Origin of the sequence: Streptococcus sp. TATVAM-FAB8, assembly GCF_046592795.1 — a bacterium.
Classification (GTDB): Bacteria; Bacillota; Bacilli; order Lactobacillales; family Streptococcaceae; genus Streptococcus; species Streptococcus ruminicola.
This window is the reverse complement of sequence record NZ_JAWVPQ010000013.1, coordinates 1-45,993: the sequence shown is the minus strand read 5'-3', so window position 1 is coordinate 45,993 and position 45,993 is coordinate 1. Positions and strand designations below refer to the sequence as shown.

Genomic DNA, 45,993 nt, shown 5'->3' with positions numbered 1-45,993 from the left:
GATGACAACGTTATCAATGGCTAATTTTATAGCATATAGTTTTGCGCCTACACTTATTTTTAACATTTTGTTGTATTTGATATTCCAGAAATTGTTTAAAAAAGTATATTTTAACGCTTAGATTACCATAACAAAACATAAATGTAACAATCACGTAATATTAATTGCGTGATTTTTTGGTAAAATAATAATGTCTTATCAAAAAGGAGTAGTTTAATTAATATGAAAAAAAGAATTTTATCAGCTGTTCTTGTCAGTGGTGTGACACTCGGAACAGCGGCCGTAACTGTAAATGCGGACGATTATGATACACAAATTGCTGCACAGGATGCTGTAATCAGCAACCTAACTTCAGAACAAGCTGCAGCTCAAAGTAAAGTTGACGCTATTCAAAGTCAAGTGTCTTCTCTTCAATCACAACAAGCTGATTTGGAAGCACAAAATGCTCAACTTGAAGCTGAATCTCAAAAATTAAGTGAAGAAATTCAAGCTCTTTCAAGCAAAATTGTTGCTCGTAACGAAACTTTGAAAAACCAAGCTCGTAACGCACAAAAAAATGCTTCAGCTACAAGCTACATCAACACAATCTTGAACTCTAAATCAGTTTCTGATGCTATCAACCGTGTTCAAGCAATTCGTGAAGTAGTTGCTGCAAACAAAAAAATGCTTGATGAACAAGAAGCGGATAAAGCTGCAATTGAACAAAAACAAGCTGAAAACCAAGAAGCTATCAATACAGTAGCTGCTAACAAAGCAACTATCGAACAAAACCAAGCTGCTTTGGCAACACAACAAGCTGAATTGCAGGCTGCTCAATTGGATCTTTCTGCTCAATTGGCAACTGCTGAAGATGAACGTGCTAACCTTGTAGCTCAAAAAGAAGCTGCTGAACAAGCCGCTGCTGAAGCTGCTGCAGCACAAGCTGCTGCCGAAGCACAAGCACAAGCTGAAGCACAAGCACAAGCTGAATCTGTAGCACAAGCACAAGCTGCTGTTCAAAACGGTACAGCTACAACTGATACAACTACAGATACTTCAGCTCAAGATTCATCAGCACCAGCACAACAAGCTTCAACTCCAGCTCAAGCAGCGCCAGCACAACAAGCTGCAACACCAGCTCAAAGTGCACCAGCACAAACTGCTGCTAAACCAGCTGCTTCAACTTCATCATCAGCTGCTAAACCATCTTCAGTAACACCAACTACTAACACAGCAGGTAACACTTACCCAGTAGGTCAATGTACTTGGGGTGTTAAATCACTTGCTTCATGGGTTGGTAACTACTGGGGTAATGCTAACCAATGGATTGCTAGCGCACAAGCTGCTGGTCACTCTGTAGGTACTACGCCACAAGCTGGTGCAGTAGCTGTATGGCCATACGATGGTGGTGGTTATGGACACGTTGCATACGTAACAGCTGTTCAAAGCTCAACTAACATCCAAGTTATGGAAGCTAACTACGCTGGTAACTCATCAATCGGTAACTACCGTGGATGGTTCAACCCAACTTCATCAACTTGGGGTGGCGGAACTGTCTACTATATCTACCAATAATAAAACTGTGAGAAGGATTATGTCCTTCTCTTTTTTTGTGTCCCTCTATTTTGCCTGTATTTAGCGGATTTAACGCATTTGTCATTGAAAAAATGCTAAAAAAACGTTAAAATGGTAAAGGATAAAAACTTTGGAGGAAATCATGTCTTATTCTGATTTAAAATTGTTTGCCTTATCGTCAAACAAAGAATTAGCAGAAAAAGTAGCTTCGGCTATGGGAATTCAACTCGGAAAATCAACTGTTCGTCAATTTTCTGATGGTGAAATCCAAGTAAACATTGAAGAATCAATTCGCGGCGACCATGTCTTTATTTTGCAGTCAACTAGCTCACCAGTTAACGATAACTTGATGGAAATCTTGATTATGGTTGATGCTCTTAAACGTGCTAGTGCTGAAAAAATTAGTGTGGTTATTCCTTACTATGGTTATGCTCGTCAAGACCGTAAAGCTCGTTCACGCGAACCGATTACTTCTAAATTAGTCGCAAATATGCTTGAAGTAGCAGGAGTTGATCGTCTTTTGACTGTTGACTTGCATGCTGCACAAATTCAAGGCTTCTTTGATATTCCAGTTGATCACTTGATGGGTGCACCATTGATCGCTGATTACTTTGATCGTCACGGATTGGTTGGAGACGATGTTGTTGTCGTTAGTCCTGACCACGGTGGTGTGACTCGTGCACGTAAATTGGCACAATTCCTCCAAACACCGATTGCTATCATTGATAAACGTCGTAGTGTTACAAAAATGAATACCAGTGAAGTTATGAACATCATTGGTAATGTTAAAGGTAAAAAATGTATCTTGATTGATGATATGATCGATACAGCAGGTACTATTTGTCACGCAGCAGATGCTCTTGCTGAAGCTGGAGCAACTGCGGTTTATGCATCATGTACTCACCCAGTCCTTTCTGGCCCTGCTCTTGAAAATATCGAGAAATCAGCAATCCAAAAATTGGTTGTTTTGGATACTATATATCTTCCAGAAGAACGTTTGATCGATAAGATTGAACAAATTTCAATCGCTGAATTAATTGCTGAAGCAATTACTCGTATTCACGAAAAACGTCCTTTGTCACCATTGTTTGAAATGGGAACAGCTAATAAATAATAATTGACTAAAAGAGTCATAAAAGCCGTTGGTGTAACAGCCAGCGGTTTTTGTATTTAGATATTAACATGTGGATAAGTTTTTTTGCGCTAATTAGTTGATTATTGTTGTGGATAACTTGAAAAAGGGTGTATAATTATCAAATTTTATGTATAATAGATGTAATTAGATTTTTGAGGTGAAACTATGAGTTTAACAGATCGTTTTAATAAAAATTTAAATAAGATCGAAGTGTCGTTGATTCGTCAATTTGACCAATCTATTTCTGACGTGCCAGGCATTATGAAATTGACTCTTGGAGAGCCTGATTTTACAACACCTGATCATGTTAAAGAGGCAGCAAAAGCTGCGATTGATGCCAATCAGTCTCACTATACTGGGATGGCAGGTTTACCTGCTCTTCGTCAAGCAGCTGCAGATTTTTTGAAATCTAAATATCATTTGTCTTATAATCCTGATAATGAAATTTTGGTTACAATTGGGGCAACGGAAGCCCTATCTGCAACGTTAACGGCTATTTTGGAACCTGGTGATACAGTTCTTTTGCCTGCGCCAGCTTATCCTGGTTATGAACCTATTGTTAATCTTGTAGGAGCTGAAATTGTTGAAATTGATACAACAGCTAATGATTTTGTGTTAACACCAGAAATGCTTGAAAAAGCTATCTTAGAACAAGGTGATAAACTAAAAGCTGTTTTGCTTAACTACCCAACAAATCCAACTGGGGTAACTTACTCACGCGAACAAATCAAAGCTTTGGCAGATGTGCTTAAGAAATATGATGTTTTTGTGGTTTCAGATGAAGTTTATTCTGAATTAACTTATAGTGATGAACCTCATGTATCAATTGCAGAATATCTTCCAGAACAAACGATTTTAATTAATGGTCTTTCTAAATCTCACGCTATGACTGGTTGGCGAATTGGTATGATTTTTGCACCAGCTAATTTTACAGCACAGTTGATTAAGAGTCACCAATACTTGGTTACAGCTGCTGCAACAATGGCACAGTTTGCTGCGATTGAAGCTCTTTCAGTTGGTAAAGATGATGCTCTTCCTATGAAAGCAGAGTATATGAAACGTCGTGATTACATCATTGATAAAATGTCTGCGCTTGGCTTTAAGATTATCAAACCAGATGGTGCCTTTTACATTTTTGCTAAGATTCCAGCTGGCTATGAACAAGATTCATTTAAATTCTGTCAAGATTTTGCGCGTGAAAAAGCTGTTGCTTTCATTCCTGGTGTAGCTTTTGGTAAATATGGTGAAGGCTATCTTCGTTTGTCATATGCGGCAAGTATGGAAACAATCACAACAGCCATGGATCGTTTGAAAGAATTTATGGAAGAACATGCAAAATAAGGAAACTTACGGTCTTGTCCTTTATAATCGTAATTATCGTGAGGATGATAAGTTAGTTAAGATTTTTACTGAAACCAATGGGAAACACATGTTTTTTGTGAAACATGCTAGTAAATCTCGTTTTAATTCGGCTATTCAACCGTTAACGGTAGCTAAATTTATTTTAAAAATCAATGAGACTGGTTTATCTTTTATTGAAGATTATAAGGAAGTTGATTCTTTCAAGGAGATTAGTGCGGATTTATTTAAGCTATCTTATGCGTCTTATGTGACGGCTTTAGCAGATGCTGCTGTACCAGATGGTGTTGCAGATCCGCAGTTATTTGCCTTTTTAAAGAAGACTCTTTTGTTGATGGAAGAGGGGCTTGACTATGAAATTTTGACTAATATTTTTGAGATTCAGATTTTAGAACGTTTTGGTGTTAGTCTTAATTTTCATGAGTGTGCTTTTTGTCATCGTGTAGGGCTTCCTTTTGATTTTTCACACAAGTATTCTGGTTTGCTTTGTCCTGAACATTATGTGAAAGATGATCATCGCAGTCATCTGGATCCGAATGTCCTTTATCTGGTGGATCGTTTTCAAGCAATTCAATTTGATGATTTGAAGACAATTTCTGTTAAACCAGAGATGAAACGAAAATTACGGTTGTTCATTGATGATATTTATGATAATTACGTTGGTCTTCGTTTGAAGAGTAAGAAATTCATCGATGATTTAGGAACTTGGGGAAATATTATGAAATAAAGTCACTTGATAGGTAGAATTTTCATCCTGCTTATCAGGTGGCTTTTTTTCTGAAAGCATGCGAGGATTTTCAAAAAATGAAAAAAATCGCGAATCATGCTATAATAAGGCGATAATGTTTTGTGAGGAAATTCATATGAAGAAAATTGCTATTGATGCTATGGGCGGAGATAATGCTCCTAAGGCTATTGTTGAGGGAGTTAATCGTGCCTTGGCTGAATTCTCAGATATTGAGATTCAACTTTATGGAGATGAAGCAAAAATTAAGGAATATTTGACAGCAACAGACCGTGTATCAATTATTCATACAGATGAAAAAATTAATTCGGACGATGAGCCAGCAAAAGCGATTCGTCGTAAAAAGAAAGCTAGTATGGTACTTGGTGCTCAAGCCGTTAAGGAAGGAACAGCAGATGCTGTGATTTCTGCAGGTAATACAGGTGCTCTTTTGGCAGCAGGACTTTTTGTTGTCGGACGTATTAAAGGAATTGATCGTCCAGGTTTGATGTCTACTTTACCAACTCTTGATGGTAAAGGTTATGATATGTTAGACCTTGGTGCGAATGCTGAAAATACCCCTAAACACTTGCACCAATATGCTATTTTAGGGTCATTTTATGCTAAAAATGTTCGTGGTATTGATAAACCACGTGTGGGTCTGCTAAATAACGGAACAGAAGCTACTAAAGGTGATCCACTTCATAAAGAAACTTACGCTCTTCTGGCAGAAGATGATAGTCTAAACTTTGTTGGAAATGTTGAAGCGCGTGATTTGATGAATGGTGTTGCTGATGTTGTGGTATCGGATGGTTTCACAGGAAACGCTGTTCTTAAAACGATGGAAGGAACTGCTCTTAACATTATGGGAAGCTTGAAATCTTCTATTAAATCAGGTGGATGGAAAGCAAAATTAGGAGCCCTTCTACTAAAAGACAGTTTGTATAGTCTAAAAGATACTATGGATTATTCAAGTGCAGGTGGTGCGGTTCTCTTTGGGCTTAAAGCACCTGTTGTGAAATGTCATGGTTCAAGTGACGCGCAAGCTGTTTACTATACTATTAGACAAGCTCGTAAGATGTTAGATACAAATGTTGTTGGTCAATTGGTTGAAGCATTCACACCAAAAGACTAATGAAAAGGGAGGATGAAATGACAAAAGAGGCTATTTTTGAAAGGATTAGTTTCATCATTAAGGAGCAAATGAATAAACCAGATATGGAGATTACGCAAACAACGAGTCTTCATGATGATTTAGGAGTTGATTCAATTGCCTTGATGGAATTTATCATCAATTTGGAAGATGAGTTTCATTTGGAAATCCCTGATGAAGATGTTGAAGACATGAAATGTATGGGAGAAATGATGGAATATCTCTATAATAGAGTGAATTAAGCAAAAACGTTCGCTAAAAGCGGACGTTTTTATTTTTATTTTATTAAAAAGTCTGTTAAATATTGAAATTGGTTAGAGCATGTGTTAAAATTTAGTAGAATAAAAGCGAAAGGCGAACAAAAACATGTCACGACAACTAATTTATACGGGAAAAGCTAAAGATATTTACACAACTTCAGAAGATGAGAACTTGATTATTTCAGTCTACAAAGACCAAGCAACAATGCTTAATGGTGCTCGTAAAGAGACTATTAAAGGTAAAGGCGTTCTTAATAATCAAATCTCATCTTTAATTTTTACTAAATTGAATGAAGCAGGTGTGGCAACTCACTTTGTTAAACAATTGTCAGAAACCGAACAATTGAACAAAAAAGTTGATATTGTTCCTCTTGAAGTTGTTTTGCGTAATGTTACAGCAGGTTCATTCTCAAAACGTTTTGGTGTCGAAGAAGGTATCAAATTGGACACACCAATTGTTGAGTTTTATTACAAAAACGATGAATTGGATGACCCATTCATTAATGATGAACATGTGAAATTCCTTGGTATTGCAAGCGATGAAGATATTGCTTACATCAAAGCTGAAACACGTCGTATTAATGAACTTTTGAAAGATTGGTTCAAACAAATCGGACTTACTTTGATTGATTTCAAATTGGAATTTGGTAAAGATAAAGACGGTAAAATCATTCTTGCTGACGAATTTTCACCTGATAACTGCCGTCTTTGGGATGCTGAAGGTCACCACATGGATAAAGATGTCTTTCGTCGTGATTTAGGTAGCTTGACAGATGTATACGAAGTTGTTCTTGAAAAATTAAAAGGACTTAAATAATCTGCAACATTTGCTAGTAGGTAAAAGAAGAATTCTAAAAAGGGTAAAAAATGAATAAACGAATTTTCGTTGAGAAAAAATCAAATTTCAATATTAAAGCTCAAGCGCTTGTTAAAGAGCTTAAACATAATCTTCAATTAACAAGTTTGACTGATCTACGTATCATTCAAGTTTATGATGTTTTTGGGCTAGACAAAGTACTTTTTGAACGTGCGGAAAAACATATCTTTTCTGAACAAGTAACAGATAATATTTTGGCTGAAAATGATTTGGTTGCTGAACTTGCTAATTATGCTTTCTTTGCGATTGAATCACTTCCTGGTCAGTTTGACCAACGTGCAGCATCTTCACAAGAAGCTTTGCTTTTGCTTGGTAGCAATAGTGACGTGACTGTTAATACTGCTCAACTTTATCTCGTTAATAAAGATATCGCTGCAGCTGAACTTGATGCGGTTAAGAATTATTTGCTTAATCCTGTTGATTCTCGTTTTAAAGATATTACAACAGGAATTGCCCCACAAGCATTTTCAGAATCTGACAAAACAATTCCAAATCTTGATTTCTTTAAAACTTATACAGCAGCTGAATTTGCTGACTACAAAGCTGAACAAGGTTTGGCGATGGAAGTTGATGACCTTCTTTTCATCCAAGATTATTTCAAATCAATTGGTCGTGTGCCAACTGAAACTGAATTGAAAGTTTTGGACACTTACTGGTCAGACCACTGCCGTCACACAACCTTTGAAACTGAGCTTAAACATATTGATTTCTCAGCGTCTAAATTCCAAAAACAATTGCAAGCAACTTATGATAAATACATTGCTATGCGTGATGAATTAGGTCGCTCTGAAAAACCACAAACATTGATGGATATGGCGACTATCTTTGGTCGTTACGAACGTGCTAATGGACGTTTGGACGACATGGAAGTCTCAGATGAAATCAACGCATGTTCTGTTGAAATCGAAGTAGATGTGAATGGTGTTAAAGAACCTTGGCTCCTTATGTTCAAGAATGAAACACATAATCACCCAACAGAAATTGAACCATTTGGTGGTGCTGCAACATGTATCGGTGGTGCTATTCGCGACCCATTGTCAGGACGTTCTTATGTTTACCAAGCTATGCGTATCTCAGGTGCTGGTGATATCACAACACCAATTGCAGAAACTCGTCTTGGTAAATTGCCACAACAAGTGATTTCTAAAACAGCAGCTCACGGTTATTCTTCATATGGTAACCAAATCGGTCTTGCAACAACTTACGTTAAAGAATACTTCCACCCAGGATTTGTCGCTAAACGTATGGAGCTTGGAGCTGTTGTCGGTGCAGCTCCTAAAGGTAATGTTGTTCGTGAAAAACCAGAAGCTGGTGATGTGGTTATTCTTCTCGGTGGTAAAACAGGTCGTGATGGTGTCGGTGGTGCAACTGGTTCATCTAAAGTTCAAACGGTTGAATCTGTTGAAACAGCTGGTGCAGAAGTCCAAAAAGGTAATGCCATCGAAGAACGTAAAATTCAACGTCTTTTCCGTAATGGCAATGTGACTCGCCTCATCAAAAAATCAAATGACTTTGGTGCTGGTGGAGTCTGTGTTGCGATTGGTGAATTGGCTGATGGTCTTGAAATTGACCTTAATAAAGTGCCACTTAAATATCAAGGGCTTAACGGAACTGAAATTGCTATCTCAGAATCACAAGAACGTATGGCTGTTGTAGTTCGTCCGAAAGACGTTGAAGCTTTCGTAGCTGAATGTCACAAAGAAAATATCGATGCTGTTGTTGTTGCGACAGTTACAGAAAAACCAAACCTTGTCATGACTTGGAATGGTCAAACCATTGTCGATATTGAACGTCGTTTCCTTGATACTAACGGTGTGCGCGTGGTCGTTGATGCTGATGTCGTTGACAGTCAAGTTGACATGCCAGAACAACGTACAACTTCAGCAGCAACTCTTGAAACTGATACAACTAAAGTCCTTTCAGACCTTAACCATGCTAGCCAAAAAGGTTTACAAACAATCTTTGATAGCTCTGTTGGTCGTTCAACAGTTAACCATCCAATTGGTGGTCGCTACCAAATCACACCAACAGAAAGTTCTGTTCAAAAACTTCCTGTTCAAAATGGTGTAACAACAACAGCTTCAGTCATGGCTCAAGGATTCAATCCTTACATTGCTGAATGGTCACCATATCACGGTGCTGCTTATGCTGTGATTGAAGCGACAGCACGTTTGGTGGCAACTGGAGCTAACTGGTCTAAAGCACGTTTTTCTTATCAAGAATACTTCCAACGTATGGATAAAAAAGCTGAACGCTTTGGTCAACCAGTCTCAGCTCTTCTTGGTTCAATCGAAGCTCAAATTCAACTTGGTTTACCATCAATTGGTGGTAAAGATTCAATGTCTGGTACTTTTGAAGAATTGACAGTACCACCAACATTGGTTGCTTTTGGGGTAACAACAGCCGATAGCCGTAAAGTTCTTTCACCTGAATTTAAAACAGCTGGCGAAAATGTTTACTATATCCCAGGTCAAGCTATTTCACAAGATATTGATTTTGACCTAATCAAAGGTAACTTTGCTAAATTTGAAGCCATTCAAAAAGCACATCACATTACAGCAGCATCAGCTGTTAAATACGGTGGTGTGATGGAAAGCTTGGCGCTTGCTAGCTTTGGTAACCATATCGGTGCTAAGGTTGAATTGGCCGAGCTTGCAACAAGCTTGACAGCACAACTCGGTGGCTTTGTCTTTACTTCAGATGAAGAAATTGCTGACGCTGTTAAAATTGGTGAAACAACAGCTGACTTTACACTTACTGTCAACGGTGTCAACCTTGCTGGTGACAAACTTCTTTCAGCCTTTGAAGGAACACTTGAAGAAGTTTACCCAACTGAATTTGAACAAAGTACTAAGCTTGAAGATGTTCCAGCTGTCGCTTCAGACGCTGTCATTAAAGCAAGTGAAAAAGTTGCTGAACCACTTGTTTACATCCCAGTTTTCCCTGGTACAAACTCAGAATACGATTCAGCTAAAGCCTTTGAACAAGCTGGTGCAAAAGTTAATTTGGTACCATTTGTAACACTGAACGAAGCAGCTATTGAAGCATCAGTTGACACAATGGTTGACAATATCAGCAAAGCAAATATCATCTTCTTTGCTGGAGGATTCTCAGCTGCTGATGAACCAGATGGTTCTGCTAAATTTATCGTGAACATCTTGCTTAACCAAAAAGTTCGCGCAGCTATTGATAGCTTCATCGAAAAAGGTGGTCTTATCATTGGTATCTGTAATGGATTCCAAGCCCTTGTTAAATCAGGTCTTCTTCCATACGGTAACTTTGAAGATGCTACTGAAACAAGTCCAACTCTTTTCTACAACGATGCTAACCAACACGTGGCGAAAATGGTTGAAACACGTATTGCAAATACAAACTCACCTTGGCTTGCTGGTGTTGAAGTTGGTGATGTTTACGCTATTCCAGTTTCACACGGTGAAGGTAAATTTGTTGTGACTGATGAAGAGTTTGCTGAACTTCGTGATAACGGACAAATCTTTAGTCAATACGTTGACTTCGATGGCAAACCAAGCATGGATTCTAAATACAATCCAAATGGCTCTGTGAATGCTATTGAAGGTATCACAAGCAAGAACGGACAAATCATCGGTAAGATGGGACACTCAGAACGTTACGAAGATGGTCTTTTCCAAAATATTCCAGGAAATAAAGACCAACACTTGTTCCGTAGCGCGGTTGAGTATTTCACTAAAGCTTAATATCCACAAAAATATATTTTATAGAATTGATAGTGACAGGGTACGTGAGTACCTTTTGTCAACTTATCAGAGAAAAATTCTGACGAGTAAATTTAGGTAATAAAAAAGAATGACATACGAAGTTAAATCTCTTAATGAAGAGTGTGGTGTGTTTGGGATTTGGGGACATCCTCAAGCTGCTCACGTCACTTATTTTGGACTCCACAGTCTTCAACACCGCGGTCAAGAAGGTGCTGGTATCGTAACTAACGATAACGGCAAACTTCTTCAACATCGCAATACAGGTCTCCTTTCAGATGTGTTTAAAAATCCTGCTGATTTGGAAAAATTGACGGGGACTGCAGCTATCGGTCACGTTCGTTACGCGACTGCTGGCTCAGCCTCTATTAATAACATCCAACCTTTCCTTTACAACTTTACAGATGAACAATTTGGTCTTTGCCACAATGGTAATTTGACAAATGCCGTATCATTGAAGAAAGAACTTGAAGATGAAGGTGCGATTTTCAATGCCTCATCAGATACTGAAATTTTGATGCATTTGATTCGTCGTAGTCACAATCCAGAGTTCCTTGGGAAAGTTAAAGAAGCCCTTAACACTGTCAAAGGTGGCTTTGCTTATCTGTTGATGACAAAAGATAAGTTAATTGCTGCGCTTGATCCAAATGGTTTTCGTCCATTGTCAATTGGTCAAATGGAAAATGGCGCTTGGGTAGTTTCAAGTGAAACATGTGCCTTTGAAGTGATTGGTGCTAAGTGGATTCGTGATGTAAAACCTGGTGAAATGGTGATTATCGATGACAGTGGTATTCGCTATGACTCTTACACAAATGACACTCAACTTGCCATTTGTTCAATGGAATACATTTACTTTGCCCGCCCTGATAGTGACATTTACGGTGTCAATGTTCACACAGCTCGTAAAAATATGGGGAAACGTTTGGCACAAGAGTTTCATCATGAAGCTGATATCGTTGTTGGTGTGCCAAATTCATCGCTTTCAGCAGCCATGGGATTTGCTGAAGAATCAGGTCTTCCTAATGAAATGGGCTTGGTGAAAAACCAATACACACAACGTACCTTCATTCAACCGACACAAGAATTGCGTGAGCAAGGTGTTCGTATGAAACTTTCAGCTGTTTCAGGTGTTGTTAAAGGTAAGCGCGTGGTCATGGTAGATGATTCTATCGTACGTGGAACAACCTCACGTCGCATTGTTCGTCTTCTTCGTGAAGCAGGTGCGACAGAAGTTCACGTGGCTATTGGTAGTCCAGAGTTGAAATACCCATGTTTCTACGGTATCGACATTCAAAATCGTCGTGAATTGATTTCGGCTAATCATACCAAAGATGAAGTTTGTGAAATTATCGGTGCAGATAGTCTAACTTACTTGTCAATTGATGGTTTGATTGAATCAATCGGTCTTGATACAGATGCTCCAAATGGTGGTCTTTGTGTGGCATACTTTGACGGTAAGTACCCAACACCACTCTATGATTATGAAGAAGCATACCTCAAGAGCTTGGAAGAAAAAACAAGTTTCTATATTCACGAAGTTAATGAGAATAAATAGCTTTTGGTTAGAGGAAGGAACAATGTAATGCAAGAATTTGGTTTGTCCATGCTATGGTACTGGTTGGCTTATATTGTAGTGACTTTTATCTTTGGTGTAGGACATACGGTCTTTAATATTGTTGTTCTTAAAATGTCATCGATGGCTGATGGTCCAGGTATGGGAGAAGGTTACGAAGCAACTAAACCTTGGCATCCACTATATAATATTTTAATTTTCCCTATTGCTTCTTATATGTATTTGTTTACTTTACCAGTAGTTACGCTGTATGAAGTGTTTCTAACATCACTACTCTGGGGAACATTAACTATAATTGTCGATGTTGTTGGGTGGGTAATTATTAAACACCCATGGTCGTTGACTTTTAAGGAGTTTTATATTGATTATCAGCCATGGATTACATTGATTTATCTAGCCATCTATATTAGTCCATTTTTGGCATATTTAGCTATTAGGTAGAAAATATTAACGCATTCAAATAAACTTATCTGGAAAAATGTTTAAATAGCTCTGCTATTTCCCAAAAGGAGAAAATTATTATGACAAAAAATGCTTACGCTCAATCTGGTGTTGATGTTGAAGCGGGTTATGAAGTTGTTGCACGTATCAAAAAACACGTTGCGCGTACTGAACGTGCAGGTGTTATGGGAGCTCTTGGTGGTTTTGGTGGTATGTTTGACCTTACTAAAACTGGCGTTAAAGAACCTGTTTTGATTTCAGGAACTGATGGTGTGGGAACAAAACTCATGCTTGCCATTAAATATGACAAACACGATACCATTGGTCAAGACTGTGTGGCGATGTGTGTCAATGATATCATTGCTGCTGGTGCAGAACCACTTTACTTCTTAGATTACATCGCAACTGGTAAAAATGAACCTGCAAAACTTGAACAAGTTGTTGCTGGTGTTGCTGAAGGTTGTGTCCAATCTGGTGCAGCTCTTATCGGTGGTGAAACGGCTGAAATGCCTGGTATGTACGGCGAAGATGATTATGATTTGGCTGGTTTTGCAGTAGGTGTTGCTGAAAAATCACAAATCATTGATGGTTCAAAAGTTTCTGATGGTGACGTTCTTCTTGGACTTGCTTCAAGCGGTATCCACTCAAATGGTTACTCACTTGTTCGTCGAGTTTTTGCTGATTACTCAGGTGAAGAAGTTCTTCCAGAACTTGAAGGTAAAAAATTGAAAGAAGTCCTTCTTGAACCAACCCGTATTTATGTTAAAGCAGTGCTTCCGCTTATCAAAGAAGAATTGGTTAATGGTATTGCCCACATCACTGGTGGTGGATTCATCGAAAATGTGCCACGTATGTTCGCTGATGACTTGGCTGCTGAAATCGAAGAAGATAAAATTCCAGTTCTTCCAATTTTCAAAGCTCTTGAAAAATATGGCAACATCAAACACGAAGAAATGTTTGAAATCTTCAACATGGGTATTGGTTTGATGATGGCAGTTAGCCCTGACAAAGTTGAACGCGTTAAAGAATTACTTGACGAACCAGTTTACGAACTTGGTCGTATCGTTAAAAAAGCAGATGCAAGTGTGGTGATTAAATAATGAAAAAAATCGCAGTATTTGCGAGTGGTAACGGGTCGAATTTTCAAGTTATTGCTGAGCAATTTCCTGTTGAGTTTGTCTTTTCAGACCACCGAGATGCTTATGTCTTAGAACGTGCTGAAAAACTCGGTGTGACAGCTCATGCTTTTGAACTTAAAGAGTTTGATAGTAAAGTAGATTATGAAAAAGCAATTGTAGCTTTGCTTGAAAAATATGACATTGATTTGGTTTGTTTGGCTGGTTATATGAAAATTGTTGGACCGACTTTGTTAAAAGCTTACGAAGGTCGTATTATCAATATTCATCCAGCTTATCTTCCTGAATTTCCAGGCGCTCATGGTATTGATGATGCTTGGGAAGCAGGTGTTGACCAGTCTGGTGTTACCATTCATTGGGTTGACAGTGGTGTCGATACAGGGACAGTGATTAAACAAGTTCGTGTGCCTCGTCTAGCAGGTGATACCATTGAAAGTTTTGAAGCTCGCATTCATGAAAATGAGTATAAGCTTTATCCTGAGGTTTTAGAGAGCTTGGGAGTTGAGAAAAAGTAATCTCATAACTTATGCTTTGTGATGACTTTAAATTTAAAAATAGCAGTAACATCTTTTTAAAGGAGAAAAAATGACAAAACGTGCACTAATTAGTGTTTCTGACAAAGCGGGCATTGTTGAATTTGCTCAAGAATTGAAAAAACTTGGTTGGGATATTATCTCAACTGGTGGAACAAAAGTTGCGCTTGATAAAGCAGGTGTTGATACAATTGCGATTGATGATGTGACTGGTTTCCCAGAAATGATGGATGGTCGTGTGAAGACACTTCACCCAAATATCCACGGTGGTCTTTTGGCTCGTCGTGACCTTGACAGCCACCTTCAAGCAGCAAAAGATAATCACATCGAATTGATTGACCTTGTTGTGGTTAACCTTTACCCATTTAAAGAAACAATCTTGAAACCAGATGTGACTTACGCTGATGCGGTTGAAAACATTGATATCGGTGGTCCTTCGATGCTTCGCTCTGCAGCTAAAAACCACGCTAGTGTTACAGTTGTCGTTGACCCAGCTGATTACGCAGTTGTTTTGGATGAATTGTCAGCTAATGGCGAAACAAGCTTTGAAACTCGTCAACGTTTGGCAGCTAAAGTCTTCCGTCACACAGCAGCTTATGATGCTTTGATTGCAGAATACTTTACAAAACAAGTTGGTGAAACAAAACCTGAAAAACTCACAATCACTTACGATTTGAAACAACCAATGCGTTATGGTGAAAACCCTCAACAAGATGCTGATTTCTACCAAAAAGCTTTGCCAACAGATTATTCAATTGCTTCTGCAAAACAATTAAACGGTAAAGAATTGTCATTTAACAATATTCGTGACGCTGACGCTGCGATTCGTATTATCCGTGATTTCAAAGATCGCCCAACTGTTGTTGCGCTTAAACACATGAATCCATGTGGTATTGGACAAGCTGACGATATTGAAACTGCTTGGGATTACGCTTATGAATCAGATCCAGTATCTATCTTTGGTGGTATTATTGTTCTTAACCGTGAAGTTGATGCAGCAACAGCTAAGAAGATGCATGCTATCTTCCTTGAAATCATCATTGCACCAAGTTACTCAGAAGAAGCTCTTGAAATTTTGACAACTAAGAAGAAAAACATGCGTATTCTTCAATTGCCATTTGACGCTCAAGGAGCTAGTCAAGTTGAAAAAGAATACACTGGTGTTGTTGGTGGACTTTTGGTTCAAAACCAAGATGTTATCGAAGAAAATCCAGCAGATTGGAAAGTTGTCACAAAACGTCAACCAACTGACCAAGAAAAAGCTGCGCTTGAATTTGCTTGGAAATCAATCAAATATGTTAAATCTAACGGTATCATCGTGACAAATGACCACATGACACTTGGTGTTGGTCCTGGTCAAACAAACCGTGTAGCTTCTGTTCGTATCGCACTTGACCAAGCCAAAGACCGTCTTGACGGTGCTGTCCTTGCTAGTGATGCTTTCTTCCCATTTGCGGACAACGTTGAAGAAATTGCTGCCGCAGGTGTGAAAGCTATCATCCAACCTGGTGGTTCAGTTCGTGACCAAGAATCTATCGACATGGCTGATAAATACGGTATTACCATGGTATTTACAGGTGTTCGTCACTTCCGCCACTAAGATAAATAGGCAAACTTCCTTTAATAAATATTTCATGAAGCATCTTGGCTAAGGCTAGGATGCTTTTACTTTAAGCTTTTTGAAAGTTATGCTTAAGTCTCACTTAAGTAAGGCTTACTATACTAACAATAACTCCTAAATAAACTTTTTTTCATAATCCAACCAAGTCCCAGTCTATCTAGATTGGGATTTTTTTATTTTTATGGTATTTTTTCTAAACTTATCACAGGATTTCCATCTATTTCCGAACAAATATGTTATAATATATCTAGATAATTCGTGAAAATATTTTGTTTTTACGTGCTTTGTTGATTTTGGAGCCTAGGCTCCTGTGATTGTTTTCTATTGAGGTATTTTTACTTATGAAACTTTTAGTTGTTGGCTCTGGCGGGCGTGAGCACGCTATTGCTAAGAAGTTGTTGGAATCTCCTCAAGTGAGCCAGGTTTTTGTAGCACCTGGAAATGATGGGATGACACTTGATGGACTTGATTTAGTAAATATCGGAATTTCCGAACATTCTAAGCTTATTGATTTTGCAAAAGAAAATGAGATCGCTTGGGCATTTATCGGACCTGATGATGCTTTGGCTGCAGGAATTGTTGATGATTTTAATGCGGCAGGTTTGAAAGCCTTCGGTCCAAGTAAAGCTGCTGCGGAGCTTGAATGGTCTAAAGACTTTGCTAAATCAATCATGGCTAAATATCATGTTCCAACAGCGGCTTACAGCACTTTCTCAGATTTTGAGCAAGCAAAGAGCTATATCGAAGAACATGGTGCACCGATTGTTGTTAAAGCTGACGGTTTGGCATTAGGTAAAGGTGTGGTAGTTGCTGAAACAGTTGAGCAAGCTGTGGAAGCGGCACATGAAATGTTGCTTGATAATAAATTTGGTGATTCTGGTGCACGTGTGGTTATTGAAGAATTTCTTGATGGCGAAGAATTCTCATTATTTGCTTTTGTCAATGGCGATAACTTCTATATCATGCCAACTGCGCAAGACCACAAACGTGCTTTTGATGGTGATAAAGGTCCTAATACTGGTGGTATGGGAGCTTACGCACCGGTACCACATTTGCCACAAAGTGTTGTTGATACAGCTGTTGAAACAATCGTTAAGCCTGTTCTTAATGGGATGATTGCTGAAGGACGTCCATACCTTGGTGTTCTTTATGCAGGACTTATTTTAACAGCTGATGGTCCTAAAGTTATCGAATTTAATTCACGCTTTGGTGACCCTGAAACTCAAGTTATCTTGCCGCGTTTGACATCTGATTTTGCTCAAAACATTACTGATATTTTAGACGGTAAAGAGCCAGAAATCACTTGGACTGACAAGGGCGTTACTTTGGGTGTGGTAGTTGCCTCAGAAGGTTACCCAGTTGCCTACGAAAAAGGTGTTCGTCTTCCAGAAAAAACTACGGGTGACATTATCACTTATTATGCAGGAGCTAAGTTCGCTGATGATAAAGCATTGCTTTCAAACGGCGGACGTGTGTACATGCTAGTCACAACAGAGGCTGACGTAAAATCTGCTCAAGATGTTATTTATGCTAAGCTTGCTAAGCAAGATACAACAGGTCTTTTCTATCGTAACGATATCGGAAGTAAAGCTCTTGGACGTTAAACCTAAATGTGTTTTAGTCAGCGCTTGTCTCTTGGGTGAGAAGTGTAAGTATAACGGTGGTCATAATTACAATCAAGCTCTGGTTGATTATGTTGCTGACAAAGAAGTGGTAGCCATTTGCCCAGAAGTTCTTGCGGGCTTGTCAACTCCCAGAGAACCTGTTGAATTGCGAGAGGGTCACGTGATTGATGTTTCTGGCAATTGTTATGATGACCTTTTTGAAAAAGGCGTTGAGCGTTGCCTAAGTGAGATTATTGGAAAAGACATTGATTTAGCAGTTTTGCAATCACGTAGTCCATCTTGTGGTGTTAATCAAATTTATGATGGAAACTTTTCTGGTCGAAAAGTGGCAGGAAGCGGGCTCTTTGCTCAAAAATTAAAATCACTTGGCTATCACGTTCTTGATGTTGAAGATATAAAACAATTGGAAGGAAAATAATGAAACCATTAATTTCAGTTATCATGGGAAGCAAATCAGATTGGGCTACCATGAAAAAAACAGCAGAAGTACTTGATGAATTTGGTGTGGCTTATGAAAAGAAAGTTGTTTCAGCTCACCGTACACCAGATTTGATGTTTAAACATGCCGAAGAAGCAAGAGGTCGCGGCATTAAGGTGATTATTGCTGGTGCTGGTGGTGCTGCGCATTTACCTGGTATGGTTGCAGCAAAAACAACACTTCCAGTTATTGGTGTTCCTGTGAAGTCACGTGCCCTTAGCGGACTTGACTCTCTTTATTCAATCGTTCAAATGCCTGGTGGTGTCCCTGTGGCAACAATGGCGATTGGTGAATCAGGAGCTAAAAATGCTGCTCTTACAGCTCTTCGTATTTTAGCAATTGAAGATGCTGCTTTGGCAGAAAAACTAGAAAAATTTGCCATCGAACAAGGCAAAGCTGCGGAGGCATCAACTGATGAACTCGACTAAAACAATTGGTATTATCGGTGGTGGTCAACTAGGTCAAATGATGGCTATCTCAGCTATCTATATGGGACATAAGGTGGTTACACTTGATCCAACGGAAGATTGTCCAGCATCTCGTGTTAGTGATATGATTGTGGCACCTTACGATGACGTTGACGCGATGCGTGAATTGGCAGAGCGCTGTGATGTGCTTACTTATGAGTTTGAAAATGTCGATGCGGATGCTTTGGATGCTGTTGTCAAAGATAATCAATTGCCACAAGGAACTAATCTTCTTAGAATTTCACAAAACCGTATTTTTGAGAAAAATTTCTTATCTCAAAAAGCTGGTGTAAAAGTAGCACCGTACAAAGTCATTACATCAAGCCTTGATCTTGAAGATATTGATTTGTCTAAAAATTACGTTTTGAAAACAGCCACTGGTGGTTACGATGGCCACGGTCAAATCGTCATTAAATCAGCCGATGATTTGGAAGCTGCAAATAAATTAGCCAACTCTTGTGAATGTGTGCTAGAAGAATTTGTGAATTTTGACCTTGAAATTTCAGTGATTGTGTCAGGTAATGGCAAGGAGATGACTGTTTTCCCAGTTCAAGAAAATATCCATCGTAACAATATTTTGTCAAAAACTATCGTACCTGCTCGCATTTCTGATGAACTTGCCAAAAAAGCACAAGCTATGGCAATGCAAATTGCTGAACAATTGGAATTGTCTGGGACACTTTGTGTTGAGATGTTCGCGACATCAGATGACATTATTGTCAACGAAATTGCACCGCGTCCACACAACTCTGGGCACTATTCAATCGAAGCTTGTGATTTTTCACAATTTGATACACATATTTTAGGAATTCTTGGCTTGCCACTTCCTAAGATTCACTTGCATCAACCAGCTGTAATGCTCAATGTTCTCGGACAACATATGGAAAAAGCGCAAGCTTATGTTAAGGAAAATCCTAGCGCTCACCTCCACCTTTATGGTAAACTAGAGGCGAAACATAACCGCAAAATGGGACACATTACCTTGTTTAGTAGTGAACCTGATACCATCGCGGAAATGGGTGAAGGAATGGATTTTTAAGGGATTAACTTGGAGGTACTTATGATAAAAATTATTCTTCATGCCTATGTTAATTGCGAAAATAAGGCTATTGTTGAAGTGGTTTTTGCTTCTTCTGATGAGTCTAGAATTTCTGCAAAAATGACAGAGCTGGAAAGTAAGTACCCTAATGATTACCTTGCTACTTATGATTTACCACTTGATACAGATTTGACAAGCTTACCTCACTATCCATCTGTTGAAATTGGTAAGGAAGATTTTAATTAAATGCGTTAGTTATTTTATTGATATATAACTTAAAAAAGGAAAGGAGATAGGGTTGTTAACCAATTTTGTTTAACACCCTTAATATCTTAAACATGATCGATCGTTATTCACGCCCTGAGATGGCGGCAATTTGGAGTGAAGAAAACAAATACAAAGCTTGGCTTGAAGTTGAAATTTTGGCTGACGAAGCTTGGGCTGAATTAGGAGAAATTCCTAAAGAAGATGTGGCTAAAATCCGTGCTAACGCAAGTTTTGACGTTGATCGTATCTTAGAAATCGAACAACAAACACGTCATGACGTTGTTGCCTTCACACGTGCTGTTTCTGAAAGTCTTGGCCAAGAACGTAAATGGGTTCACTATGGTTTGACATCAACTGACGTTGTTGATACAGCTTACGGTTACCTTTACAAACAAGCTAACGAAATCATCCGCAAAGATTTGCACAATTTCCTTGAAATCATTGCTAACAAAGCTAAAGAACATAAATTCACTATCATGATGGGCCGTACTCACGGTGTCCACGCAGAACCAACTACATTTGGTTTGAAATTGGCAACATGGTACAGCGAAATGAAACGTAACATCGAACGTTTCGAACATGCTGCTGCTGGTGTCGAAGCTGGTAAAATTTCAGGTGCTGTTGGTAACTTCGCTAACATCCCACCATTTGTTGAAGCATACGTATGTGAAAAACTTGGTATCCGTGCTCAAGAAATTTCAACGCAAGTACTTCCACGTGACCTTCACGCAGAATACTTCGCTGTTCTTGCTAGCATCGCAACATCAATCGAACGTATGGCAACTGAAATCCGTGGTCTTCAAAAATCTGAACAACGTGAAGTTGAAGAATACTTTGCTAAAGGCCAAAAAGGTAGCTCAGCTATGCCTCACAAACGTAACCCAATCGGTTCAGAAAATATGACAGGTCTTGCGCGTGTTATCCGCGGTCACATGGTAACAGCTTATGAAAACGTGTCACTTTGGCATGAACGTGACATCTCACACTCATCTGCTGAACGTATCATTTCACCTGATACAACAATCCTTATCGACTACATGCTTAACCGTTTCGGAAACATTGTTAAAAACTTGACTGTTTTCCCAGAAAATATGATTCGCAACATGGGTTCTACTTTTGGACTTATCTTCAGCCAACGTGTTATGCTTAAATTGATTGAAAAAGGTATGACACGTGAACAAGCTTACGACCTTGTTCAACCTAAGACAGCTTACTCTTGGGATAACCAAGTTGACTTCAAACCACTTCTTGAAGCTGATGAAGAAGTCACTTCACGTTTGACTCAAGACGAAATCGATGAATTGTTTAACCCATCTTACTACACTAAACGTGTTGATGAAATCTTTAACCGCATCGGTTTAGGAGATTAATTTAATCAAAAAAGTGCCTGAGACGAAAGTCTTGGGTATTTTTTATTAAATGTTTCATTAGAAAATTTATTATTTTTAATGAAAATAGTTTGTCAAATGAAAGCGGTATGTTAAAATATGAAATAAGCAGATTTTTTTAATAAAACAGGAGATTGAAGTGGAAAAATTTGGGGAGAAGATCCGCTTGATGCGGGAGGAAAAGGGAATCTCACGCGAAGAATTCTGTGGAGATGAAACAGAATTATCAGTAAGACAATTAGCCAGAATCGAGTTGAATCAATCAATACCCAATCTCAGTAAAGCAAGCTTCATTGCCAATCGTCTGGGAGTAAAATTAGGTACCTTAACTGATGGTGACAGTTTAGAACTACCTAAGCGGTATAAAGAGTTGAAGTATTTACTTCTTCGAACACCTACATATGGAGACCAGGTACGACTTGATCGAAAAAATGACTATTTTGATGAGATTGCTGAATCATTTTATGATGTTATTCCAGAAGAAGAACGGTTAATCATTGATTGTTTACAATCAAAATTCGATGTTCATTTTAGTGAAGATGTCAATTTTGGAGAAGGTATTTTAAATGACTATTTTGGTCAAGTTAATCGTAAGAAGGTTTTTACCATTAATGACTTAATTTTGATTGATCTTTACTTTGCTTGTCTTTCTTCTGCTAAGAGATTTGAAGGAATTTATAGTTTAGATTTTTACGATGATTTGATGAAAAGATTGGTGAATCAAAAGCATATTTCACCTGAGACCGATTTAATTTTAAATAATGTATTGTTAAATAATATCGACTTAGCGTTCCAATTTAAACGAGAATATTATATTGAGCGTGTTATTGTAATCAGTGAAAAAATTATGACAGAGATTCATGATTTTCAACGCCGTCCGATTTTAAGTTTGGTGGAGTGGAAATATTATTTGAAATTTAAACATGATTTTGCTTTGGCAGAACAATCATTTACGAATGCAACATTATTTGCACGATTGGTTGGTGATACTTATTTAGAAAATAAACTTAAAGAAGAATGGCAACTTGATATCGATGCTGTAGAGTAGTTTATGTAGATAATAAAAACAACATGACATTTTTGTCATGTTGTTTTTTCTTCGAACCTTTTACAATAATATTAGAAATTAGAGAAAGGGGAGAAGAAGCGAATGTTAAAAGGGATTACAGTATTCTTAACAGGTTGGTGGGGATTATAGACTATTATCAAAACAATTCACTGACAGCTCTTGTTTTGGTATAATAAGGCTATGAGTAGAATTTTAGATAATGATATCATGGGTGACGAAGAATTTGTGGAACGTACGCTTCGTCCTCAATATTTAAAAGAATATATTGGACAGGATAAGGTTAAAAATCAGCTGAAAATTTTTATTGAAGCTGCAAAATTACGCGATGAATCACTTGACCATGTGCTATTGTTTGGCCCTCCGGGTCTTGGTAAGACGACAATGGCATTTGTGATTGCTAACGAATTAGGGGTGAATCTCAAACAAACTTCAGGTCCAGCTATTGAAAAAGCTGGCGATTTGGTTGCTATTTTGAATGATTTGGAACCTGGGGATGTTTTGTTTATCGATGAAATTCATCGTATGCCGATGGCGGTAGAAGAAGTGCTTTATAGCGCTATGGAAGATTTCTATATTGATATTATGATTGGTAATGGTGAGACTAGTCGTAGTGTTCATTTGGATTTGCCACCTTTTACGCTAATTGGAGCAACAACTCGAGCAGGGATGCTTTCGAATCCATTGCGTGCGCGTTTTGGAATTACGGGGCATATGGAATATTATGCGGTTGACGATTTGACAGAAATTGTTGAACGCACAGCTGATATTTTTGAAATGGAAATCGTGCATGAAGCTGCACAAGAATTGGCGCGACGTAGCCGAGGCACACCGCGTATTGCTAACCGTTTGTTAAAACGTGTTCGCGACTATGCTCAAATTATGGGCGATGGTATTATTACAAAAGATATTACAGATAAAGCTTTAACGATGCTGGATGTCGATCATGAGGGGCTTGATTATATTGACCAAAAAATCTTGCGTACCATGATTGAAGTTTACAATGGTGGTCCTGTTGGTTTGGGAACTCTTTCTGTTAATATCGCTGAAGAACGTGATACGGTTGAGGATATGTATGAACCTTATTTGATTCAAAAAGGCTTTATTATGCGTACACGTACAGGTCGTGTAGCCACTGCTAAAGCTTATGACCATTTGGGATATCCTTATGCCGAAAAATAAAATATTATCTTAAGGAAAGTTTAAGCAAGTCTTTATATACTATAACCATCCTAAAACTTTTCTTTTTCATAATCTCCGGAAAGAGCCTTGGTTTTCCAAGGTTCTTTCTTTGTTTTATAAATGGCTATGGAGTGTGGTATAATTGAGAAAAAGTGCTTATAGGAGCAAGATTATGGATTTAGAAGTTTTACGAAAAGATATGATTGTTAGTCAGAGAAAAGGGCAACCTTTTATTGTTGCGTCCATCATTATCTGGGTTTTAATAACCTTGGTAACTATGATGAAGGTATCACTTCCTTTTCAAAATCTTTTGATTTTTTGTTGTTCATGTCCATTGTTGCCACTTTCTTGGTTTGTTGGGAAATGGCTGAATGTTGATATCTTCTCCAAAGAAAATCCTTTAACGAATTTAGGCTTCTTATTTACTTGCAACCAATTGATTTATTTATTGATTGTTATGTGGGTCTTTAGTGCGGTACCTGAAAAAATGCTTATGGTTTATACAATGGTTTTTGGAGCGCATCTTTTACCCTATTCATGGCTATATAAATCAAGAACATATTTTGTTTTTGCTATTTTGATTCCGATACTTGCACTTGTCTTAGGTCACATGGCGAGCATGACATGTCTTAGTTTAGTGATGGTATTTTTGGAGATTGTTTTTGCCATGCTACTACAAGTTGAGCTAAATGCGAATAAATAATTAAAGGTTCTTAGTTGTCTAAGAACTTTTTATAAAAAACGAGAGGGCCCCGCAAGCGGAGCCCTCTCAGGAGATTATGAAAAAGAAAAGTTTTAGGATTGTCTATATTATAGGAAGCCTGCCTTAATTTTTTCTTAAAGTCAGCAGATAAAGGAATTTGCATGTGATAAGACTTCTTTTTTTGTTATAATGATAAAAGAAGTTTTAAACAATCAGTTACTGACTACGTAGGAGAGAACATGAAAAAAGTTTGTTTTGTTTGCTTAGGAAATATCTGTCGTAGTCCGATGGCTGAATTTGTGATGAAGGATTTAGTTTCTAGTGAAAATCTATTAATTGAAAGTCGTGCGACTTCTAACTGGGAACATGGCAATCCTATTCATCACGGGACACAAGGTATTTTTAAAAAGCATCATATTGCTTATGATTATCAAAAATCATCACAACAGATTTCTTATCAAGATTTTCGAGATTTTGATGTCATCATTGGGATGGATAGGAATAACGTGGCAGATTTAAAAGAAATGTCACGAGGACGCTTTGATGAAAAAATCTTTCTTTTTGTAGATGGCGGTGTACCAGATCCATGGTTTACAGGTGATTTTGATGCTACCTATAAGTTGGTTAAGCGTGGCTGTGAGCAATGGCTAGCGCGACTAAGAAATTCTTAAAGAGAAGTTGAGTGAAAATGAAAAAAATCAAAATAACCAGAGGACGCCTTGAGCTTCTGACGGTTTTAATTCTTATCATTTGTGGTTTGTCGGTCTTTACTTTATCGGTGAAATCAAAGACAACCTTAACGTATGACAATGGTAAAATCACATACACAGGCTATGTGGTCAATCACCGTATGAATGGTCAAGGTAAGTTGACTTATGAAAATGGTGATCGCTATGAAGGTAATTTTAATGATGGTGTGTTTGAAGGTCAGGGCGTCTTTACTTCACATTCTGGTTGGATTTATAAAGGTGAATTTAAAAATGGTCAACCAGATGGTGAAGGTACTCTAACAGCACAAAATGGTAAGGTATATACAGGAACCTTTAAACAGGGGATTTTTCAAAAATGAGAATAAAATGGTTTTCAATGGTTAGGGTGACTGGGCTTTTCCTAGTTCTGCTCTATCATTTCTTTAAAACGGCCTTTCCAGGTGGTTTTATTGGTGTTGACATTTTCTTTACTTTCTCAGGGTATTTGATTACAGCTTTGCTGATTGATGAGTATTCGAGAAATAAGAAAATCGATCTTTTAGGTTTTTATAAAAGACGTTTTTATCGGATTGTTCCACCGTTAATTTTGATGATTTTGATTGTCATGCCATTTACTTACTTGGTTCGCAGAGACTATGTGGCAAGTATTGGTAGTCAAGTTGCTGCGTCAATTGGTTTTACAACAAATTTCTTTGAAATTATCACGGGTGGTAATTACGAAACGCAATTTATCCCACATCTCTTTGTTCACACGTGGAGTTTGGCAATTGAGATGCATTTCTATTTAATCTGGGGATTCATAGTTTGGTTATTGGGAAGACATCAGGATAATCTGGCAAAATTCCGTAGTTTGATTTTTGCGATTTCGGCAGCCTTTTTTGCTGGAAGTTTCCTAACGATGTTTGTCCGAGCTTTCTTCGTTGATAATGTTTCAACGATTTACTTTTCATCTTTGACGCATAGTTTCCCATTCTTCTTAGGGGCTATGGCGGCAACGATGACTGGTATCAGAGAAACAACTATTCGTTTTAAAAAGAATGTTCGCCTGTGGTCTACAAAACGTAGTATCGTCACAATGCTAGTGAGCGCAGTTCTCTTAGTTTTATTGATGTTTACTTTGAAATTTGACCAACGCATCACTTATTTATTTGGATTTGTTTTAGCAAGTTTATTTGCTACGGTAATGATTTATGCGGCGCGTGTCCTAAATGACCAAACGCCAAATTCAAAAGAACCTGCTATTATCAACTATCTAGCTGATGTTAGTTATGGTGTCTATCTTTTCCACTGGCCATTTTACATTATCTTTACACAGTTGATGTCAAATGGACTGGCTGTTGTGTTGACAGTTATTCTATCTCTAGTATTTTCAACCTTGTCTTATTATGTGATTGAACCATTTCTTGCTGGTAAGCCAGTTAAACCATTTGGTATCTCTTTGGATTTATCTCCTTACAAGAAATGGCTATATGGTAGTTCAGCAGTTTTAGTTTTGATAACTTTGATAACTGTTGCTACAGCACCAGCTATGGGGAATTTTGAAACAGGACTCTTGGTTAACTCACTACAACAAGCTCAAACGAATTTGAATCGTACGCATACTGTGACAGCTGGTGATGCGGGAGCTTTAAGCGATGTAACTGTGATTGGAGATTCTGTTGCACTACGATCAAGTGCTGCGTTCTCAAGGTTGCTTCCTAATGCTCAATTAGATGCAGCGGTAAGTCGTAGTTTTGATAATGCGTTTGAAATTTTCCAAAATGAGATTTCGAGCGGAACACTTTCTAAGACAACAGTGCTTGCGATTGGTGTGAATTCACTCGATCATTACCAAGAAGACATTCAACAATTTATTGATGCTTTGCCAGACGGCTATCGCTTGATTATTGTGACGCCTTATAACGCTAGCGACGAAGCGAAAGTTAAGCAGGCGCGTGATTATGAATTGAGTTTACCGAAAACGTATAATTACATTACTATTGCTGATTGGTACAAGACAGCAACGAGTCATCCAGAAATTTGGAATGGTACTGACGGTGTTCACTACAGTGATGCTAATACGACAGGTGCTGACCTCTATGTTAAAACTATTCAAAAAGCAATTGATAAATCTGCTAAGAGACCTGCCAAAGGTGAATCTAATAGTTAATATCAAAAGTCAACTTCGGTTGGCTTTTTTGTGTGTAAAACTACCATTTTATGTTAGAAAATATGACGTCAAAAAATCTGCAAAAACCCCTTTACATCAATAGTTTGTAGCGTTATAATACATGTGACATAAAACGTGAGAAGAAGGGAGCGAAAAAGGTGGCTGAATTGTTCTATGACGTCTTAGCAAGCGTCTGGATTTCTATTGCTGGTGTTGATTCACGTTGGGGAAAATAATCGAATTATAAAAACAAGGAAACTTAGAAAAAACTGATGTTGTCAAAGTTTTCAAATAGTTATTGAGCGTTTGTAGAGTAAGGGATGAAGCTGTTACTTGGTATGAAATAGCTTTGCCTTACTCTTTTTTTGATAAATTGCACAAATTTGTATAAATTTTCTGATAATTATGATACAATGGGTGCAAGACTATCTATTAATATGAGGAATTTGTGATGACGTTAATTTACCAATCAACTCGCGACGAAAATAACAAAGTGACTGCTAGCCAAGCTATTTTACAAGGATTGGCAACTGACGGCGGACTCTTCACCCCAACGTCACTTCCAGAAGTGGCTTTGGACTTTGATGCTTTAAAAGATGCTTCATACCAAGAAGTGGCTAAACTGGTTCTATCAGCGTTTTTGGATGATTTTACAGAAGAAGAATTAGATTACTGTATCAATTCAGCTTATGATGAAAAATTTGACACACCTGCCATTGCTCCAGTCGTTAAACTGGCAGACCAATATAACCTTGAGCTTTTCCATGGTTCAACGATTGCCTTTAAAGATATGGCTTTGTCAATCTTGCCATACCTTTTGACAACATCAGCTAAAAAACAAGGTGTTGATAATAAAATTGTGATTTTGACAGCGACATCAGGAGATACTGGTAAGGCTGCCATGGCTGGCTTTGCGGATGTTCCAGGAACTGAAATCATTGTCTTTTATCCAAAAGATGGTGTCAGCAAAATTCAAGAACTTCAAATGACTACACAAACTGGTAACAACACGCATGTGGTGGCTATTACTGGTAACTTTGATGATGCTCAAACAGATGTTAAACGTATGTTTAATGACGTGGCTTTACGTGAAAAATTGCTTGCGCACAAGACACAATTCTCATCAGCTAACTCAATGAACGTTGGTCGCTTGGTGCCACAAGTTGTTTACTATGTCTACGCTTATGCACAATTGGTTAAAGCAGGTCATATTAAAGCAGGCGAAAAAGTTAACTTTACAGTACCAACAGGTAACTTTGGTAATATCTTAGCAGCATACTACGCTAGTCAAATTGGTGTTCCAGTTGGTAAATTAATCTGTGCTTCAAATGAAAATAAAGTTTTAACTGATTTCTTCACAACGGGTACATATGATAAAAAACGTGAGTTTAAGGTGACAACAAGTCCATCAATGGATATCTTGGTATCATCTAACTTGGAACGTTTGATTTTCCACCTTTTGGGCAACGATGCTGCTAAAACAAAAGACTTGATGGAAAAACTTGTATCTGAAGGAGAGTACACTCTTTCAGGTGCTAACCAAGCTATTCTTGATATGTTTGAAGCTGGTTTTGCAACGGAAGCTGAAACATCAGCTGAAATCAAACGTGTTTATGATGCTTGTGACTATGTTGAAGACCCACATACAGCTGTTGCGTCAGCTGTTTATCAAAAATATGTTGAACGAACTGGTGATCATACGCCAACTGTTATTGCGTCTACAGCAAGTCCTTATAAATTCCCACGTGTTGCCGTAGAAGCTGTTAGTGGACAAGCACCAGCGGATGACTTTGCTGCGGTAAAAGAACTTGAAAAATTGTCAGGTGTCGCTATTCCAAAAGCTGTCAACGGACTTGAGACAGCTGAGGTTCGCCACAAAACAGTTGTTGCTACAAGTGACATGCAAAAAGCTGTTGAAGATTATTTAGGACTTTAGCTGTTGAAGATTATTTAGGACTTTAAAAATTATAAAGTAAGAGCTGAGGCTGGTTCTCGGCTTTTCTTTTTGTTACGATAGAATCATGAAACAAACAAAGAAAATTATTCGATTGGCTTTTCCGGCCATGATGGAAAATCTTTTGCAGATGCTTATGGGGGTAGTAGATAACTATCTTGTTGCACAAGTTGGTTTAATTGCTGTCTCTGGGGTCTCTGTAGCTAATAATATTATTACCATTTATCAAGCGATTTTCATTGCTCTTGGTGCGGCGGTCTCAAGTCTAGTTGCCAAAAGTCTTGGGGAAAAGAATGCTCAAAAATCACTTCACTATCAATCTGAGTCTTTATTGATTACTCTTGGGTTGAGTTTAGTTCTTGGTCTCGTTTCTCTTGGCTTAGGGAAAACGATTCTAACTTGGCTTGGGACAGATGCGGCAGTCACGCAAGCTGGCGGTCTTTATCTTTCGATTGTTGGTGGTTTGATTATTAGTTTAGGGCTGATGACGACCTTGAGTGCTTTTTTACGGGCTTTGGGAAAACCACAACTACCAATGTATATCAGTTTGCTGACTAATGTTTTAAATGCAGGTTTATCAGCTGTAGCGGTATTTATTCTGCATTGGGGGATTGTTGGTGTGGCTTGTTCAACAGTTCTGGCACGCTTGGTTGGAACGCTGTTGCTAGCCAGTCAGTTACCGATTAAAAAGATTATCAAAAACATCCGGTGGACACTGGATAGTGATTTAATTAAAATTGCTTTGCCAGCTGCTGGTGAGCGCTTAATGATGCGCGCAGGTGATGTGGTTATTGTGGCAATTATCGTTAAGTTTGGAACGGAAGTGGTAGCTGGTAACGCTATTGGAGAAACGTTGACACAATTTAATTACATGCCAGGGATGGGGGTGGCTACGGCTACAGTAATCCTTGTGGCGCATAGCCTCGGGCAGAAGAATATCCAAGAAATCAAGCAATTGATTAAGGAATCCTATCTAATTTCTGTTGCTCTTATGCTTCTTGTTGGAGCTACGATTTACTTTTCTGGAGGTTACTTAACGCACTTGTTTACCTCTAATCAAGCTGCTCTAGATGCTAGCCTTGTTGTTTTGTTTTATTCGTTCGTTGGTGGGCCGGCAACAGCGGGAACCTTGATATTTACGGCAGCTTGGCAAGGGTTAGGAAATGCAAAACTCCCGTTTTATGCAACGACATTTGGGATGTGGGTTATTCGAATTATTTCGGGTTACGTACTTGGTGTAAGTCTGCACTTAGGTCTAACTGGAGTGTGGTTAGCGACCGTGGCAGATAATATTTTCCGTTGGATTTTTCTATATATTCTTTACAAGAAATATATGAATTCTTTTCAAGAATCTACTATTAAATAACAGGATTTTTAACCAGATGAAAGTCTGGTTTTTTCATTGTAAAAAATAATAGAAAAAGCTGAAAACATTTTCTTCTAAAAAATCGAAAAAAAGGGAGCAAAATCCTTGCAAACCACTGTTAAATCTGATATTATATACTGGTGCTGTTAATACAGTGACTTTAGCTATGATACAAGAGGTTGCGACACGCTCGGTTGCATTGCCACGCAAAGACGTGTTGGTTTTCTTGAGGAGCTAGCCTATTATCTTAAATAGACGAAAAGGAGAAAAAGATGGCAAACAAAAAAATCCGTATCCGTTTGAAAGCATACGAACATCGTACACTTGACACAGCGGCAGAAAAAATTGTTGAAACTGCAACACGTACAGGTGCTTCAGTAGCTGGACCAGTTCCACTTCCAACTGAACGTAGCTTGTACACAATTATTCGTGCGACTCACAAATACAAAGATTCTCGCGAACAATTTGAAATGCGTACTCACAAACGCTTGATCGATATCATCAACCCAACTCAAAAAACAGTTGACGCTTTGATGAAATTGGATCTTCCAAGTGGTGTTAACGTAGAAATCAAACTTTAATAAGGATTTGATTCTTGAGCACAAAAAACGCTCGTTAAAAACTTTTTTGAGCATAAAAAACGCTCATTAAAAACTTTTTAAATAAATAAAGTAAAGGAAATATTTTCTCATGACAAAAGGAATCTTAGGGAAAAAAGTGGGAATGACTCAAATCTTCACTGAATCTGGTGAATTCATCCCTGTTACTGTCATCGAAGCAACTCCAAACGTTGTGCTTCAAGTGAAAACTGTTGAAACAGACGGTTATGAAGCTGTTCAAGTTGGTTTTGACGACAAACGTGAAGTATTGAGCAACAAACCTGCCAAAGGCCATGTAGCAAAAGCTAACACAGCTCCTAAGCGCTTCATTCGTGAATTCAAAAACATTGAAGGCTTGGAAGTTGGTCAAGAAATCACAGTTGATACATTCGAAGCTGGAGATGTTGTTGATGTAACTGGTACATCTAAAGGTAAAGGTTTCCAAGGTGTTATCAAACGCCATGGTCAAGCTCGTGGACCAATGGCTCACGGTTCTCGTTATCACCGTCGTCCAGGTTCTATGGGACCTGTTGCGCCTAACCGTGTTTTCAAAAACAAACACTTGGCAGGACGTATGGGTGGTAACCGTGTGACAATCCAAAACCTTGAAGTTGTCCAAGTTATCCCAGAGAAAAACGTTATCCTTATCAAAGGTAACGTACCAGGTGCTAAGAAATCTCTTATCACTATCAAATCAGCAGTTAAGGCTGCTAAATAATAAGAAAGGAGAAAACAGTTAAAATGGCAAACGTAAAACTATTTGACCAAACTGGTAAAGAAGTTAGCTCAGTTGAATTGAACGACGCTATCTTCGGTATCGAACCAAACGAATCAGTAGTGTTTGATGTTGTTATCAGCCAACGCGCTAGCCTTCGCCAAGGTACTCACGCAGTTAAAAACCGCTCAGCAGTATCTGGTGGTGGTCGTAAACCATGGCGTCAAAAAGGAACTGGACGCGCTCGTCAAGGTTCTATCCGCTCACCACAATGGCGTGGTGGTGGTGTAGTCTTCGGACCAACTCCACGTTCATACGGATACAAACTTCCACAAAAAGTTCGTCGCCTTGCATTGAAATCAGTTTACTCAGCTAAAGTTGCTGAAGAAAAATTTGTAGCTGTAGAAAGCCTTTCATTTGCAGCTCCAAAAACTGCTGAATTCGCAAACGTACTTTCAGCTCTTAACGTTGACTCAAAAGTACTTGTAATCCTTGAAGAAGGTAATGAATTTGCAGCACTTTCTGCACGTAACCTTCCAAACGTTAAAGTTGCAACTGCAACAACTGCAAGTGTTCTTGATATCGTAAACAGCGACAAACTTCTTGTTACTAAAGAAGCAATCTCTACAATCGAGGAGGTTCTTGCATAATGAATTTGTACGACGTAATCAAAAAACCAGTTATCACTGAAAAATCAATGTACGACCTCGAAGCAGGTAAATATACATTTGAAGTTGACTCTCGTGCGCACAAACTTTTGATCAAACAAGCTGTTGAAGCTGCTTTTGATGGAGTTAAAGTTGCAAACGTGAACACTGTAACAGTTAAACCAAAAGCTAAACGTGTTGGTCGTTACACTGGTTTCACTTCAAAAACTAAAAAAGCTATCATCACTCTTACAGCTGATTCTAAAGCAATCGAGTTGTTTGCAGCTGAAGCTGAATAATCTAAGGAGGAAATAACGTGGGTATTAAAGCTTATAAACCAACGACAAATGGTCGTCGTAATATGACTTCTTTGGATTTTGCTGAAATCACTACAAGCACTCCTGAGAAATCATTGCTTGTTTCACTTAAAAACAAAGCTGGTCGTAACAACAACGGTCGCATCACTGTTCGTCACCAAGGTGGCGGTCACAAACGTCACTACCGTTTGATCGACTTCAAACGTAACAAAGATGGCGTTGAAGCAGTTGTTAAAACTATCGAGTACGATCCAAACCGTACAGCAAACATCGCTCTTGTACACTACACTGATGGTGTGAAAGCTTACATCCTTGCACCTAAAGGTCTTGAAGTTGGTCAACGTATCGTTTCAGGTCCAGATGCAGATATCAAAGTTGGTAACGCACTTCCACTTGCTAACATCCCTGTTGGTACAGTTATTCACAACATCGAACTTCAACCAGGTAAAGGTGCTGAATTGATCCGTGCTGCTGGTGCATCTGCACAAGTTCTTGGTCAAGAAGGTAAATACGTTCTTGTTCGTCTTCAATCAGGCGAAGTTCGTATGATTCTTGGAACTTGCCGTGCTACAATCGGTACAGTTGGTAACGAACAACAAGTCCTTGTTAACCTTGGTAAAGCTGGTCGCAGCCGTTGGATGGGTGTCCGTCCTACAGTTCGTGGTTCTGTAATGAACCCTAATGATCACCCACACGGTGGTGGTGAAGGTAAAGCACCAGTTGGACGTAAAGCGCCATCTACTCCTTGGGGTAAACCTGCGCTTGGTCTTAAAACTCGTAACAAAAAAGCTCAATCAGACAAACTTATTATTCGTCGTCGTAACGACAAATAATTTATTAGTCGCTTAAGCTTATTAATCATCCGCCAGCTCGGTAGTGTGCATTTATGCACACAGGCCGCTGTGGTACTATAATTTAAAGGAGAAAACTACAAAATGGGACGTAGTCTTAAAAAAGGACCTTTCGTCGATGAGCATTTGATGAAAAAAGTTGAAGCTCAAGCAAACGACGAAAAGAAAAAAGTAATTAAAACTTGGTCACGTCGTTCAACGATTTTCCCAAGTTTCATCGGATATACAATCGCAGTTTATGATGGACGTAAACACGTACCAGTTTACATTCAAGAAGACATGGTAGGTCACAAACTTGGTGAATTCGCACCAACTCGTACTTACAAAGGTCACGCTGCTGACGATAAGAAAACACGTTAATAAGAGGAGGACACAATGGCAGAAATTACTTCAGCTAAAGCAATGGCTCGTACAGTCCGTGTTTCACCTCGTAAAACACGTCTTGTACTTGATCTTATCCGTGGTAAGAACGTTGCTGACGCAATCGCAATCTTGAAATTCACTCCAAACAAAGCAGCTCGTGTAGTTGAAAAAGTTCTTAACTCTGCTATCGCTAACGCAGAAAACAACTTTGGTTTGGAAAAAGCTAACTTGGTAGTATCTGAAACTTTCGCAAACGAAGGACCAACTATGAAACGTTTCCGTCCACGTGCTAAAGGTTCAGCTTCACCAATCAACAAACGCACAACTCACGTAACAGTAGTTGTGTCAGAAAAATAAGGAGGTAAAATCGTGGGTCAAAAAGTACATCCAATTGGTATGCGTGTCGGAATCATCCGTGATTGGGATGCGAAATGGTATGCTGAAAAAGAATACGCGGATTACCTTCATGAAGATCTTGCAATCCGCAAATTCATCCAAACAGAATTGGCAGACGCTTCAGTTTCACGTATTGAAATTGAACGTGCTGTAAACAAAGTAATTGTTTCACTTCACACTGCTAAACCAGGTATGGTTATCGGTAAAGGTGGAGCTAACGTTGACGCTCTTCGCGTTAAACTTAACAAATTGACAGGAAAACAAGTTCACATCAACATCGTTGAAATCAAACAACCTGATTTGGACGCTCACCTTGTTGGTGAAAACATTGCACGTCAACTTGAACAACGTGTTGCTTTCCGTCGTGCTCAAAAACAAGCTATCCAACGTACAATGCGTGCAGGTGCTAAAGGTATTAAAACTCAAGTATCTGGTCGTTTGAACGGTGCTGATATCGCTCGTGCTGAAGGTTATTCAGAAGGAACTGTTCCACTTCACACACTTCGTGCAGATATCGACTACGCTTGGGAAGAAGCTGACACTACTTACGGTAAACTTGGTGTTAAAGTTTGGATCTACCGTGGTGAAGTTCTTCCAGCTCGTAAAAACACTAAAGGAGGCAAATAACAAATGTTAGTACCTAAACGTGTTAAACACCGTCGCGAATTCCGTGGAAAAATGCGCGGTGAAGCTAAAGGTGGTAAAGAAGTCGCATTTGGTGAATACGGTCTTCAAGCTACTACTAGCCACTGGATCACAAACCGTCAAATCGAAGCTGCCCGTATCGCAATGACTCGTTACATGAAACGTGGTGGTAAAGTTTGGATTAAAATCTTCCCACACAAATCATACACTGCTAAAGCTATCGGTGTACGTATGGGTTCTGGTAAAGGGGCACCTGAAGGTTGGGTAGCACCAGTTAAACGTGGTAAAGTTATGTTCGAAATCGCTGGTGTACCTGAAGAAGTTGCACGTGAAGCACTTCGTCTTGCTAGCCACAAATTGCCAGTTAAGACTAAATTCGTGAAACGTGAAGCAGAATAAGGAGAAATCATGAAACTTCAAGAAATTAAAGATTTTGTTAAAGAGCTTCGTGGTCTTTCTCAAGAAGAACTTGCTAAGAAAGAAAACGAACTTAAGAAAGAACTTTTTGATCTTCGTTTCCAAGCTGCAGCAGGTCAACTTGATCAAACTGCTCGTTTGAACGAAGTTAAAAAACAAATTGCACGTGTTAAAACAGTGCAATCTGAAAAGAAATAATAGATTGGGAAAGGAGAAATTCTAATAATGGAACGTAATCAACGTAAAACCCTTGTTGGACGCGTAGTATCTGACAAAATGGATAAAACAATCACTGTTGTAGTTGAAACTAAACGTAACCACCCAGTCTATGGTAAACGTATCAACTATTCTAAAAAATACAAAGCACATGATGAAAACAACGTTGCTAAAGAAGGCGATATCGTTCGTATCATGGAAACTCGTCCACTTTCAGCTACAAAACGCTTCCGTCTTGTAGAAGTTGTGGAAGAAGCTGTTATTATCTAATCAAACTAAAAGGAGAAATTTGAAATGATTCAACAAGAAACTCGCTTGAAAGTTGCTGATAATAGCGGTGCTCGTGAGATCTTGACTATCAAAGTTCTTGGTGGTTCAGGACGTAAATTCGCTAACATCGGTGACGTAATCGTTGCTTCTGTAAAACAAGCTACTCCTGGTGGAGCTGTTAAAAAAGGTGATGTCGTAAAAGCTGTAGTTGTTCGTACTAAAACTGGTGCACGCCGTCCAGACGGTTCATACATCAAATTTGACGACAACGCTGCTGTAATCATCCGTGATGACAAAACTCCTCGCGGAACTCGTATCTTCGGCCCTGTTGCACGTGAATTGCGTGAAGGTGGCTTCATGAAGATCGTTTCACTTGCACCAGAAGTACTTTAATTCATAAACACAAACTAAGTCCCCTGCTTTTGCAGGGTGCCCATTAGGGCGTAAGAAATAATAGGAGAAAAACCAAATGTTTGTAAAAAAAGGCGATAAAGTTCGCGTTATTGCTGGTAAGGACAAAGGCGTTGAAGCTGTAGTTCTTAAAGCCCTTCCTAAAGTCAACAAAGTTGTTGTTGAAGGTGTTGCTATTGTTAAAAAACATCAAAAACCAAACAACGTAAACCCTCAAGGTGCTATCGTGGAAAAAGAAGCACCAATCCATGTGTCTAACGTTCAAGTTCTTGACAAAAATGGTGTTGCAGGACGTGTTGGTTACAAAGTTGTAGACGGCAAAAAAGTTCGTTACAACAAAAAATCAGGCGAAGTGCTTGATTAATCACGAAGGAAAGGAGAAAGTATATAATGGCAAATCGCTTAAAAGAAAAATACACTAACGAAGTTGTTTCTGCTTTGACTGAAAAATTCAACTATTCTTCAGTTATGGCTGTCCCAAAAGTTGAGAAAATCGTTCTTAACATGGGTGTTGGTGATGCTGTAAATAACGCTAAAAACCTTGAAAAAGCTGCTGCTGAATTGGCACTTATTTCAGGTCAAAAACCATTGATTACTAAAGCTAAGAAATCAATCGCTGGCTTCCGTCTTCGTGAAGGTGTAGCGATCGGTGCAAAAGTTACCCTTCGTGGTGAACGTATGTACGAATTCTTAGATAAATTGGTAACAGTTTCACTTCCACGTGTTCGTGACTTCCACGGTGTTCCAACAAAATCATTTGACGGACGTGGTAACTACACACTTGGTGTGAAAGAACAATTGATCTTCCCAGAAATCAACTTTGATGACGTTGATAAAGTACGTGGTCTCGATATCGTTATCGTAACTACTGCTAACACTGACGAAGAAGGTCGTGAATTGCTTAAAGGCCTTGGAATGCCTTTTGCAAAATAATTTAGGAGGTAAATCAATTGGCTAAAAAATCTATGATTGCTAAGAATCATCGCCCTGCGAAATTCTCTACGCAAGCTTACACTCGTTGCGAACGTTGTGGCCGTCCACACTCAGTTTACCGCAAATTCAAACTTTGCCGTGTTTGCTTCCGTGAGTTAGCTTACAAAGGACAAATCCCAGGCGTTACCAAAGCTTCTTGGTAAGTCGATGATATAAGAAACCTGACTGGACAAGCCAAATAGTAAATTGTTATTCAATTTTCTATTTGGCGTGGTTCATGATGGGGTTCAAGTGATAAAATTGAATTTAATTAAGCCTTCGGGCGACATTAACTAGCAAGTGAACAATTCAAACTACTAGTAAGAGGAGAATATATAAATGGTTATGACTGACCCAATTGCAGACTTTTTGACACGCATTCGTAACGCTAACCAAGCAAAACACGAAGTGCTTGAAGTACCTGCATCAAACATCAAAAAAGGTATTGCTGAAATCCTTAAACGCGAAGGTTTCGTGAAAAACGTTGAAGTTATCGAAGATGACAAACAAGGTATCATCCGCGTATTCCTTAAATACGGACAAAACGGTGAACGTGTTATCACTAACTTGAAACGTATCTCAAAACCAGGTCTTCGTGTTTACGCAAAACGTGAAGATGTTCCTAAAGTTCTTAACGGACTTGGAATTGCAATCATCTCTACATCAGAAGGTCTTTTGACTGACAAAGAAGCTCGTCAAAAGAACGTTGGTGGAGAAGTTATTGCTTACGTTTGGTAAGAAGTTTTTCATCTCTCCATTTATGGAGAGGAAATCTTACTTAACCATCTAATGGACTATTAAGCACAAATTTGTGTATTAGTCGCCCCGTGAAAACTCGTCGCTTTATGCGGCCTGACAATTTAACAGGAGAAAAATAAAACTATGTCACGTATTGGTAATAAAGTTATCAACTTGCCTGCTGGTGTAGAAGTTACTAACAACAACAACGTAGTAACTGTTAAAGGACCTAAAGGCGAACTCACTCGTGAGTTTAACAAAAACATTGAAATCAAAGTTGAAGGAACTGAAGTTTCACTTCACCGTCCAAACGACTCAAAAGAAATGAAAACAATCCATGGTACAGCTCGTGCTAACTTGAACAACATGGTAATTGGTGTTTCTGAAGGTTTCAAAAAAGAACTTGAAATGCGCGGGGTTGGTTACCGTGCACAACTTCAAGGTTCAAAACTTGTACTTTCTGTAGGTAAATCTCACCAAGACGAAGTAGAAGCTCCAGAAGGAATTTCATTTGAAGTACCATCTGCAACTTCAATCGTCGTTAACGGTATCAGCAAAGAAGTTGTTGGTCAAACAGCTGCTTACATCCGTAGCCTTCGTGCTCCAGAACCTTACAAAGGTAAAGGTATCCGTTACGTTGGTGAATACGTACGTCGTAAAGAAGGTAAAACAGGTAAATAATAGTTTATGGGATGTCTTGCGAGATTTTTTCTCGCAGAACTCATATGCTAACATTTATAAAAACAATGTCGTTTTGACATTAATCAATTAATTAAGAGGTGAAAATTGTGATTTCGAAACCAGATAAAAACAAAATCCGCCAAAAACGCCACCGTCGCGTTCGCGGTAAACTCTCTGGAACTGCTGATCGCCCACGTTTGAACGTTTTCCGTTCTAATACAGGCATCTACGCTCAAGTTATTGATGACGTAGCGGGTGTAACGCTCGCAAGTGCATCAACTCTTGATAAAGAAGTTTCTAAAGGAACTAAAACAGAACAAGCCGTTGTTGTCGGTAAACTTGTTGCTGAACGCGCAGTAGCTAAAGGTATTTCTGAAGTGGTGTTTGACCGCGGTGGATATCTCTATCACGGACGTGTTAAAGCTTTGGCTGACTCAGCTCGTGAAAACGGATTGAAATTCTAATAGGGAGGACACTAAATAATGGCATTTAAAGATAATGCAGTTGAACTTGAAGAACGCGTTGTTGCGATCAACCGTGTTACAAAAGTTGTTAAAGGTGGACGTCGTCTTCGTTTTGCAGCTCTTGTAGTTGTTGGTGACCGTAATGGTCGTGTTGGTTTCGGTACTGGTAAAGCTCAAGAAGTACCAGAAGCTATTCGTAAAGCTGTTGAAGACGCTAAGAAAAACTTGATCGAAGTACCTATGGTTGGTACAACAATTCCTCACGAAGTTCGTTCAGAATTTGGTGGAGCTAAAGTATTGTTGAAACCTGCTGTAGAAGGTGCTGGGGTCGCTGCTGGTGGTGCTGTTCGTGCCGTCATCGAATTGGCCGGTGTTGCAGATGTTACATCTAAATCACTTGGTTCAAACACTCCAATCAACATTGTTCGCGCAACTGTTGAAGGTTTGAAACAACTTAAACGTGCAGAAGACGTTGCTGCTCTTCGCGGTGTTTCAGTTTCTGATTTAGCATAAGAAAGGGGATAATAATGGCTCAAATTAAAATTACTTTGACTAAGTCTCCAATCGGACGCATTCCTGCACAACGTAAAACAGTTGCTGCTCTTGGACTTGGTAAATTACATAGCTCAGTTGTTAAAGAAGACACTCCAGCTATCCGTGGAATGGTTACTTCAGTTTCACACTTGGTAACTGTTGAAGATGTTAAATAATTAACATTAAATAAATTTTAGGTTTAAGTCGCAAGGGGTACTCTTGCGACTTAAACTAGATATTAGTATAGGCGAGTTTCTATGGGGAGTCCTTTCCCCTCATAGAGGCGCTAGCATTTTACAAAAAAGGAGAAATTAATAATGAAACTTCATGAACTTAAACCTGCTGAAGGTTCTCGTAAAGTACGTAACCGTGTAGGTCGTGGTACATCATCTGGTAACGGTAAAACTGCAGGACGCGGTCAAAAAGGTCAAAAAGCTCGTAGCGGTGGTAAAGTACGTCTTGGTTTTGAAGGTGGACAAACTCCATTGTTCCGTCGTATGCCAAAACGTGGTTTCTTGAACGTTAACGCTAAAGAATACGCTCTTGTAAACCTTGACCAACTTAACGTTTTCGAAGATGGTACAGAAGTAACTCCAGTTGTTCTTAAAGAAGCTGGAATCATTCGTGCTGAAAAATCAGGCGTTAAAGTTCTTGGTAACGGCGAATTGACTAAAAAATTGACTGTTAAAGCAGCTAAATTCTCAAAATCTGCTGAAGCAGCTATCACTGCAAAAGGTGGTTCAATCGAAGTCATCTAATTAAGGAGGACTCGGTATGTTCTTTAAATTACTTAAAGATGCACTTAAGGTAAAAAATGTTAGAAATAAAATTTTCTTTACACTTTTTATCATCTTTGTTTTCCGTGTTGGAACACATATTACTGTGCCAGGTATCAACGCTAAGAGTCTCGATCAATTAGGTGAACTTCCCTTTCTAAACATGTTGAACCTTGTCTCTGGTAATGCTATGAGCAACTTCTCTGTATTCTCAATGGGTGTTAGCCCGTATATCACAGCATCTATCATTGTTCAACTGTTACAAATGGATATTTTGCCTAAGTTTGTTGAGTGGAGTAAACAAGGTGAAGTTGGTCGTCGTAAGTTAAATCAAGCGACTCGTTACATTTCGCTTGTCTTAGCCTTCATTCAATCGATTGGGATTACAGCAGGATTTAATACTTTATCCAGTATCTCATTGGTTTCTACACCAAATGTGAAAACTTATATCCTGATTGGTGCCTTGCTCACAACAGGTAGTATGATTGTGACATGGCTTGGTGAACAAATCACCGACAAAGGTTTCGGAAATGGTGTTTCAATGATTATCTTTGCGGGTATCATTTCATCAATTCCAAATGCTATTTCAACAATCTACGAAGATTTCTTTGTTAACGTTCGTTCAAGTGATTTAATATCTTCATACATCTTTGTAGCTTTGTTAATCGTAGCAGTATTGGCAATTGTGTTCTTTACAACCTTTGTCCAACAAGCAGAATACAAAATTCCAATCCAATATACAAAACTTGTTCAAGGTGCACCAACAAGTTCTTATCTTCCTTTAAAAATTAATCCGGCTGGCGTCATTCCCGTTATCTTTGCCAGCTCGATTACAACGATTCCAAGTACGATTATTCCGTTGATTTCAAATGGACATGATATTCCTTGGCTTACAACTCTAGAATCATATTTGAATTACCAAACACCAATCGGAATGGTAATTTACGCAGTACTAATTATTTTATTCTCATTCTTCTATACTTTTGTTCAAGTTAATCCTGAAAAAACAGCAGAAAACTTGCAAAAAGGTGCGTCATATATTCCTAGTGTTCGACCTGGACGCGAAACAGAAGAATATCTTTCTTCATTGTTGAAGAAATTAGCTACTGTAGGTTCAATTTTCTTGGCGTTTATTTCATTAACACCAATTATTGCACAACAAGCAATGAACCTATCTAGCAGTATTGCTCTTGGAGGAACAAGTCTTCTTATCTTGATTTCAACAGGTATTGAAGGAATGAAACAACTTGAAGGTTATCTCTTGAAGAGACAGTATGTTGGTTTCATGAACACAGCAGAATAGAATATGGGTTGACCTAGTCAACCTTTCTATTTTGTTTTTGAATAAGTTTAGCACTTCGGTGTTAAATTTATTTAAAAATAAAATAAGGAGAGTATCATGAATCTTTTAATCATGGGTTTACCAGGGGCTGGTAAAGGGACTCAAGCAGCAAAAATCGTTGAAGAATTCGGCGTTGCACACATTTCTACCGGAGATATGTTCCGTGCTGCAATGGCAAACAAAACTGAAATGGGTGTTCTTGCTAAATCATTCATCGATAAAGGTGAACTTGTACCTGACGAAGTAACTAACGGTATTGTTAAAGAACGTTTGGCACAAGCTGATATCGCTGAAAAAGGTTTCTTGCTTGATGGTTACCCACGTACTATCGAACAAGCACATGCTTTGGATGAAACACTTAAAAATTTGGATCTTAAATTAGACGGTGTTATTAACATTGATGTTAATCCAGAATCACTTATTGAACGTTTGAGTGGACGCATTATTAACCGTAAAACAGGTGAAACATTCCACAAAATCTTCAATCCACCAGTTGGTGACTACAATGAAGATGATTTCTACCAACGTGAAGATGACAAACCTGAAACTGTAAAACGTCGTCTTGATGTTAATATTGCTCAAGGTGCACCAATCATTGAACACTATCGTAAAGCTGGTATTGTTTTTGATATTCAAGGTAACCAAGACATCAATGATGTATTTGCTGACATTGAAAAAGCAATCTCATCATTAAAATAATTTAAGAGTTTCTACTTGCACAAGTAGAAGAGTCGTGATATAATAGGCTAGTCTGGCTTATAATTGTTACCTCTGTGCTCAGAGGACATCAAATCGAAATTTAGGGGGTACTTTTGCGTGGCAAAAGAAGATGTGATTGAAATTGAAGGTAAAGTTGTTGAGACGATGCCTAACGCTATGTTTACTGTTGAATTAGAAAATGGACACCAAATCTTGGCAACTGTATCAGGAAAAATCCGTAAAAACTACATTCGTATTTTGGTAGGTGACCGTGTTACTGTTGAAATGAGTCCTTACGATTTAACACGTGGACGTATCACATACCGCTTTAAATAATCGAAATAATTGGAGGGATTAAAAAATGAAGGTAAGACCATCAGTCAAACCAATTTGCGAATACTGTAAAGTTATTCGTCGTAACGGTCGTGTTATGGTAATTTGTCCATCAAATCCAAAACACAAACAACGTCAAGGATAATATAGAAAGGAGAAAAAATGGCTCGTATTGCTGGAGTTGATATTCCAAATGAAAAACGTGTAGTAATTTCACTTACTTATGTATATGGTATCGGTCTTGCAACTTCTAAGAAAATCTTAGCAGCTGCTGGTATTTCTGAAGACATCCGTGTTAAAGATTTAACATCAGACCAAGAAGATGCTATCCGTCGTGAAGTTGATGCAATTAAAGTTGAAGGTGACCTTCGTCGTGAAGTGAACATGAACATCAAACGCTTGATGGAAATTGGTTCATACCGTGGTATCCGTCACCGTCGTGGACTTCCTGTCCGTGGTCAAAACACTAAAAATAACGCTCGCACTCGTAAAGGTAAAGCTGTTGCGATTGCAGGTAAGAAAAAATAAAATAGGAGGTAAAAAAATTGGCTAAACCAACACGTAAACGTCGTGTGAAAAAGAACATCGAATCTGGTGTTGCTCATATTCACGCTACATTCAATAACACTATTGTTATGATTACAGATGTGCATGGTAATGCAATTGCTTGGTCATCAGCTGGTGCTCTTGGATTCAAAGGTTCTCGTAAATCTACTCCATTCGCTGCACAAATGGCTGCTGAAGCTGCTGCTAAATCTGCACAAGAACATGGTCTTAAAACTGTTGAAGTTACTGTAAAAGGTCCTGGTTCAGGTCGTGAGTCTGCTATTCGTGCTCTTGCTGCTGCTGGTCTTGAAGTGACTTCAATCCGTGACGTTACTCCTGTGCCACACAATGGTGCTCGTCCTCCAAAACGTCGTCGTGTGTAATCATAATTGTTAATAGTACACAAGATTCGTTTCGAGGGAGTATAATAAATGATTGAGTTTGAAAAACCAATAATAACAAAAATTGATGAAAATAAAGATTACGGCAGATTTGTTATCGAACCACTTGAACGTGGATACGGTACAACTCTAGGTAATTCTCTTCGTCGTGTACTCTTGTCTTCACTCCCAGGTGCGGCAGTAACATCAATTAAAATTGATGGAGTACTCCACGAATTTGACACTATTCCAGGTGTACGCGAAGATGTTATGCAAATCATCCTTAATATTAAAGGACTTGCAGTAAAATCTTATGTTGATGATGAAAAAATTATCGAACTTGACGTTGAAGGTCCAGCAGAAGTTACTGCCGGGGATATTTTAACTGATAGTGATGTTGAAATCGTCAACCCAGACCACTATCTCTTTACAATCGCTGAAGGACACAGTTTGAAAGCAACAATGACTGTTGCTAAAAAACGTGGTTACGTTCCAGCCGAAGGTAATAAAAAAGAAGATGCTCCAGTGGGAACATTGGCTGTAGACTCTATCTACACACCAGTGAAAAAAGTTAATTATCAAGTTGAACCTGCTCGTGTAGGTAGCAATGACGGCTTTGATAAATTAACAATCGAAATCATGACAAATGGCACAATCATTCCTGAAGATGCTTTAGGTCTATCAGCACGCGTTTTGATTGAACACTTGAATCTGTTTACTGACCTTACAGAAGTGGCTAAAAACACTGACGTAATGAAAGAAACTGAAAAAGTTAACGATGAAAAAGTGCTTGACCGTACTATCGAAGAACTTGATTTGTCAGTCCGCTCATATAACTGTCTTAAACGTGCAGGTATCAACACTGTATTTGATTTGACAGAAAAAACTGAGCCTGAAATGATGAAAGTCCGTAACCTTGGTCGTAAGAGCCTTGAAGAAGTCAAAGTTAAACTTGCTGATCTTGGACTCGGACTCAAAAACGATAAATAATATAGGAGGATAAAATGGCTTACCGTAAACTAGGACGCACTAGCTCACAACGTAAAGCAATGCTTCGTGATTTGACAACAGATCTTTTGATTAACGAATCTATTGTAACAACTGAAGCTCGTGCTAAAGAAATCCGTAAAACAGTTGAAAAAATGATTACTTTAGGTAAACGTGGTGACCTTCATGCACGTCGTCAAGCTGCTGCTTTCGTACGTAATGAAATTGCATCTGAAAACTTTGATGAAGCTACTGAAAAATACTCTTCACAAACAGCTCTTCAAAAACTTTTCGATGAAATCGCACCTCGCTATGCAGAACGCAACGGTGGATACACTCGTATTCTTAAAACTGAACCTCGCCGTGGTGATGCTGCTCCAATGGCAATCATTGAATTAGTATAATTTTTATCAATTTTGTTGAGTGTTATGATGATGGAACCTTTTGGTTCTTAGTCTAGCTCTGGTCTACCGCTGGGGATTTTTCCCCAGCGGGAACACTCATCATATTGGTGATTGAGTAACGCTTGTTTACGAAATGTCTCTAGATTAGAAACACTTCGTAAGCAGGCGTTTTTCTATTTAAAAACTGCAACTACCTTCAATTTATGGATAATAGAACCCAATACAATATACTACTCAGCAATAATTTAATGCAATCGAAATAAGAATTTTTTGCATAGACTTTATAATAGCGAGTTTATACCTAAAAATGCCCTCTTTATACGGGAAAAAAAGGATTTTTATCAAGGATGTACCAAATAGCGCTTAAAAAGCTCCTGAGACGCTCTGAGGAAGGTTTGGATGAATTTCGCTGTTGGGGGAGTAAAAAGCCAAGCGAGAAGCCTGTAGAGACCTTATTTGGTATTTTATGGAGAATAATCGAAGTGTCATCTTTTTAACTGGGAAGGAAATTCTAACGAGCATCGATTTCTTTATTTTGAAAAAATTGTCGACTAACTAAGCTGTTATTATCAGAAAAAAATATGAAAACGGCTTAGTTATAATGGTGAAGATCATAAACTCAGTTTATATGACAGTTTTTATGACATTGTTACAAAAAAATATCAAAAAAACTTAAAAAACCTGTTGACAGAGGAAATGAAGTTTAGTATACTAAATAAGCTGTTGTTTGAGGCAGCAAACATTTCAAAAGGCTTTGAAAAAAAGTTCAAAAAACTTCTTGACAAAGCGTTGAAGA

At 38.5% G+C, this 45,993-nt stretch carries 56 protein-coding genes and 1 pseudogene; all 57 read left to right on the top strand.

What is annotated here, in order from left to right:
• A pseudogene (locus SFC32_RS07410) lies at nucleotides 1-121 on the top strand (cell shape-determining protein MreD); the annotation flags it as partial.
• A 101-nt stretch (nucleotides 122-222) separates the two neighbouring features.
• A complete protein-coding gene (locus SFC32_RS07405; RefSeq protein ID WP_411050188.1) occupies nucleotides 223-1,554 on the top strand; it encodes a CHAP domain-containing protein in 1,332 nt (443 codons plus the stop codon).
• A 142-nt stretch (nucleotides 1,555-1,696) separates the two neighbouring features.
• Nucleotides 1,697-2,668, top strand: coding sequence for a ribose-phosphate diphosphokinase (locus SFC32_RS07400; protein ID WP_039696066.1), 972 nt, complete (start codon nucleotides 1,697-1,699; stop codon nucleotides 2,666-2,668).
• A gap of 186 nt (nucleotides 2,669-2,854) precedes the next feature.
• Nucleotides 2,855-4,030, top strand: coding sequence for a pyridoxal phosphate-dependent aminotransferase (locus tag SFC32_RS07395; RefSeq protein WP_074626881.1), 1,176 nt, complete (start codon nucleotides 2,855-2,857; stop codon nucleotides 4,028-4,030).
• Nucleotides 4,020-4,775, top strand: coding sequence for a DNA repair protein RecO (recO, locus tag SFC32_RS07390; RefSeq protein WP_411050189.1), 756 nt, complete (start codon nucleotides 4,020-4,022; stop codon nucleotides 4,773-4,775). The genes SFC32_RS07395 and recO overlap by 11 nt, the downstream gene beginning before the upstream one ends.
• A 136-nt stretch (nucleotides 4,776-4,911) precedes the next feature.
• Entirely contained in the window at nucleotides 4,912-5,907 is a 996-nt protein-coding gene (gene plsX, locus SFC32_RS07385) for a phosphate acyltransferase PlsX (protein ID WP_277612669.1), read from the top strand.
• Nucleotides 5,908-5,924: 17 nt separating this feature from the next.
• Nucleotides 5,925-6,167, top strand: a complete 243-nt coding sequence (locus SFC32_RS07380) for an acyl carrier protein (RefSeq protein ID WP_039696062.1) — start codon at nucleotides 5,925-5,927, stop codon at nucleotides 6,165-6,167.
• Nucleotides 6,168-6,291: 124 nt separating this feature from the next.
• Nucleotides 6,292-7,002, top strand: coding sequence for a phosphoribosylaminoimidazolesuccinocarboxamide synthase (purC, locus tag SFC32_RS07375; protein ID WP_074565243.1), 711 nt, complete (start codon nucleotides 6,292-6,294; stop codon nucleotides 7,000-7,002).
• 50 nt (nucleotides 7,003-7,052) lie between these two features.
• Complete coding sequence (locus SFC32_RS07370) at nucleotides 7,053-10,778, top strand: phosphoribosylformylglycinamidine synthase (protein ID WP_411049807.1); 3,726 nt, start codon at nucleotides 7,053-7,055, stop codon at nucleotides 10,776-10,778.
• 109 nt (nucleotides 10,779-10,887) lie between these two features.
• Nucleotides 10,888-12,351, top strand: a complete 1,464-nt coding sequence (purF, locus tag SFC32_RS07365) for an amidophosphoribosyltransferase (protein ID WP_411049806.1) — start codon at nucleotides 10,888-10,890, stop codon at nucleotides 12,349-12,351.
• A 48-nt stretch (nucleotides 12,352-12,399) separates the two neighbouring features.
• Nucleotides 12,400-12,810 carry a hypothetical protein gene (locus SFC32_RS07360; RefSeq protein WP_411049805.1) on the top strand — a complete coding sequence of 137 codons (411 nt, stop codon included), beginning with the start codon at nucleotides 12,400-12,402 and terminating at the stop codon, nucleotides 12,808-12,810.
• An 80-nt stretch (nucleotides 12,811-12,890) separates the two neighbouring features.
• The gene (gene purM, locus SFC32_RS07355; RefSeq protein WP_074639791.1) at nucleotides 12,891-13,910 is read left to right on the top strand and encodes a phosphoribosylformylglycinamidine cyclo-ligase; all 1,020 of its coding nucleotides are present in this window, start codon (nucleotides 12,891-12,893) and stop codon (nucleotides 13,908-13,910) included.
• Nucleotides 13,910-14,461 carry a phosphoribosylglycinamide formyltransferase gene (gene purN, locus SFC32_RS07350; RefSeq protein ID WP_074965590.1) on the top strand — a complete coding sequence of 184 codons (552 nt, stop codon included), beginning with the start codon at nucleotides 13,910-13,912 and terminating at the stop codon, nucleotides 14,459-14,461. Before purM ends, purN begins: the two co-directional genes overlap by 1 nt.
• 70 nt (nucleotides 14,462-14,531) lie before the next feature.
• Nucleotides 14,532-16,079 carry a bifunctional phosphoribosylaminoimidazolecarboxamide formyltransferase/IMP cyclohydrolase gene (gene purH, locus SFC32_RS07345; protein ID WP_411049804.1) on the top strand — a complete coding sequence of 516 codons (1,548 nt, stop codon included), beginning with the start codon at nucleotides 14,532-14,534 and terminating at the stop codon, nucleotides 16,077-16,079.
• 362 nt (nucleotides 16,080-16,441) lie between these two features.
• Nucleotides 16,442-17,704: a phosphoribosylamine--glycine ligase gene (gene purD / locus SFC32_RS07340; protein WP_411049803.1), complete on the top strand. Its 1,263-nt coding sequence runs from the start codon at nucleotides 16,442-16,444 to the stop codon at nucleotides 17,702-17,704.
• Nucleotides 17,694-18,143 carry a DUF523 domain-containing protein gene (locus SFC32_RS07335; protein WP_411049802.1) on the top strand — a complete coding sequence of 150 codons (450 nt, stop codon included), beginning with the start codon at nucleotides 17,694-17,696 and terminating at the stop codon, nucleotides 18,141-18,143. The genes purD and SFC32_RS07335 overlap by 11 nt, the downstream gene beginning before the upstream one ends.
• Nucleotides 18,143-18,631 (top strand): 5-(carboxyamino)imidazole ribonucleotide mutase, encoded by a 489-nt coding sequence (gene purE / locus SFC32_RS07330; protein WP_074603837.1) that lies wholly within the window; start codon nucleotides 18,143-18,145, stop codon nucleotides 18,629-18,631. Before SFC32_RS07335 ends, purE begins: the two co-directional genes overlap by 1 nt.
• A complete protein-coding gene (gene purK, locus SFC32_RS07325; protein WP_411049801.1) occupies nucleotides 18,618-19,709 on the top strand; it encodes a 5-(carboxyamino)imidazole ribonucleotide synthase in 1,092 nt (363 codons plus the stop codon). The genes purE and purK overlap by 14 nt, the downstream gene beginning before the upstream one ends.
• A 21-nt stretch (nucleotides 19,710-19,730) precedes the next feature.
• The gene (locus tag SFC32_RS07320) at nucleotides 19,731-19,955 is read left to right on the top strand and encodes a phosphoribosylaminoimidazole carboxylase (protein ID WP_258255360.1); all 225 of its coding nucleotides are present in this window, start codon (nucleotides 19,731-19,733) and stop codon (nucleotides 19,953-19,955) included.
• Nucleotides 19,956-20,047: 92 nt separating this feature from the next.
• Nucleotides 20,048-21,346 carry an adenylosuccinate lyase gene (gene purB / locus SFC32_RS07315; RefSeq protein ID WP_006531307.1) on the top strand — a complete coding sequence of 433 codons (1,299 nt, stop codon included), beginning with the start codon at nucleotides 20,048-20,050 and terminating at the stop codon, nucleotides 21,344-21,346.
• Between the two features lie 157 nt (nucleotides 21,347-21,503).
• The gene (locus tag SFC32_RS07310; protein ID WP_074565267.1) at nucleotides 21,504-22,412 is read left to right on the top strand and encodes a helix-turn-helix domain-containing protein; all 909 of its coding nucleotides are present in this window, start codon (nucleotides 21,504-21,506) and stop codon (nucleotides 22,410-22,412) included.
• Nucleotides 22,413-22,613: 201 nt separating this feature from the next.
• The gene (ruvB, locus tag SFC32_RS07305; protein ID WP_074565269.1) at nucleotides 22,614-23,612 is read left to right on the top strand and encodes a Holliday junction branch migration DNA helicase RuvB; all 999 of its coding nucleotides are present in this window, start codon (nucleotides 22,614-22,616) and stop codon (nucleotides 23,610-23,612) included.
• A 172-nt stretch (nucleotides 23,613-23,784) separates the two neighbouring features.
• On the top strand, nucleotides 23,785-24,315 hold the full coding sequence (locus tag SFC32_RS07300) for a DUF7010 family protein (protein ID WP_074965577.1): 531 nt from the start codon (nucleotides 23,785-23,787) through the stop codon (nucleotides 24,313-24,315).
• 239 nt (nucleotides 24,316-24,554) lie between these two features.
• Nucleotides 24,555-24,986: a low molecular weight protein-tyrosine-phosphatase gene (locus SFC32_RS07295; RefSeq protein WP_411049800.1), complete on the top strand. Its 432-nt coding sequence runs from the start codon at nucleotides 24,555-24,557 to the stop codon at nucleotides 24,984-24,986.
• A 17-nt stretch (nucleotides 24,987-25,003) separates the two neighbouring features.
• Complete coding sequence (locus tag SFC32_RS07290; RefSeq protein ID WP_039696049.1) at nucleotides 25,004-25,384, top strand: MORN repeat-containing protein; 381 nt, start codon at nucleotides 25,004-25,006, stop codon at nucleotides 25,382-25,384.
• Nucleotides 25,381-27,174, top strand: coding sequence for an acyltransferase family protein (locus SFC32_RS07285; RefSeq protein WP_411049799.1), 1,794 nt, complete (start codon nucleotides 25,381-25,383; stop codon nucleotides 27,172-27,174). Before SFC32_RS07290 ends, SFC32_RS07285 begins: the two co-directional genes overlap by 4 nt.
• A gap of 451 nt (nucleotides 27,175-27,625) precedes the next feature.
• Complete coding sequence (gene thrC / locus SFC32_RS07280; protein WP_074565277.1) at nucleotides 27,626-29,110, top strand: threonine synthase; 1,485 nt, start codon at nucleotides 27,626-27,628, stop codon at nucleotides 29,108-29,110.
• A gap of 85 nt (nucleotides 29,111-29,195) precedes the next feature.
• On the top strand, nucleotides 29,196-30,494 hold the full coding sequence (locus SFC32_RS07275; RefSeq protein WP_411049798.1) for an MATE family efflux transporter: 1,299 nt from the start codon (nucleotides 29,196-29,198) through the stop codon (nucleotides 30,492-30,494).
• A gap of 272 nt (nucleotides 30,495-30,766) precedes the next feature.
• Nucleotides 30,767-31,075 carry a 30S ribosomal protein S10 gene (gene rpsJ / locus SFC32_RS07270; protein ID WP_006531319.1) on the top strand — a complete coding sequence of 103 codons (309 nt, stop codon included), beginning with the start codon at nucleotides 30,767-30,769 and terminating at the stop codon, nucleotides 31,073-31,075.
• Between the two features lie 109 nt (nucleotides 31,076-31,184).
• Nucleotides 31,185-31,811 (top strand): 50S ribosomal protein L3, encoded by a 627-nt coding sequence (gene rplC, locus SFC32_RS07265; RefSeq protein WP_003067226.1) that lies wholly within the window; start codon nucleotides 31,185-31,187, stop codon nucleotides 31,809-31,811.
• 23 nt (nucleotides 31,812-31,834) lie between these two features.
• Entirely contained in the window at nucleotides 31,835-32,458 is a 624-nt protein-coding gene (gene rplD, locus SFC32_RS07260) for a 50S ribosomal protein L4 (protein ID WP_003067225.1), read from the top strand.
• Nucleotides 32,458-32,754, top strand: coding sequence for a 50S ribosomal protein L23 (locus tag SFC32_RS07255; protein ID WP_003062842.1), 297 nt, complete (start codon nucleotides 32,458-32,460; stop codon nucleotides 32,752-32,754). Before rplD ends, SFC32_RS07255 begins: the two co-directional genes overlap by 1 nt.
• A 17-nt stretch (nucleotides 32,755-32,771) precedes the next feature.
• Nucleotides 32,772-33,605 (top strand): 50S ribosomal protein L2, encoded by an 834-nt coding sequence (gene rplB, locus SFC32_RS07250; RefSeq protein WP_039696045.1) that lies wholly within the window; start codon nucleotides 32,772-32,774, stop codon nucleotides 33,603-33,605.
• A gap of 102 nt (nucleotides 33,606-33,707) precedes the next feature.
• Nucleotides 33,708-33,983 carry a 30S ribosomal protein S19 gene (gene rpsS, locus SFC32_RS07245; protein ID WP_020916215.1) on the top strand — a complete coding sequence of 92 codons (276 nt, stop codon included), beginning with the start codon at nucleotides 33,708-33,710 and terminating at the stop codon, nucleotides 33,981-33,983.
• 15 nt (nucleotides 33,984-33,998) lie between these two features.
• A complete protein-coding gene (gene rplV, locus SFC32_RS07240; protein ID WP_003062848.1) occupies nucleotides 33,999-34,343 on the top strand; it encodes a 50S ribosomal protein L22 in 345 nt (114 codons plus the stop codon).
• A 12-nt stretch (nucleotides 34,344-34,355) separates the two neighbouring features.
• Nucleotides 34,356-35,009: a 30S ribosomal protein S3 gene (gene rpsC / locus SFC32_RS07235; RefSeq protein ID WP_021141408.1), complete on the top strand. Its 654-nt coding sequence runs from the start codon at nucleotides 34,356-34,358 to the stop codon at nucleotides 35,007-35,009.
• 3 nt (nucleotides 35,010-35,012) lie between these two features.
• Nucleotides 35,013-35,426, top strand: coding sequence for a 50S ribosomal protein L16 (gene rplP / locus SFC32_RS07230; RefSeq protein WP_003029477.1), 414 nt, complete (start codon nucleotides 35,013-35,015; stop codon nucleotides 35,424-35,426).
• Between the two features lie 9 nt (nucleotides 35,427-35,435).
• Nucleotides 35,436-35,642: a 50S ribosomal protein L29 gene (gene rpmC, locus SFC32_RS07225; RefSeq protein ID WP_003062854.1), complete on the top strand. Its 207-nt coding sequence runs from the start codon at nucleotides 35,436-35,438 to the stop codon at nucleotides 35,640-35,642.
• A gap of 27 nt (nucleotides 35,643-35,669) precedes the next feature.
• Nucleotides 35,670-35,930 carry a 30S ribosomal protein S17 gene (rpsQ, locus tag SFC32_RS07220; protein ID WP_002885836.1) on the top strand — a complete coding sequence of 87 codons (261 nt, stop codon included), beginning with the start codon at nucleotides 35,670-35,672 and terminating at the stop codon, nucleotides 35,928-35,930.
• A 24-nt stretch (nucleotides 35,931-35,954) separates the two neighbouring features.
• Nucleotides 35,955-36,323, top strand: coding sequence for a 50S ribosomal protein L14 (rplN, locus tag SFC32_RS07215; protein ID WP_020916217.1), 369 nt, complete (start codon nucleotides 35,955-35,957; stop codon nucleotides 36,321-36,323).
• Between the two features lie 76 nt (nucleotides 36,324-36,399).
• Nucleotides 36,400-36,705 carry a 50S ribosomal protein L24 gene (gene rplX / locus SFC32_RS07210; protein WP_003067218.1) on the top strand — a complete coding sequence of 102 codons (306 nt, stop codon included), beginning with the start codon at nucleotides 36,400-36,402 and terminating at the stop codon, nucleotides 36,703-36,705.
• Nucleotides 36,706-36,731: 26 nt separating this feature from the next.
• The gene (gene rplE, locus SFC32_RS07205) at nucleotides 36,732-37,274 is read left to right on the top strand and encodes a 50S ribosomal protein L5 (protein WP_006531327.1); all 543 of its coding nucleotides are present in this window, start codon (nucleotides 36,732-36,734) and stop codon (nucleotides 37,272-37,274) included.
• A 17-nt stretch (nucleotides 37,275-37,291) separates the two neighbouring features.
• Nucleotides 37,292-37,477 carry a type Z 30S ribosomal protein S14 gene (locus SFC32_RS07200; protein WP_003062863.1) on the top strand — a complete coding sequence of 62 codons (186 nt, stop codon included), beginning with the start codon at nucleotides 37,292-37,294 and terminating at the stop codon, nucleotides 37,475-37,477.
• Between the two features lie 175 nt (nucleotides 37,478-37,652).
• Complete coding sequence (gene rpsH / locus SFC32_RS07195) at nucleotides 37,653-38,051, top strand: 30S ribosomal protein S8 (RefSeq protein WP_006531328.1); 399 nt, start codon at nucleotides 37,653-37,655, stop codon at nucleotides 38,049-38,051.
• Between the two features lie 144 nt (nucleotides 38,052-38,195).
• Nucleotides 38,196-38,732 carry a 50S ribosomal protein L6 gene (rplF, locus tag SFC32_RS07190; protein WP_074482938.1) on the top strand — a complete coding sequence of 179 codons (537 nt, stop codon included), beginning with the start codon at nucleotides 38,196-38,198 and terminating at the stop codon, nucleotides 38,730-38,732.
• Nucleotides 38,733-38,839: 107 nt separating this feature from the next.
• A complete protein-coding gene (rplR, locus tag SFC32_RS07185) occupies nucleotides 38,840-39,196 on the top strand; it encodes a 50S ribosomal protein L18 (protein ID WP_003001342.1) in 357 nt (118 codons plus the stop codon).
• A gap of 18 nt (nucleotides 39,197-39,214) precedes the next feature.
• Entirely contained in the window at nucleotides 39,215-39,709 is a 495-nt protein-coding gene (rpsE, locus tag SFC32_RS07180; RefSeq protein ID WP_003062871.1) for a 30S ribosomal protein S5, read from the top strand.
• Between the two features lie 14 nt (nucleotides 39,710-39,723).
• The gene (rpmD, locus tag SFC32_RS07175) at nucleotides 39,724-39,906 is read left to right on the top strand and encodes a 50S ribosomal protein L30 (protein WP_006531331.1); all 183 of its coding nucleotides are present in this window, start codon (nucleotides 39,724-39,726) and stop codon (nucleotides 39,904-39,906) included.
• A 141-nt stretch (nucleotides 39,907-40,047) separates the two neighbouring features.
• Complete coding sequence (gene rplO / locus SFC32_RS07170; protein ID WP_003062876.1) at nucleotides 40,048-40,488, top strand: 50S ribosomal protein L15; 441 nt, start codon at nucleotides 40,048-40,050, stop codon at nucleotides 40,486-40,488.
• Nucleotides 40,489-40,504: 16 nt separating this feature from the next.
• Entirely contained in the window at nucleotides 40,505-41,809 is a 1,305-nt protein-coding gene (gene secY / locus SFC32_RS07165; protein WP_039696042.1) for a preprotein translocase subunit SecY, read from the top strand.
• 96 nt (nucleotides 41,810-41,905) lie between these two features.
• On the top strand, nucleotides 41,906-42,547 hold the full coding sequence (locus SFC32_RS07160) for an adenylate kinase (RefSeq protein ID WP_411049797.1): 642 nt from the start codon (nucleotides 41,906-41,908) through the stop codon (nucleotides 42,545-42,547).
• A 117-nt stretch (nucleotides 42,548-42,664) separates the two neighbouring features.
• Nucleotides 42,665-42,883 carry a translation initiation factor IF-1 gene (gene infA, locus SFC32_RS07155; protein ID WP_001040189.1) on the top strand — a complete coding sequence of 73 codons (219 nt, stop codon included), beginning with the start codon at nucleotides 42,665-42,667 and terminating at the stop codon, nucleotides 42,881-42,883.
• 25 nt (nucleotides 42,884-42,908) lie between these two features.
• Complete coding sequence (gene rpmJ, locus SFC32_RS07150; protein ID WP_002959355.1) at nucleotides 42,909-43,025, top strand: 50S ribosomal protein L36; 117 nt, start codon at nucleotides 42,909-42,911, stop codon at nucleotides 43,023-43,025.
• A 17-nt stretch (nucleotides 43,026-43,042) separates the two neighbouring features.
• The gene (rpsM, locus tag SFC32_RS07145; protein ID WP_006531334.1) at nucleotides 43,043-43,408 is read left to right on the top strand and encodes a 30S ribosomal protein S13; all 366 of its coding nucleotides are present in this window, start codon (nucleotides 43,043-43,045) and stop codon (nucleotides 43,406-43,408) included.
• Nucleotides 43,409-43,425: 17 nt separating this feature from the next.
• A complete protein-coding gene (gene rpsK / locus SFC32_RS07140) occupies nucleotides 43,426-43,809 on the top strand; it encodes a 30S ribosomal protein S11 (RefSeq protein ID WP_003062885.1) in 384 nt (127 codons plus the stop codon).
• A gap of 48 nt (nucleotides 43,810-43,857) precedes the next feature.
• Nucleotides 43,858-44,796: a DNA-directed RNA polymerase subunit alpha gene (locus tag SFC32_RS07135; protein WP_009853219.1), complete on the top strand. Its 939-nt coding sequence runs from the start codon at nucleotides 43,858-43,860 to the stop codon at nucleotides 44,794-44,796.
• 14 nt (nucleotides 44,797-44,810) lie between these two features.
• On the top strand, nucleotides 44,811-45,197 hold the full coding sequence (rplQ, locus tag SFC32_RS07130; protein WP_003067190.1) for a 50S ribosomal protein L17: 387 nt from the start codon (nucleotides 44,811-44,813) through the stop codon (nucleotides 45,195-45,197).
• Nucleotides 45,198-45,993 lie beyond the last annotated feature (796 nt).

What these genes read in the sequence shown, in the direction of transcription:
- rpmC (WP_003062854.1), top strand. Translation starts at nt 35,436, where the DNA reads ATGAAACTTCAAGAAATTAAAGATTTTGTTAAAGAGCTTCGTGGTCTT.
- SFC32_RS07275 (WP_411049798.1), top strand. Translation starts at nt 29,196, where the DNA reads ATGAAACAAACAAAGAAAATTATTCGATTGGCTTTTCCGGCCATGATG.
- rplN (WP_020916217.1), top strand. Translation starts at nt 35,955, where the DNA reads ATGATTCAACAAGAAACTCGCTTGAAAGTTGCTGATAATAGCGGTGCT.
- rpsQ (WP_002885836.1), top strand. Translation starts at nt 35,670, where the DNA reads ATGGAACGTAATCAACGTAAAACCCTTGTTGGACGCGTAGTATCTGAC.
- rpsS (WP_020916215.1), top strand. Translation starts at nt 33,708, where the DNA reads ATGGGACGTAGTCTTAAAAAAGGACCTTTCGTCGATGAGCATTTGATG.
- SFC32_RS07135 (WP_009853219.1), top strand. Translation starts at nt 43,858, where the DNA reads ATGATTGAGTTTGAAAAACCAATAATAACAAAAATTGATGAAAATAAA.
- rplP (WP_003029477.1), top strand. Translation starts at nt 35,013, where the DNA reads ATGTTAGTACCTAAACGTGTTAAACACCGTCGCGAATTCCGTGGAAAA.
- SFC32_RS07380 (WP_039696062.1), top strand. Translation starts at nt 5,925, where the DNA reads ATGACAAAAGAGGCTATTTTTGAAAGGATTAGTTTCATCATTAAGGAG.
- SFC32_RS07300 (WP_074965577.1), top strand. Translation starts at nt 23,785, where the DNA reads ATGGATTTAGAAGTTTTACGAAAAGATATGATTGTTAGTCAGAGAAAA.
- rplX (WP_003067218.1), top strand. Translation starts at nt 36,400, where the DNA reads ATGTTTGTAAAAAAAGGCGATAAAGTTCGCGTTATTGCTGGTAAGGAC.
- rplF (WP_074482938.1), top strand. Translation starts at nt 38,196, where the DNA reads ATGTCACGTATTGGTAATAAAGTTATCAACTTGCCTGCTGGTGTAGAA.
- rpsE (WP_003062871.1), top strand. Translation starts at nt 39,215, where the DNA reads ATGGCATTTAAAGATAATGCAGTTGAACTTGAAGAACGCGTTGTTGCG.
- rplO (WP_003062876.1), top strand. Translation starts at nt 40,048, where the DNA reads ATGAAACTTCATGAACTTAAACCTGCTGAAGGTTCTCGTAAAGTACGT.
- rpsM (WP_006531334.1), top strand. Translation starts at nt 43,043, where the DNA reads ATGGCTCGTATTGCTGGAGTTGATATTCCAAATGAAAAACGTGTAGTA.
- SFC32_RS07395 (WP_074626881.1), top strand. Translation starts at nt 2,855, where the DNA reads ATGAGTTTAACAGATCGTTTTAATAAAAATTTAAATAAGATCGAAGTG.
- purM (WP_074639791.1), top strand. Translation starts at nt 12,891, where the DNA reads ATGACAAAAAATGCTTACGCTCAATCTGGTGTTGATGTTGAAGCGGGT.
- SFC32_RS07290 (WP_039696049.1), top strand. Translation starts at nt 25,004, where the DNA reads ATGAAAAAAATCAAAATAACCAGAGGACGCCTTGAGCTTCTGACGGTT.
- SFC32_RS07405 (WP_411050188.1), top strand. Translation starts at nt 223, where the DNA reads ATGAAAAAAAGAATTTTATCAGCTGTTCTTGTCAGTGGTGTGACACTC.
- rpmJ (WP_002959355.1), top strand. Translation starts at nt 42,909, where the DNA reads ATGAAGGTAAGACCATCAGTCAAACCAATTTGCGAATACTGTAAAGTT.
- rplE (WP_006531327.1), top strand. Translation starts at nt 36,732, where the DNA reads ATGGCAAATCGCTTAAAAGAAAAATACACTAACGAAGTTGTTTCTGCT.
- secY (WP_039696042.1), top strand. Translation starts at nt 40,505, where the DNA reads ATGTTCTTTAAATTACTTAAAGATGCACTTAAGGTAAAAAATGTTAGA.
- purD (WP_411049803.1), top strand. Translation starts at nt 16,442, where the DNA reads ATGAAACTTTTAGTTGTTGGCTCTGGCGGGCGTGAGCACGCTATTGCT.
- purE (WP_074603837.1), top strand. Translation starts at nt 18,143, where the DNA reads ATGAAACCATTAATTTCAGTTATCATGGGAAGCAAATCAGATTGGGCT.
- SFC32_RS07160 (WP_411049797.1), top strand. Translation starts at nt 41,906, where the DNA reads ATGAATCTTTTAATCATGGGTTTACCAGGGGCTGGTAAAGGGACTCAA.
- SFC32_RS07285 (WP_411049799.1), top strand. Translation starts at nt 25,381, where the DNA reads ATGAGAATAAAATGGTTTTCAATGGTTAGGGTGACTGGGCTTTTCCTA.
- rpmD (WP_006531331.1), top strand. Translation starts at nt 39,724, where the DNA reads ATGGCTCAAATTAAAATTACTTTGACTAAGTCTCCAATCGGACGCATT.
- thrC (WP_074565277.1), top strand. Translation starts at nt 27,626, where the DNA reads ATGACGTTAATTTACCAATCAACTCGCGACGAAAATAACAAAGTGACT.
- recO (WP_411050189.1), top strand. Translation starts at nt 4,020, where the DNA reads ATGCAAAATAAGGAAACTTACGGTCTTGTCCTTTATAATCGTAATTAT.
- SFC32_RS07255 (WP_003062842.1), top strand. Translation starts at nt 32,458, where the DNA reads ATGAATTTGTACGACGTAATCAAAAAACCAGTTATCACTGAAAAATCA.
- rplQ (WP_003067190.1), top strand. Translation starts at nt 44,811, where the DNA reads ATGGCTTACCGTAAACTAGGACGCACTAGCTCACAACGTAAAGCAATG.
- rplD (WP_003067225.1), top strand. Translation starts at nt 31,835, where the DNA reads ATGGCAAACGTAAAACTATTTGACCAAACTGGTAAAGAAGTTAGCTCA.
- SFC32_RS07400 (WP_039696066.1), top strand. Translation starts at nt 1,697, where the DNA reads ATGTCTTATTCTGATTTAAAATTGTTTGCCTTATCGTCAAACAAAGAA.
- purH (WP_411049804.1), top strand. Translation starts at nt 14,532, where the DNA reads ATGACAAAACGTGCACTAATTAGTGTTTCTGACAAAGCGGGCATTGTT.
- purK (WP_411049801.1), top strand. Translation starts at nt 18,618, where the DNA reads ATGAACTCGACTAAAACAATTGGTATTATCGGTGGTGGTCAACTAGGT.
- purB (WP_006531307.1), top strand. Translation starts at nt 20,048, where the DNA reads ATGATCGATCGTTATTCACGCCCTGAGATGGCGGCAATTTGGAGTGAA.
- rpsJ (WP_006531319.1), top strand. Translation starts at nt 30,767, where the DNA reads ATGGCAAACAAAAAAATCCGTATCCGTTTGAAAGCATACGAACATCGT.
- purC (WP_074565243.1), top strand. Translation starts at nt 6,292, where the DNA reads ATGTCACGACAACTAATTTATACGGGAAAAGCTAAAGATATTTACACA.
- purN (WP_074965590.1), top strand. Translation starts at nt 13,910, where the DNA reads ATGAAAAAAATCGCAGTATTTGCGAGTGGTAACGGGTCGAATTTTCAA.
- purF (WP_411049806.1), top strand. Translation starts at nt 10,888, where the DNA reads ATGACATACGAAGTTAAATCTCTTAATGAAGAGTGTGGTGTGTTTGGG.
- SFC32_RS07360 (WP_411049805.1), top strand. Translation starts at nt 12,400, where the DNA reads ATGCTATGGTACTGGTTGGCTTATATTGTAGTGACTTTTATCTTTGGT.
- rpsH (WP_006531328.1), top strand. Translation starts at nt 37,653, where the DNA reads ATGGTTATGACTGACCCAATTGCAGACTTTTTGACACGCATTCGTAAC.
- SFC32_RS07295 (WP_411049800.1), top strand. Translation starts at nt 24,555, where the DNA reads ATGAAAAAAGTTTGTTTTGTTTGCTTAGGAAATATCTGTCGTAGTCCG.
- SFC32_RS07320 (WP_258255360.1), top strand. Translation starts at nt 19,731, where the DNA reads ATGATAAAAATTATTCTTCATGCCTATGTTAATTGCGAAAATAAGGCT.
- rplC (WP_003067226.1), top strand. Translation starts at nt 31,185, where the DNA reads ATGACAAAAGGAATCTTAGGGAAAAAAGTGGGAATGACTCAAATCTTC.
- SFC32_RS07370 (WP_411049807.1), top strand. Translation starts at nt 7,053, where the DNA reads ATGAATAAACGAATTTTCGTTGAGAAAAAATCAAATTTCAATATTAAA.
- plsX (WP_277612669.1), top strand. Translation starts at nt 4,912, where the DNA reads ATGAAGAAAATTGCTATTGATGCTATGGGCGGAGATAATGCTCCTAAG.
- rplV (WP_003062848.1), top strand. Translation starts at nt 33,999, where the DNA reads ATGGCAGAAATTACTTCAGCTAAAGCAATGGCTCGTACAGTCCGTGTT.
- ruvB (WP_074565269.1), top strand. Translation starts at nt 22,614, where the DNA reads ATGAGTAGAATTTTAGATAATGATATCATGGGTGACGAAGAATTTGTG.